This window comes from Undibacterium sp. Ji83W, from assembly GCF_049340385.1.
In the GTDB taxonomy this organism is placed as follows: domain Bacteria; phylum Pseudomonadota; class Gammaproteobacteria; order Burkholderiales; family Burkholderiaceae_D; genus Undibacterium.
In genome coordinates, this window is record NZ_JBMPOZ010000002.1 from 173,014 (window position 1) to 230,684 (window position 57,671).

Sequence of the window (57,671 nt, forward strand, 5' to 3'; positions counted from 1 at the left end):
CAACTGGTTGCTGACGGTGGACCTAATGGTCATTCTGTCTTTACATGGACCTTGCTCCAGGCTCTGAGTGGCAAAGCAGACATGAATGGCGATGGCATGATCACCGCGACAGAGTTGGCAGCCTATATTGCGCCCGCAGTATCAAGCGTATCGCAACAAACCCCTGCATTTGGGAGTTTGCCTGGCTCTGAAGGCGGAGAATTTGTTTTTGAAATACGCGGTGAAGGTGAATTTCTGAATGCAAAAACCAATCAGTTGTCTGCTGATGCCATTGCACTTAATAATAAGCTGGACGGAGCCGCTAAAGCAGGCGGCGATACACCTGTCGTAGTCAAGAATCTGACTGGCGGCGAGCAAAAAATCGCAGCACCCAAAATGGTGGATGGTTCATCAAGGCAACTGGCACAAAGAGCCAATGACCATGGGCTGCAATTATATAAAGAGAAGCAATATGCTCAGGCAGAAGCCGCGTTCACTGAGGCTTTAAAGTATAGGCCTGACTTTGGTCTGGCAGCAAACAACCTGGGTTTTGTTTATTTCAAACAGCAAAAATATGCAGAAGCTGCGCGCTGGTTTGAAAATACTTTGCAGATTGATCCTTCCCGTTCAATCGCCTATTTGAATCTGGGTGATGCCAGGGCGCTTTTGAATGACAATGAAAAAGCTAAAAAAGCATATGCCAGCTTCCTGGAGTTATCGCCAAATAGTCCGAATGCCAACTATGTCAAAGAGGCTATGAAAAAATTGAACTGATATTTTTGAGCGCATTCACAGGTAACGAGAATTGAGTAAGGGATAAAAATGAATGGTGTAACTTTGAAGGCTATCCGCAGTTTGCTGCATTTTAGCCAACATGAAGCGGCAGAGTTGATCGGTGGTGTCACCTTACGCAGTTGGAGTAGCTGGGAGGCAGGTACGCAACAGATACCGCAAGATGTGATATCCATGATTAATTACCTCATGGTGTGCCGCAAGAAGGCAATTACAGATACGCAAGCAGCGATAAAAACCTACTACCAGCAAATGCCGCCAGGTGTCAGTAAAAAGCCGGTAGCACTTGTATGGTACGACAGCTTTGAAGACTGGTGCACCTTGCCCTATCGTGAATCAATCATGTGGAGGCCGCAGCAGTCTGTGGTAGCGCATCTGATCTCGGTAGAAAACTGCAACGTCGTGCAGTTTGATGGCCCCGCTTTTGAAAACTGGCTGGGTCGTCGTATTGATAGCGACGCCATGCGCAATCAATGGGCAGACGAGCAAGTGCCTGCCTGATAAAAAATCAAGGCTGTGATTGCACAGCCTTGATATACGTCACACAGTGCATGTTTGTTGACTATCTTTGCCCTATGCGGGTGTCACCAAACAGGTTTTTCTGATCACGTGGTTGTGAACGCCAGTACTGCTTTGGCGCATCTACGGTCGCTCCCAATTGTGCTGCTGCATGCCAGGGCCAATGTGGGTCATACAAAATGCCACGAGCGATGGCGATAGCATCTGCTTTGCCTGACGTAATAATATCTTCTGCCTGTTGTGCATCCGTGATCAGGCCGACTGCAATGACTGGTATGCCGCAATGCTGTTTTATTTCTTCTGCCAAATGGACCTGATAGCCAGGGCCCAAGGGAATCTTTTGTTCCGGTGAAACCCCTCCACTGGAAACATGGATAAAGTCACAGCCGCGCTCCTGCAATTCCTGGACAAAGAGTTTGCTTTGCGAGATATCCAGACCACCTTCCACCCAGTCCGTTGCTGACAAGCGCAGGCCAACTGCCATGCTGTCTTTGGGAACTGCTGCCCGGACAGCATCAAATACTTCCAGGGGAAACCGTAAACGGTTCTCAACCGAACCACCATATTGATCTGCGCGCTGATTGGCAATGGGGGACAAAAACTGATGCAGCAAATAACCATGTGCTGCATGTATCTCAATTGCATCAATACCCAAGCGGTGCGCGCGTACCGCTGCATCAACAAAAGCCTGTTTCACGCGTTGCAGGCCGACGTCGTCCAGTGCCAGTGGCGCACGTTCAGTTTGCGCATGCGGCACGGCAGAGGGCGCAACCATTTGCCAGCCACCGTCTTCCAGTGCAATCAATTGACCTCCATGCCAGGGGGCCTGGCTGGACGCTTTGCGTCCTGCATGGCCCAACTGTATGGCAATGGGCATGGCAGAATGCTGGCGTATTGATGCCAATACTTTAGCCAGCGCAGCTTCAGTCTCATCTGACCATAAACCCAGGTCACCAGGAGAGATACGCCCTACGGCTTCAACCGCTGTGGCTTCCAGTATCAACAGCCCGGCACCTGACAAGGCAAGCCCACCCAGATGAATCAGATGCCAGTCAGTCGCCTTGCCATCCTCCGCAGAGTACTGGCACATGGGGGCAATGATGACGCGATTTTTTAAACTCAGCGAACCAAGCTTGATGGGGGAGAAGAGAGCGCTCATGTCTTTGAAAAATACCTGAATGAAGGAAATAATCTGATTTCTTCATTATGCCTGCGCTTTTCTTTTGCTGCAGGGAGCAGCTGATTCTTCAGCTTGCTTCCAGTGCCTCAACTATTTCTTTGATTTTGACTGCTTTTTCAAAGTGATCAAACTTGTTTTCCATGATCCACCATGTGGCCGCTTCCATCAATACTTGCGGGTCATCGTTTTTATTGGCAAAGAAGGCGTAAAAGGAAAGGCCAACATTGCTGCCTTTTTGCGCGATTTTGTTATTGCATACTTCTATGATCTTTTTTCTCAGACTACTTCTCATCATTTATTCGTATTCAAGGTTAATGCGTGCCGCCCTCGGTAAAACGAGGCTATGTGCAGCGCTTGAGAGAACTCGTTGAATTCTATTTTTTGCTGTATTTCAGGAATAGCCAAAAAGTCGAATTCTATATCTTCAGATACATCCAGTTGCTGCTCACCTTTTAACCTAAGCCCGGTAGCAAAAAACAAGTGGATGGTATTGGTTTGACGGGCTGGGTTGGCGTACATGGCCCCAAGGGATTGCCAGTGAGTAGCGCTATAACCTGTTTCTTCCAATAGTTCTCTTTGGGCGGCAACGAGAGGTGCCTCACCTTCATCAATGACGCCACCGGGCAATTCTATGCAAACCTTTTTTACTCCATAACGAAACTGCTTTACCGTCAATATGCGGCCATCATCTGCCTGGGCAAACACATGCACCCAGTCAGATTCGTGAAGCACATAATAAGGTTCGATTATTTGTCCATTGGGGAGCTGGCATGTATCTGCGCTCAGTGTTAACCAGGCATCATTGACCAGTGTTGTTGAGTTTATGGTTTTCCAGGGCTTCATATTAAGATTCAAGCTTGTGAAGGAAAAAATCAATGCTTAGTTAGCATCTTCTCACGAAATTATCTTATTCATATTATTTAATGCATGTGATCTGATAAGCTGATTTTCAAGGGTAAGGCAGTTTTATATTAATTGCTATTGAGTTTGACTTCGTCGCGCCCATTTGCATCTGATCAACGGATGCTAGATGAAAATCACATTCGCAATCCTGATTAGGTTGTCGACATGGAATGGTTACTTGTTATTATTGTTTTACTCGTACTTGGCATAGTTGTCTTGCCCAAGCTGCGCTTGCGTCATGTTTTATCCCAGGCTTTTCCCTTGAATTATTCTAAAATTTTGCGAAAAAACCTGCCTGGATACACGCGCATGCCAACTGATTTGCAAATGCAATTGAAGAAACGCATACGTCAATTTCTCTATCAAAAAACTTTTGTCGGCTGCGGTGGCTTGGCTATCACGGATGAAATCAGGGTGACCATTGCTGGCAAGGCTTGCCTGCTGTTGCTGAATCGTGAATCAGATGTGTATCCGCAGCTCACGCATGTCCTGGTATATCCATCGGCATTTGTAGCACCCAGAACACAAATGAATGCTGACGGCATCGTCACGCATACCAATCAGGGGCTCAGTGGCGAATCATGGAGTGATGGCAGGGTCATACTTGCCTGGGATCAGGCAGCGCATAATCCTGACAATGAGGCGCGGGGGCAGGATGTGGTTATCCATGAATTTGCTCATCAGCTCGATAGTGAAACGGGAACGACCAATGGTGCGCCAGCCTTGAAGTCAGCAGCAGCTTATAAGGCATGGTCTGCGCTGATGGAAAGAGAGTATGCCCAACTACATCAGGCGATAGCCAATGATATTGCTACCGTTATTGATCCTTATGGTGCAACCAATCCGGCAGAATTTTTTGCTGTCGTGACTGAGGCATTCTTCAAGAAAAGCCGCGACCTTGCTCACTACCATCCTGCTTTGTACGATCAGTTGCGGGCTTATTACCAGGTTGATCCATGTGACTGGGTATAATCCTCATCCCAAAAACAAGGGGCGCTGTATGCGCCCCTTTGCTTTATTCTACCGCTTCCAGAAATTCCTGCTGTTCCAGCCAGTCAGCTTCTATCTGCCCCAGTTCCTTGACGACGTAAGCCTGATCAAGTAACAAGGCTTTCAGCTTTTCCTTGTTGGCATCGTTATAGATATCAGCGTCTTCAAGTTGTACATCTATGTCTTTCTTTTTGATGTTCAACTTGGCCATCTGTTCCTCCAGGCGTTTGATGCGTGTTTCTATAGGTTTGCGTAGATTGGCAAGGCGCAGGCGGTCATCGGCGTCGCGTTTGCGTTGTTCCTTGTCATCGACCTTGGCGACGGGTATAGGTTTTGCCAATGGCAAAGCTGCTTCCTGTGCCTTGGTTTTTTCTGGCAGGGAAGGGGCAGCTTTTTCCAGTTTATTCTTGAACAGCCAGTCTTTGTAGTCGTCCAGGTCGCCATCAAACGGTTGCAGCTTGCCATCGGCAACGATGATGAACTGGTCCGTCGTGGCGCGCAGCAAATGCCTGTCATGTGAAACGACGACCAGCGTACCTTCAAACTGCGCCAGGGCATCCGTCAGCGCTTCGCGGGTTTCCAGATCCAGATGGTTGGTTGGTTCATCGAGCAGCAAGAGGTTGGGGCGTTGCCAGACAATCATTGCCAGTGCCAGGCGGGCTTTTTCACCTCCAGAAAATGGCTTGATCGGGCTGCTCACCATGGTGCCAGGAAAGTTGAAGCCGCCGAGGAAGTTGCGCAATTCCTGCTCGCGTACATCGGGGGCAATATGCGCCAGATGCCACAGCGGCGATTCGTCATGGCGCAGCATTTCAACCTGGTGCTGGGCAAAATAGCCTATGGACAAACCCTTGCCGGTTTGCATGACGCCGTTCAAAGGAGCGATATCCCCAACGATGGTTTTGATCAGCGTGGATTTACCCGCGCCATTCACACCCAGCAGGCCAATGCGCTGGCCGATTTGCAGCGTGAACTTGACGTCACCTACGATTTTTTTCTCGCTGAAACTATGATCAGTTTCTGATTCTATACGGTAGCCACAATCAACATCTTCCATCACCAGCATGGGATTTGGCGCACTCAGTGGCTCGCGGAATTCAAAAGAGAATTCAGCCGCTGCACGCAAAGGTGCCATTTCTTCCATGCGCGCCAAAGCCTTGATACGGCTTTGTGCCTGCTTGGCTTTGGATGCCTTGGCCTTGAAGCGGTCAATAAAGGATTGCAGATGGGCGCGTTTGCGAGTCTGTTTCTCCAGCATGCCTTGCGCCAGTTCCAGCTGTGCCGCACGCTGGCGTTCAAAGCCGGAATAATTGCCACCATAACGCTTGAGCTTGCGCTCATCAATGTGGACGATGACATTCACCACACCATCAAGAAAATCGCGATCATGGGAGATAATGATCAGCGTGCCTTCATAGCGCTTCAGCCAGTCTTCCAGCCAGATGATGGCATCCAAGTCCAGATGGTTGGTCGGTTCATCGAGCAGCAGTAAATCGGATTTGCACATCAGTGCTTGGGCCAGATTCAGGCGCATGCGCCAGCCACCAGAAAAACTGGCGACTGATTGCTCCAGTTCATTGATCTTGAAACCCAGACCCAGCAGCAATTGTTCTGCGCGTGGGCGCACAGTATATGCATCGGCATCGGCCAGCGCACCATACATATTGCCGATGGCAATACCGTTGTCGTGACTTTCTGGCTGCGCCTCCAGTTCGGCCAGTTGCGCTTCCAGTTTGCGTAAGGCGACGTCGCCGTCTATGGCGTAATCGATGGCGCTGCGTTCCAGCGGCGGCGTTTCTTGAGCGACGTGGGCAAGTTGCCATTTGGCTGGGAAATCGATGCTGCCCTGGTCGGGATGCAATTCACCACGCAACATGGCAAACAGGCTGGATTTACCTGCACCGTTGGAACCGATCAAGCCTATCTTGTCGCCGGGATTGAGCGTCACATCGACGCTGTCAAATAATGGTTTGATGCCGCGCGCCAGGACGACTTGTTGAAGACGTATCATATAAACTTAATTAATGGGTAATGCTATTGTTGATGCAAAAAAAAGGAAAAACGGGCAAAACTGGTTTTGCCCGTCTTCAATGTACTTATTACACTGATTACTCTGCGCTACACTGATTTATGCAGTGAAATTGCTCAGTTGGTCAGCCTCTACCAAAAATACCATGTCGTCGCCGGCACTGGTACTCAACCAGGTCAGGTTCAGCTCAGGAAAGGCCGCTTCAGCAAAGGCACGTTCATTGCCAATTTCCACCATCAGCAAACCATCTTCAGTCAGGCGTTGTGCGGCACCTGCGACTATCTTGCGCACCAGGTCCATGCCATCATCACCACCAGCCAGGGCGATTTGCGGTTCGTGCATGTATTCCTTGGGCAGTTTTGCCATGGAGCCGGAATTCACGTACGGCGGGTTGGTAATGATCAGATCATATTTTTTATCCGGTACATTGCTGTACAGGTCAGACTCAATCAGGGTAATACGGTCCTGCAATTCATAGGTTGCCACGTTACGTTTTGCCACTTCCAGCGCGTCCTTGGAAATATCGACTGCATCCACATGTGCTTCAGAGAACATATCTGCCAGCATGATGGGCAGGCAGCCAGAGCCGGTGCACAGTTCAAGGATGTTTTTGATGGCTTCCGGGTCTGTCACCCATGGTGAAAAATTTTCGGGTATCAGTTCGGCGATGAAGGAGCGCGGCACGATGACGCGTTCATCCACATAGAAGTTATAAGTGCCGAGCCAGGCTTCATTGGTGATGTAGGAAGCAGGTACGCGATCGACTGCACGGCGGTCAATCACGCGCAATACAGCGTCTATTTCTGATGGCAATAAATGGGCATCAAGGAAAGGCTCTATCTTGTCCAGTGGCAGGTGCAGGGTATGCAGCAGCAAATAGGCTGCTTCATCCAGGGCATTGGCACTGCCATGGCCAAAGAACAGTTTCTCTTTGTTGAAACGGGTGACGGCATAGCGCAGCAGATCGCGCAGGGTCAAAAAGGTGGTAGCGGGTGTAGTCATATTGTTTCCGTATCGGCCAGTGGTGAGCTGATTAAGTCAGCAGGTTTTCCAGAGTGCGGCGATAAATGTTCTTGAGCGGGTCTATGTATTGCAGCTCTATGTGTTCGTCAATTTTATGGATGCTGGCATTCGGTGGGCCAAATTCCACAACTTGTGGGCAAATCTTGGCGATGAATCGGCCATCAGATGTGCCACCGGTAGTGGAAAGCTCTGTCTCTATACCTGTTTCGACACGTATGGCATCACCCAATGCATCACTGAGACTGCCTTTGGGTGTAAGGAAAGGATGGCCGCCAACTGTCCATTTCAAATCATATTCCAGGCCATGTTTGTCGAGGATGGCATGCACTCGCTGCTGCAAGCCCTCGGCTGTGCTGGCAGTCGAAAAACGGAAATTGAAATCGATAACCGCTTCACCAGGTATCACATTAGAAGCACCGGTGCCAGCATGGATATTCGACATTTGCCAGGATGTCGGCAGGTAATACTCATTACCCTCATCCCAGACTTCAGCCACCAGCTCAGCCATGGCAGGTGCTGCCTGGTGGATGGGGTTTTTTGCCAGTTGCGGATAAGCGATATGGCCTTGCACACCTTTCACAATCAATTTGCCCGACATGGTGCCGCGACGGCCATTCTTGATGGTATCGCCCAATTTATCGACGGAAGTTGGTTCGCCAACAATGCAGTAATCAAGTTGCTCACCCCGGGCCTTGAGCTTTTCGCAGACGATAACTGTACCATCCGTAGCCGGGCCTTCTTCATCACTGGTGATGAGGAAACCGATGGAGCCTTTATGATCTGGATGCTCAGCAATGAATTCTTCTGTCGCCACGACAAAAGCGGCGATCGAAGTTTTCATATCAGCCGCACCACGGCCATACAACTTGCCATCTCGGTGAGTAGGTGTAAATGGTGCAGACTGCCATTGTGTTACTGGGCCAGTAGGCACAACGTCAGTATGACCGGCAAACACCAGTAAAGGTTGAGTCTGACCGCGTCTGGCCCATAGATTGGTTACGTCACCAGATTGTATGGTTTCGCACTGGAAGCCCAGGGGTTCCAGCAGAGCGATCAAGGTGTTTTGGCAGCCTTTGTCTTCAGGTGTGACCGAATCCAGCGCAATCAGCTGTTCGGTCAGGGCAAGTGTTTTACTCATGTTTACTTATGAAAAATGGACTGGTACTGCGGCACAGAAAAGCCGACATTCACTTGCGATTTGCCATCGTTATTGATCAGCAGTACCGGGCGTTTGATAACAGATGGTTTATCCAGCATGAGTGCAATGGCCTGCTCAGTATCTGTAGCAGATGCTTTTTCTGCATCGCTGAGCGCGCGCCAGGTTGTGCCTTTGCGGTTGATCAGTACATCCAGGCCCTGATGTTCCAGCCATGTTTCTATGGCCGCACGGCTCAGGCCTTGTTTTTTGAAGTCATGGAATTCAAAAGCCAGTTCCTGTTCTTGCAACCAGGTACGGGCTTTTTTAACGGTGTCACAGTTTGGAATGCCAAACAGGGTAATGCTTCGCGTCATACTTTATACGTTCAGGGTAAATTCTGTGAAAGAAGCTTCTTCTTTGGTTTCTGGTTCAGGCTCTGGTTTTGGTGCGGTAACACTTGCAGCTTCATTGTTCAGCAACCATAACAAGTTATTGGCAGAGTCCGAATTGGCCAGACCTTCTTCCTGCGTGATCAAACCTTCACGTATCAAATGCATGAGGGCGCGTTCAAAGGTTTGCGAACCAGGTGACAAGCTTTTTTCAATCGCTTCCTTGATCTGGAAGATATCGCCTTGCTCTATCAATTCAGCCACGTAGCGAGTATTGAGCATGATCTCGACTGCAGGCGCACGGCCGCCATCTTTAGCGCGTATCAGGCGCTGCGAGATAATCGCGCGTATGGAAGACGACAAATCCAGCAGCAATGCACTACGCGTTTCCATAGGGAAGAAACTGATGATGCGGTTCAATGCCTGGTAACTATTATTTGCATGCAGGGTCGCCAATACCAGATGGCCGGATTGCGCATAGGCAATCGCCGCCATCATGGTCTCGAGATCACGGATCTCGCCGATCAAGATGCAGTCAGGTGCCTGGCGCAGCGAGTTTTTCAGTGCGGTTTTCAGGCTTTCAGAATCGCTACCAATTTCACGCTGGTTGACGATGGATTTTTTGCTGCGGAACAAGAATTCAATCGGGTCTTCCAGCGTCAGGATATGGCCGGTCTTGACTTCATTCCTGTGATCCAGCATGGATGCTATCGTGGTTGATTTGCCTGAGCCGGTAGAGCCAACCAGCAAGATCAAACCACGTTTTTCCATAATCAACTCAGCAAGCACCGGCGGCAAATGCAGGGTATCAAGCTTGGGGATGTCACCAGGCACATAACGGAAGACAGCGGATATGGAGCCACGTTGGCGGAACGCCGAAAGGCGGAAGCGACCTATGCCAGGCGCACCAATACCGACATTCAGTTCGTTTTTTTCTTCCAGTTCCTCCATGTGCTCAGGCTCCACTACCTCACTGAGAAGTGACAAGATGTTTGCCTGATCCATCTTCTGCTGATTGATAGGGAGCAGATTGCCATTAATTTTCAAATGTATGGGCGAATTCATCGCGAAAAACATGTCAGAAGCCTGTTTTTCCTTCATCAGTTGAAATAACCTCTCCATCGCTGCCATGATGTTTCCCTAAGCTGAGCTAATTATTAAAAGAATAATGCAAAAAACGACGTAAAAATAGCAAATTAAGCGCCACGTAACAACTCATTGATGCTGGTTTTGGAACGCGTCTGTGCATCGACACGTTTCACAATCACTGCGCAATACAGGCTGTATTTGCCATCGGCAGATGGTAAATTGCCGGAAACAACAACAGAACCTGAAGGTACGCGGCCATAGCTGACTTCGCCAGTAGCACGGTCATAAATCTTTGTGGACTGGCCGATGTAGACGCCCATGGAAATCACGGAATTTTCTTCAACGATCACGCCTTCAACGATTTCTGAACGGGCGCCGATGAAGCAATTGTCTTCAATGATGGTTGGGTTGGCTTGCATAGGCTCCAATACACCACCGATGCCAACACCGCCAGACAAGTGCACATTTTTACCAATTTGTGCGCATGAACCGACTGTCGCCCAGGTATCAACCATTGCACCTTCATCCACATAAGCACCGATATTGACATAAGAAGGCATCAGCACTACGTTTTTGGCAATAAAGCTGCCACGGCGTGCAACTGCTGGTGGCACCACGCGGAAACCGCCTTTTATGAAGTCTTCAGCCGTGTAATTGGCGAACTTGGTCGGCACTTTGTCGAAGAACTGCATATGGTCGCCAGAAGGCATGCAGATATTGTCTTCCAGGCGGAAGGACAGCAATACAGCTTTTTTGATCCATTGATTGACTTGCCAGCTACCATCAATTTTTTGCGCAACGCGCAGGGTGCCTGCATCAAGTTCGCTCAATACATGGGCAACCGCTTCGCGGATTTCTGCAGGCGCAGATTTTGGCGAAAAATTTGTGCGATCTTCCCAGGCTTGATCAATGATTTGCTGTAATTGTTGAGTCATGTTGAGTGTCTTCAAATGAAAATGTAAAAAATAAAAAGCGAAATAATCTTGTCTGTGCTGTTTGGCTGCAGTGTCAGACTGCTGTCGGCGTAATATTCTTGCAAAAGCTGACTATCCTTCTTGCTGCTTCCAGGCATTCTTCAGGTTCAGCCACTAAAGCCATGCGTATGCGGTTTTGCCCAGGGTTGATGCCATGTGCCTCGCGCGCCAGATAACTACCAGGCAGAACTGTTACATTATATTCCTCGTACAGGCGGCGGGCGAATTCTGTATCCGACAAACCCATGGCGTCAGGAATTTTTGCCCAAAGGTAAAAGGCAGCGTCAGGCAGTTTCACGTCCAGCACTTCTTGCAGAATGGGGTTGATCTGGGCAAATTTGCGTATGTACTTGTCGCGATTTTCTTGTACGTGCACTTCGTCATTCCATGCCACGATTGAGGCAGCCTGAATGTTAGGGCTCATGGCGCTGCCATGATAAGTCCGGTATAGCAGGAATTTCTTGATGATTTCAGCATCGCCCGCTACGAAACCTGAACGCATGCCAGGCACGTTCGACCTTTTTGACAGACTGGACAGGGTAATCAGGCGCTGGTAGTCATTTCTTCCCAGTGCGCGTGCGGCTTGCAGGCTGCCCAGCGGCGCTTCTTCTTTAAAGTAAATCTCGGAATAGCATTCATCTGCCGCAATAACAAAACCATAACGGTCTGACAGGGTAAACAACTCTTTCCAGTCGTCCAGGTTCAATACTGCGCCAGTAGGGTTGCCGGGCGAGCATATATACAGCAGTTGTACGCGCTGCCAGACTGATTCGGGGATGCTTTTGTAGTCAGGTGCAAAATTACGTTCAGGATCAGCATTGGCAAAGTAAGGCTCAGCTCCGGCCAGATAGGCTGCGCCTTCGTAAATCTGATAAAAAGGGTTGGGGCATACCACTAATGGCGGCCCATTCTTGCAGGCGCTGGGGTCTATGACGGTTTGCGCCAGGGCGAACAGAGCTTCGCGTGAACCAATGACGGGCAAAATTTGAGTTGCTGCATCCAGCGGCGGTATATTGTAGCGACGTCCCAGCCAGGCAGAAATGGAGTTGCGTAAGGCATCCGAGCCAGCAGTGGAAGGGTAACTCGCGAGACCTGCCATATTGTCGACAATAGCATCCTTGATCAAAGCGGGAGTAGGGTGCTTGGGTTCGCCTATACCCAGGCTGATCGCTGGAAATTTGGAATTTGGCACAACATCGGCAAACAGACGCTTCAGTTTCTCGAACGGATACGGCTGCAACTTACTGAGGTAGGGATTAAATGTCATTTTTCGAATTGTTGTCGACGCTAAACAGGCTTTTTAGCTTATTTCTCTGGTCTGCTTGAATTTGCTGCTTTTTATTTGCAATGCGTATTATAGCGTCCTGAGGATTCTATAGAGAAAGGCTTTCACCTGTACTTGCGTGAAATACTGATTAATATGTAAATTGTGTCATAAGTTTGAAAACTGAAAATTTTGCTCTTACGATGGTATTATGCAGCGATACAGGAACGCGGCTGGCATTGATGGCCTTGGCATATATACGATACGCGGTAGATTTGACTGCAAAAGATAATAAAATTATATAAAGTGCGATTAACTTCTATTAAATTAGCGGGATTTAAATCTTTTGTAGATCCCACACATTTTCAGGTTCCTGGCCAACTGGTTGGCGTTGTCGGCCCTAATGGTTGCGGTAAATCCAATATTATTGATGCTGTGCGCTGGGTTTTGGGTGAATCCAAAGCGTCTGAGCTGCGCGGCGAATCCATGCAGGACGTTATCTTTAACGGTTCTACCCATCGCAAACCCGCTGGCCGCTCGTCAGTAGAGTTGGTTTTTGATAACAGCATGGGCAAAGCCGCAGGTCAGTGGAGCCAATACGGCGAGATTGCTGTCAAGCGTACTTTGACGCGTGATGGCACGTCTACTTACTACATCAACGGGCAGCCAGTACGCCGCCGCGATATTCAGGATATTTTCCTTGGTACCGGCTTGGGGCCGCGCGCCTATGCGATTATCGGCCAGGGCATGATTTCGCGCATCATTGAAGCCCGCCCGGAGGAATTAAGGATTTTCCTCGAAGAAGCTGCCGGTGTTTCCCGTTACAAAGAGCGCCGCCGCGAGACAGAAAATCGCATCCACGACACCCATGAAAACCTGGTGCGTGTAGAAGACATTTTGCGCGAACTGAATAACAACTTGGACAGGCTGGGTGCTCAAGCAGTTGTTGCCAATAAATTCCGCGAATTGCAGACTGACCAGGAAGAAAAGCAAAAATTGCTGTGGTTGCTGCGTAAAAAAGAAGCAGAAAACGAGCAAAAGAAGCATTTTGCCGAGATAGAAAAAACCCAGACTGACCTCGAAGAGCAAACCGCCAAGCTGCGCCATGTCGAGCTGGAGCTGGAACAAATGCGCCAGGCTCATTATGCCGTTGGTGACCGCATGCATCAGGCGCAAGGTCATTTGTACCAGACCAATGCCGAGATTGGCAGCCTGGAAGCGCAAATCAAATTCGTCATTGAATCGCGTAGTCGTTTGCAATCACAATTGCAGTCCCTTACTGCACAGCGCGATCAATGGCAAAACCAGAGCCGCCAATTCCAGGATGATTTGTCTGAAGGCGAAATCCATGTCGAAGAGTTGGCCATGCGCGCCGAGCAGGCACTGGAAGTCAGCCAGCAACAGCAAGACAAGCTGCCAGCGATGGAGCAAATATGGCGTGAGTCGCAACTGAAGACGACAGAATCACGCGCCAGGATCATGCAGATGCAGCAGCAGATAGAGCTGGAATCGGCCCACCAGCGCAATGCGTCAAATATCCTGAATACCCTGACAACCAGGCGAGAACGCCTGATGCAGGAAAAACAGGGCCTGGTATTGCCGGATACGACGCATCTGGACAATCTCTCCATGCAGCTGGAAGAAAAAAAGCAGGTGCTGGAAGAGCTCACCATGCAACTGGAAGAAGCGCAAGAGCGCTTGCCATTGCTGGAAGATGAGCGCAAACAGGCACAACAGCAAGTGAACCAGGACAGCGCAGAATATGCGCAACTGGAAGCACGCCTGCTGGCCCTGAAGCAATTGCAGGAAAAAGTACAAAGCCAAGGCAAGGTACAGCCTTGGCTGGAAAAACACGAATTGAGTGGCTTGCCAAAAATCTGGCAAAAACTGCATATCGAAGCTGGTTGGGAAACCGCGCTGGAATCTATTTTGCGTGAACGTACCGCAGCGCTGGAAATGTCGAACCTGGACTGGGCCAAAGCCTTTTTTGGTGACGCACCGCCTGCCAAACTGGCTGTGTGTGCTCCCACGATAGTGGCAGAAACCGTCTCACCTCTGACTGGCTTCAAACCCTTCATCGACTTGCTGCAACTGAATGATGCAGGTTTGCGTGGCCTGATGCAGGACTGGTTACATCAGGTGTATATAGCTGAAGATATTACCTCTGCCTTCATGGACAGGGTTAAATTGCCAGCTGGTGCCTGTTTTATCACCAAACAGGGCCATGTCATTGCCCGCTCCAGTGTACGTTTTTATGCTGCGGATTCTGAACAAGATGGCGTGTTGGGACGTCAACAAGAGATAGAAAACATCACCAAGCAATGCCGCGCCAAACACATGTTGGCGGACGAGTCCAAGACCCGTGCCGTGCGTTCGGAATCTGCTTACACTCAGGCCACGCAGCAATTGCAAGACTTGCGCCAGCGCGTGGGCAGCCTGACACAGACTACCCATAGTCTGCAAATCGAATTCATGAAGCTGTCTGAAGTGCAGGAACGCTTTAATCAGCGCAGCACGCAGATAGGCAGTGACCTGGCAGAAATCGCTGCGCAAGAGGCTGAGCAGCAACAAATCCGTGCCGAGTCTGAGCAAAAGTTTGAGCAACTGGATATGGACTTGGCGGAGCTACAGGAAACCCATGAAGAAGGCCAGACCGCTTACCTGGAAAAAGAACAGCAACTGAATGAAGCCAGACAGCGTTTGCGCGACCTTGAACTGGCTGCGCAAGAAGCTGCCTTTGCAGAAAAATCCCATCGCAGCAAGATGGAAGAATTACGCCGCAGTATCGCGACTGCACTGGAGCAATCTGCACAATTGTTTGCCAGCATGCAGCAGGGTCAACTGGAACTGGAATCAATGGATGACCAGACTGCACAAGCGGGCCTGCAAGATTTACTGGATCGCCGTAGCTCGCAAGAAGTGGCCTTGGCAAATGCTCGCCATGAACTCGATCAGTTAACGCAGCAATTGCGTCATCATGAAGAGTCTAAAATGCAGGTGGAACGCAGTCTGCAACCTCAGCGTGACCGCATCGTTGAATTGCAATTGAAAGAGCAGGCCGCACGTCTGAGCCAGGAACAATTCTCGGAACAATTACGCAATTTTGAAGTCGATGAAGAAGTCCTGGCGCAAAAACTGCATGATGATCTCAAACCATCTTATTTGCAGGGCGAAGTTACCCGCCTGACCAATGCGATTGCAGCACTCGGTGCCGTGAATATGGCTGCCCTTGACGAACTGGCGCAGGCAACTGAACGCAAGACTTTCCTGGATGCACAGCATGCTGATCTGACTGAGGCAATCACGACTTTGCAGGATGCAATCCACAAGATTGATATTGAAACACGCGATTTGTTGCAGGACACTTTTGACAAGGTGAATCATCATTTCGCTGAGCTTTTCCCGATTTTATTCGGCGGTGGTCAGGCGAAACTGATCATGACGGGCGATGAAATCCTGGATTCTGGCGTGCAAGTCATGGCGCAGCCTCCTGGCAAAAAGAATGCAACTATTCACTTACTGTCTGGTGGTGAAAAAGCCCTGACAGCAACGGCGCTGGTATTCTCCATGTTCCAGTTGAATCCTGCGCCTTTCTGTTTGCTCGATGAGGTGGATGCGCCGCTGGATGACTCAAATACCGAGCGTTTCTGTAATATGGTGAAACGCATGTCGGCAAACACACAATTTTTATTTATCTCCCATAACAAGATTGCGATGGAAATGGCACAACAATTGATTGGTGTCACCATGCAAGAACAGGGGGTTTCACGAATCGTGGCGGTAGATATGGAATCTGCCGTCAATTTTGCTACTGAGGTTCAAGCGGCATGACAGATCTACAAATAAGTTTGTTAGCAATAGGTGGAACGCTGGTAGTCGGCGTCCTTATTTTTAATAAATGGCAGGAATACAAAGCCAAGAAAACCGTTGAAAATGCGTTTGGTGATGGACATGATGATGTCCTCATGAATCCTGATGCCCCCGTTGAATCCATCGTCCGGCATGAACCTAGCCTGGATGGTGATGTGCAGCCAGTCGAAGATGTGCCGCAGCACCATGCGCCCATGCATGCGGATGTAAGCGATGAAATGGAGACTCCGATAGCGGTTCAGGACAAAGAATTGCCAGTCGATGAATTAATCGATTGCGTAATTCCGCTGGAATTCGAAACACCGGTACGCGGCGAGAAAATCCTGGCAGAAATCGCTGACCTTAAATATGTGGGCAAAAAACCTGTGCATTTCATAGGTCAAAGCCATAGTGGCGAGCGTGACGTGATTGCTGTCGGTGGTGCTTATACTTGCCTGTTTGCCGGCGTGCAAATGGTCAGTCGTAATGGCCCTTTGAATGAATTGGAGTATTCTGAATTCATCATGAAATTGCGGGCGATTGCTGACAATCTGAGCGCGCACCCTGATATCCCTGACATGAATAAGGTCATGGTGAATTCCCGCGAACTGCATCAATTCGTGGCTGAGCATGATGCGCAGTTAAGCGTAAATATCGCTGCCAATGGCGCACCATGGGCCTTGAATACTTTACTCGCAGCATTGGAGAAAATGGGCTTTGATCAGCGTCCCGATGGTCGTTTGATGATGCCTGATGGTGACGGCGGTAGCTTATTCACTCTGTCCACCAATGTCAGCGTCAGTGAAACCATGACCTCACGCCTGACCCTGTTGCTGGACGTACCTTGTGTTGCCCCTGCACGGGATGGTTTTGGTGCCATGGCAGCCTGCGCACGCTCATTGGCTACCCGCCTTAGCGGTACTGTAGTCGATGATGGTAACCAGCCCATCTCCAAACTGGCACTCGATGAGATATCTGGCCAGGTTCATGAATTTTATGCAGCAATGGCAGAGGCGCAGATTCCTGCGGGCTCCTTGCGTGCGCAACGACTATTTAGTTAATTATTGTAGACATGCAGAATGATCTTTTGGATGCTGCCGCCAAGGCGGCAGACACTTCAGCAATAGCAACACAGGCAGAAAACCTGCGCGCAGAGTTGGACAGGCATGCACATGCCTATTATGTGCTGGACAATCCCAGTGTCCCAGATGCTGAATATGACAGATTGTTTTCTGAACTTCAGCGACTGGAAGAGTCGCATCCCGAATTAAAAACTCTTGATTCCCCAACCAATAGGGTAGGCGGGGCACCTTTACCAGAATTTGGCCAGGTACAGCATGCCGTGCCCATGCTGTCGCTGAATAATGGTTTTGAAGATGATGACGTCATCAATTTTGATCGCCGTGCCCGCGAGGGGCTGGATGTTCAAAATGAAATTGTCTACGCGATAGATTTGAAGTTTGATGGCCTGGCCATCAATTTGCGCTATGTCGACGGTGTCTTCACGCAGGCGGCGACGCGCGGTGATGGTTTTACTGGCGAAGATGTCACTGAAAATATCCGCACCATACGCAGTATTCCTTTACGCTTGCAGGTAGAAAATCCGCCAAAGATACTGGATGTGCGTGGTGAAGTATTGATGTTCAAACGCGATTTCGAAAAACTCAATCAACGCCAGCGTGATGCCGGTGCCAAAGAGTTTGCCAATCCACGTAATGCTGCTGCTGGCAGCTTGCGCCAGCTTGATTCAAAAATTACCGCGCAGCGCAGTTTGCGTTTCTTTGCCTATGGCATAGGTTTGCTGGAAGGCATGAACGTGCCTTCCTCGCATCGTGCCTTGCTGGATTGGTATAAACAGGCAGGCATCCCTGTTTGTGAAGAAAATGCCCTGGTCAGTGGTGCATCTGGTTTGCTGGAATTTTACAAGGCGATTCAAACCAGGCGTGACAGTCTGGATTATGAGATTGATGGCGTGGTCTATAAAGTCAATGATTTTGCCAGCCAGCAGTCGCTTGGATTTGTATCACGTGCGCCACGTTTTGCAATTGCTCACAAATTCCCGGCACAAGAAGCGCTGACTACCGTGCTGGATATAGAAGTGCAAGTCGGCAGAACAGGTGCGATTACGCCTGTGGCCAGACTGGCGCCTGTCTTTGTTGGTGGCGTCACTGTAACCAATGCGACTCTGCACAATGAAGAAGAGATACAGCGCAAGGATATACGCATAGGTGATACGGTTTCTGTGCGCCGTGCCGGCGACGTGATACCTGAGGTTGTCGCCAGCATATTGGACAAGCGCCCGGTAGATTCGCGCCAGTTTGTCATGCCTGTTGAATGTCCGATTTGTGGCTCACCCATACAAAAGCCCGAAGACGAAGCGATTGCTCGTTGCAGTGGTGGCTGGATAAAATGTACGGCACAGCGCAAGGGGGGCTTGTCCCACTTTGCTTCACGTAAGGCCATGAATATTGATGGTGTAGGAGAGCAGCTCATTGATCAGTTGGTCGACAAGAATGTCGTTACAACTGCTGCAGATTTGTATAAGCTTGGTCTGCGTGCACTGGTTGAGCTTGACCGTATGGCAGAGAAATCTGCTCAAAATGTATTGAGTGCGCTGGAAACCTCCAAACTGACCAGTTTCCCACGTTTCATCTATGGTCTGGGGATACGCCACGTAGGTGAGTCGACGGCAAAAGATTTGGCAGCGCATTTTGGCAATACGGACGCATTAATGAAAGCGACGGAAGAGCAGCTGCTGGAAGTATCAGATGTAGGTCCGGTAGTGGCGAAGTCCATCTTGCGTTTCTTCTCTGATCCACTGAATGTGGAATTGGTGGAGCAACTGCTGGCATCTGGCATACATTGGCCCGCGATTGAAGTACAAGAAAAAGGTGAGCAGGTGTTGGAAGGCAAGACACTTGTTCTGACAGGTACTTTACCTACCCTGAGTCGCGATCAGGCGACAGAGATTATAGAAAAAGCCGGTGGCAAAGTATCAGGTTCAGTATCGAAAAAAACCAGTTATCTGGTTGCTGGTGATGATGCTGGTAGCAAGCTGGTGAAAGCGCAAGAATTGGGTTTAACTATTTTGACAGAAGCAGAATTGCTTCAACTTTGTTCCAGGAGCTGAAATGAGAAAAATTAAAAAAGCCGTATTCCCAGTAGCTGGTTTGGGTAGTCGTTTCTTGCCTGCTACCAAGGCACAACCCAAGGAGATGTTGCCTATCGTTGATAAGCCACTCATACAATATGCGGTTGAAGAGGCGGTAGAAGCTGGCATCACTGAAATGGTGTTCATTACAGGCAGGAACAAGCGGGCGATCGAAGATCATTTCGATAAAGCCTATGAACTCGAAAGCGAACTGGAAGCAGCAGGCAAAGAAGCCTTGCTGGATCTGGTCAGGAACGTCATCCCCAAGAACATCAATTGCATTTATATCCGTCAGACGGCAGCCCTGGGTTTAGGTCATGCGGTGTTGTGCGCTCGTCCAGTGATTGGTGATGATCCATTTGCGGTCTTGCTGGCGGATGATTTGATGGATGCGGATGTTGGTCAACCGTCTGTCATGGCACAGATGGCGCGCCAGTATGAAGCTGAAGGTGGCAGTATCATTGCTGTACAAAACGTGCCACGTGAATTTACCCGTCAATACGGTATTGTCAGCGGTACACCTTACACGGATAGTCTGGAAAGAGTGCAGGGCATTATAGAAAAGCCTATGCCTGACGTTGCACCGTCGACTCTGGCGGTAGTTGGTCGCTATATTTTGTCTGGTCGTATTTTCTCTTATCTGGAAACCCTGGGTAAAGGCTCTGGTGGTGAAATTCAATTGACTGATGGTATCGCTGCCATGTTGAAAGACTTCCCGGTCTATGCTTTCCGTCCGAATGCAACCAGGTATGATTGCGGCTCAAAACTGGGTTATCTGAAAGCCAGCGTTGCGCTGGGCTTGAAGCATAAAGAAACCAGCGCAGAGTTCTCTGAATATCTACAGTCCTTGAAGTAAGTAATGCAAAATACGGTCAGGCAGTACCTGGCCGTATTTTTAAGTAAAGTCATCCATTAAATAGTTTACACAAAATATGGTGCGCCATGATTCATCCTATCCTGAAAATGGGCGATGCCCGACTATTAAGAGTTGCTGAGCAAGTCACTGCGTTTGATACTCCAGAATTGCATGAGCTCATCAAGGATATGTTTGAAACCATGATTGCCGCCAACGGTGCAGGCTTGGCAGCGCCGCAGATAGGCGTGAATCTGCAACTGGTGATTTTCGGTTTCAAGAATAACCCTCGCTATCCTGATGCGCCCGTCGTGCCCGAAACTGTACTCATTAATCCGGTGTTGACACCTTTGTCTGAAGAGACAGATGATGCATGGGAGGGATGTTTGTCTGTGCCAGGCATGCGAGGCTTGGTGCCGCGCTGGAGCGCACTGCGTTATGAAGGCTTTGATCAGTTCGGTGCACGCATCTCACGCGATGTAGATGGTTTCCATGCCCGCGTCGTGCAACATGAGTGTGACCATCTGAATGGCATTTTGTACCCCATGCGCATACGTGATCTGACACAATTTGGTTTTACTGAAGTCTTGTTCCCGGAACTCGATCCTAACGACGACGATTGAGTCATTGATTTCAAAAAAAGGGCAAGAATGGAGATTCTTGTCCTTTTGTTTTTTTGAAGAATGCTAATTAAAACTGCTCATCTTCCCGGAGGTAGCGCCACTGTCCCTCTGGTAATTTACCCAGCTTGATCTTGCCTATGCGCACGCGCTTCAGACCTATCACTCTCAAACCTACCATTTCACACATGCGCCTGATCTGGCGCTTCTTGCCTTCACGCAGGATGAAATTCAACTGATCTTCATTTTGCCAGGTGACTTTGGCAGGTAGCAATTTTTTACCATCGAGTGACAGGCCATGGTTCAGACGACGCAGCTCGGTATCAGGCAAGCGGCCAGGTTTGCTGTATTGCACGCGCACCAGATATTCCTTTTCCACCACCGTGGTTTCACCTATCAGGTGTTTGGCGATGCGGCCATCCTGGGTTAGTACCAGCAAACCTACTGAATCGATATCCAGGCGGCCAGCAGGCACAAGGCTGCGCAATTGGGTAGGGTGGAACTGATTATCGACCTCATCTTCTGCCCAGCGGTTTTCTGGTTTTATCAGGGCGATTGCAGGTGTATAACCATCTTCAGCCTGGCCACTGACGAAGCCGACAGGCTTATTGATGAGGACGGTGACGCGTTTCGACTGTTCTGCGGCGGCCTGTCTTTCCACCGTCACCTTCTGGTGAGGCAATACCTTGCTACCCAGTTCTGAGATGACATTGCCGTCAACCCTGACCCAGCCGCGTGCTATCCATTCATCGGCCTCGCGGCGGGAGCAAAGGCCAAGTTCGGACATGCGTTTGGAAAGTCGTACAAGTTCGGTCATGATACTTTTTAAATAGTGATCTTGCCTGTAGTTAGCTTCAAGTCAGGCAAGGATTGTGATTATTCGGTTGCGATAATGCAGGAGCTTAAATTCTTAGCGCATCCAGCAAGTCGGTTTCAAACTGTATCTGGCTACGCGCACCTTGAAGAGCCTGGCCATCGACGATGAAAACGTCTTCTACCCTTTCGCCCAGAGTCATGATCTTTGCTGTATGCAAATTGATTTTATACTTGGTGAGTATATTTGCAACCGCATATAACAAACCATTTCTGTCATTCGCAGAGATAGACAATAAATAATACTGACCCCGGTCGTCTGGCCGCAAATCTACCGTAGGCACGATTGGGAAAGTGCGTGACATGCGCGACAAGCGTCCACGGTTAGGTGGAGAAAGAGGTGTCTGGCGTGTCAGAATCTCTGTCAGTTCGTGCTCTATCAAATTAATGATGTCACGATAATTATTCGCAAAAGCTGGTTCTATCACCAGAAAAGTATCGAGGGCATAGCCGTTTTTACTGGTATGAATTTTTGCATCAAGAATACCAAAATTCTTGCCGTCAAAATAATTGCAGATGCGCGCAAACAGGTCGGGCTGGTCTTTGACATAGACAGTGATCTGCAAGCCTTCACCTATGGGTGACAGGCGGCATTTCACCACTGGTGTCTGGCTGTCTATGCGATCATGCAAGGCGCGCGTTTGCCAGGCGATATCGGAGGAATCGTGACGCAAGAAATACGCTACATCAAGTTGCTGCCAGAATTTTTCATGTGCATCAGGTGCCAAGCCATAAAGGCGTAAGGCTTTTAAGGCTTCTTCCTGGCGATTTTTTAATTCCCTGTCCTTGCTCGGCGTTTCACCACCCAGTACGCGCAGGGTCATGCGGTACAAATCTTCCAGTAGCTTGCCTTTCCATGCATTCCAGACTTTGGGGCTGGTGCCACGAATATCAGATACTGTCAGCAAATACAGCGCCGTTAAATGGCGTTCATCTTTGACCAGATTGGCAAAATTCTGTACTACGTCAGGATCAGATAAATCCTGTTTTTGCGCCACATGCGACATGGTCAGGTGTTTTTCCACCAGAAAGATAATCAATTCTGTATTAGCTTTGCTCAGGCCATGGTCGTAGCAGAATTTTTTTGCATCTGCCATGCCAAGCAGTGAATGATCGCCGCCGCGGCCCTTGGCGATATCATGGAATAAAGCTGCGATATACAAAACCCAGGGTTGGTTAAAATTTGCCATCAACTGGCTACAAAATGAGTATTCATGCGCATGTTCAGGCATGGTGAAGCGGCGCAAATTGCGCACTACCATGAGGATATGCTGGTCTACCGTGTAGGCATGAAACAGATCGTGTTGCATTTGCCCTATGATGCGGCGGAAATTCGGCAGGTAGCGACCCAATATGCTCATCTGGTTCATGCGGCGCAAGGCATGGGTAATCCCTTGTGGCGATTGCAAAATTTGCAGGAACAGCGAGCGATTGAAGATGTCATGGCGGAACTCGGCATCAATCAACAGCCGTGCATGCCAAAGGGCGCGCAAAGTCCTGGCCGTCATGCCCTTGAGTTCAGTGTGCCGGGCCATGACCAGAAAAATTTCCAGTATGGTCGATGGATTAGCTTCAAAGGTGTCATCCCTGGCGATATCGATGAAGCCATTTACCTCATTGAAATGCTCATTGATGGGGCGTGGCACAGAAGGCTGTGGAAACAAAACATCTTCTATGTTCTGCAGCAAAACGGTGTTGAGTTGCGTAACTGCCTTGGCTGCCCAGTAATAGCGCTGCATCAGGTATTCACTGGCACGCCTTGATTCTGTGGTCTTGAATCCAAAAGTTTCTGCTATCGGTGTCTGCACATCGAAAATCAGGCGGTCTTCACGGCGACCTGCATAGATATGCAGCCGTATGCGTATATCTTTAAAAGCCCGCTCATTGCGTTTCAACTGCCGGGCTTCAACATCAGTTATCAGTCCGCGCTCTGCCAGTTCGCGCCAGGAATTGCCAAGATTTGCCGCCTTGGCCACCCAGAGTATGACTTGCAAATCCCTGAGCCCGCCTGGGCTTTCCTTGCAATTGGGTTCCAGGCTATAGGGCGTATCTTCGTATTTGACATGACGCTGCTGCAGTTCCAGCAATTTCTCCTGGAAAAATTTTTGCGGATGCATGGCTTCCGCATAGTGCTGCTGCATTTCCTTGAATAATTTGCGGCTGCCTGTTACCAGGCGAGCTTCCAGCAAACTGGTTTGCACAGTGATATCGGCTGCAGATTCTTGCAGACATTCATCAATGGTACGTATGCTGTGGCCAATATCCAGACCTATGTCCCAGAATAGCTGCACCAGTTTTTCCAGCTTGTCGCGCAAGGCAGCATCCGGTCTTTGTTGCAGCAAAATCAGTACGTCAACGTCGGAGTAGGGGAATAATTCGCCACGACCATAACCACCAACAGCGACCAGCGCCGCTTCTTTCGGGAAATCAAAATGACGCCAGATTTTGCTGAGTTGCTGATCGACATTGCGGCACAAGTCATGCAGCAGTTGTTCTGCCTTATGATTTTCCTTGAACGCATTAATGACGATCAGTTGCGCTGATTTCAGTTCTTCCTTGAAAGAGAGTGCCGGTGTCTGCATATGACCAGGGTCTTAAGCGAGTTTGATGAAATCTGGAATAGGCGGATAACCTGCCGACAATGTCAGCACCTCATAACCGGTTTCCGTTACCAAAACTGTATGCTCCCACTGGGCAGACAGGCTGCGGTCCTTGGTTTTAATGGTCCAGCCATCCGGCATTTCCTTGATATCGCGGCGGCCAGCATTAACCATGGGCTCTACCGTAAATATCATGCCTGGCAACAATTTTTCCATGGTGCCAGGTTTGCCGTAGTGCATGACTTGTGGTGCTTCGTGAAAAATCTTGCCTATGCCGTGACCACAAAATTCACGCACGATGCTATAGCCTGCACGCTCAGCGTGCTGCTGAATAACGTGGCCAATGTCGCCCAGATGCGCACCAGGTTTGATTTTATCGATGCCCAGCCACATGCATTCATAAGTAATCGCATTCAGACGCTTGGACAAGATTGATGGTTCGCCCAGCAAGAACATGCGGCTGGTATCACCGTGATAACCATTTTTGATGACGGTAATATCCAGATTGACTGAGTCGCCATCTTTCAAGACCTTGTCACCTGGTATGCCATGGCAAATGACATCATTTACCGATGTGCAAATGGCTTTTGGATAAGGCGTGTAGCCTGGCGGACAGTAATTCAGTGGGGCAGGGATGGTGCCTTGCACATTGGTCATGAATTCATGGCACAAGCGATCAAGTTCACCAGTGCTAATGCCGACTTTGACAAATGGCGTGATGTAATCAAGGACTTCCGACGCCAATTTGCCGGCAATGCGCATGCCGGCGATATCTTCCGGCGTCTTAATAGTAATAGCTTCCATACGTTTTCTTGTCGTTTGCCAAGACTTGCATAGCGAACAGATGACATTGACCAGGCATTTTGCCGGGTGCAGCCAGGTTCGCTTACCAGCTAAAGTCTTGGGCTGAGTAAAATTGCGAAAGTGTTGCAGAACCGGAATTATAGTCTATGAAAGGCCCTGCCGCATTGCCCTGACAGCGCCTCTGTACAGCCTTCTTAATCGCGGCACTTGAGGAAAATGCTGTTTTCATAGTAGAATAGATGGTTAGCTTGTAGATGTATAGAAATGCGGTACTTGCTAATTTATATTTTATCAATCGAATCCGGTCGAAAAGGGTGTCTTGCAGCGTTAAGCTTAAGTAATTATTAAGCCGCTCAGATCACTGGCTGGATTCAAGACCTAACCCTGGAGTTATTATGTCTGTAACAATGCGTGAAATGCTGGAAGCCGGTGTGCACTTTGGTCACCAAACTCGTTTTTGGAATCCAAAAATGGCACCGTACATCTTCGGCCATCGCAACAAGATTCATATCGTCAACCTGGAAAAAACCCTGGCAATGTATCAGGACGCGATGAAGTACATCCGTCAATTGTCTTCCAATCGCGGCACAGTGTTGCTGGTTGGTACCAAGCGTCAATCCCGTGACATCATCGCAGCAGAAGCACAACGTGCTGGCATGCCTTTCGTTGATCAACGCTGGTTGGGCGGTATGTTGACTAACTTCAAAACAGTCAAAACATCCATCAAGCGTTTGAAAGACATGGAAGCTTCCATCGAAGACGGTTCTGTTGAGAAGCTGTCCAAAAAAGAAGCTCTGATGTTCCAGCGCGAAATGATCAAGCTGCAAAAATCCATCGGTGGTATCAAGGATATGGGCGGCATTCCTGACGCAATTTTCGTAGTCGACGTTGGCTACCATAAAGGTGCGATCACTGAAGCAGCGAAACTGGGCATCCCGGTTATCGGCGTGGTTGATACTAACCATTCCCCAGAAGGTGTTGCATACATCATCCCTGGTAATGATGACTCCTCCAAAGCAATCGCTTTGTACGCTCGCGGTGTTGCCGATTCCATCCTGGAAGGCCGTGCAAACGCAGTGAACGAAGTTTTGGAAGCTGTTAAGCCAGGTTCTGATGAGTTTGTAGAAGTAGAACAAGCTTAATTGCCTGTTCTGGCACATGGTTTCAAGCTGCCAGTGGCGGCTTGAAACAAAAAATGGGGCAACAGTCGTTCGCCCTTTTTTTTAAACAAAATTTGATATCGGTGTTTTTTAAACACCCTTGAACTAGGAGAATGACATGGCAGCGATTACAGCAGCTTTGGTGGGTGCACTGCGCGCAAAGACAGATGCGCCAATGATGGAATGCAAAAAAGCGCTGACAGAAGCAGAAGGCGATATGGACCGTGCGGAAGAAATTTTGCGTGTAAAACTGGGTAGCAAAGCTTCCAAAGCATCTTCCCGTATTACTGCAGAAGGCGTTGTCGCATCTTACATCGCAGGTAATGTTGGTTCCCTGATCGAAGTTAACTGCGAAACAGACTTCGTGACCAAGAATGATGATTTCCTGGCGCTGGCAAATACTTGTGCAAAATTGATCGCTGAACACAATCCTGCTGACATCGCAGCTTTGGGTGCATTGCCACTGGATGGCAAGACAGTTGAAGAAGTGCGCGCAGCACTGGTTGGTAAAATCGGCGAAAATATGTCTTTCCGTCGCTTTGTCCGCTTTGACACAACTGCCAAACTGGTTTCTTACCTGCACGGCACACGTATCGGCGTGGTTGTTGAATTTGATGGTGCAGATGAGCAAGTTGGTAAAGACGTAGCGATGCATATCGCTGCGATGAAGCCAGTATCCCTGTCTTCTGATCAAGTGCCTGCTGATCTGATCGAAAAAGAGCGCTCTGTAGCAGCTTTGAAAGCAGCAGAATCTGGCAAGCCAGCAGATATCGCTGAAAAAATGGTTGAAGGTTCTGTACAGAAATTCCTGAAAGAAGTTTCTTTGCTGAATCAAACATTCGTTAAGAATGATAAGCAAACAGTTGAGCAGATGTTGAAATCTGTTAATACAACTGTCAAGGCATTCACCATGTTTGTAGTTGGTGAAGGCATTGAGAAGAAGCAAGACGACTTCGCCGCAGAAGTTGCCGCGCAAGTGGCAGCAGCAAAACAAGCGTAATTGGCGAAATAAAAAAACGGGCCGAAAGGCCCGTTTTTTTAAATCCAGCGATTGTAAGTATTTGTGTCTGAGCATCAAATTTATGTATTCAGGTGTAAATATGAGCGGATGGTGCTCCATTTGCTTTGTATATTGCCTGAACGGGCTAGTTTACAAATCAAATGGTCATTGAAGCGCCTTATCCAGGTTGCTTCATCCAGTACGCATTTCTTTTAAACTATTTAAACTACCAGAAGGAGTCCTATCATGACAAAACCTGCTTACAAGCGTGTGCTCTTGAAGCTCTCTGGCGAAGCCCTGATGGGCGATGATCCGTTTGGCATTAACCGTGCGACGATAGAGCGCATGGTGGCCGATGTGGCCGAAGTATCGAGAATGGGTGTAGAGCTGGCCATCGTTATTGGCGGCGGCAATATCTTCCGTGGTGTGGCACCTGGTGCGCAAGGCATGGACAGGGCTACTGCTGACTATATGGGTATGCTGGCCACCGTCATGAATGCGCTGGCTTTATCTGATGCCATGCGCCAGGTTGGCCTGACTTCACGTGTCATGTCAGCAATCGCCATTGACCAGGTCGTGGAGCCTTATGTGCGTCCTAAAGCCTTGCAATATCTGGAAGAGGGCAAAGTCATCGTATTTGCTGCAGGTACCGGCAATCCTTTCTTTACTACCGACACAGCTGCTGCTTTGCGTGGTTCAGAAATCGGCGCTGAAATCGTCTTGAAGGCGACTAAGGTAGATGGTGTCTATACCGCTGATCCTAAAAAGGATGCCACAGCCACACGTTATACGACGATTTCATTTGACGAAGCCATTGCCCGTCACCTGCAAGTCATGGATGCAACAGCCTTTGCTCTTTGCCGTGATCAGAAACTACCTATCAAGGTATTTTCCATTATTAAACCGGGTGCATTGAAGAATGTCATTCTGGGGGGAGACGAAGGCACCTTAGTGCACGTATAATCCTGCACTTTGGATTGTTTCATATTAATTCGGCAAGGAGCGCGGCAAGGTCCGTTGCTCATGCCAAGATGTACAGGAGAGCGCTATGAGCGTAGCAGAGATTAAAAAAAGTTCTGACCAGCGTATGCAAAAGTCTATTGAGACTTTGAAGGCTGATTTGTCCAAAGTACGTACCGGCCGTGCCCACACTGGCATCCTGGATCATGTCCAGGTTGATTATTACGGCACACCTACCCATATCACTCAGGTTGCCAATGTCACGTTGATCGACGCGCGCACGATTGGTGTGCAGCCTTGGGAAAAGAAAATGTTGGGTGCGATTGAAAAAGCAATCCGTGATGCAGATCTGGGCTTGAATCCATCCTCCCAGGGTGAATTGATTCGCGTACCAACCCCACCATTGACTGAAGAGCGCCGTAAGGAAATGGTCAAGCTGGTCAAAACGGAAGGCGAGAGTGCTAAAATTGCAATACGCAACATTCGCCGTGATTCTAATGAGTCTCTGAAAAAGTTGCTGAAAGAAAAAGAATGCTCGGAAGATGATGAGCGTCGTGCGCAAGATGATATCCAGAAGCTGACAGACAAGTTTGTTGCCGAAGTGGACAAGCTGCTGGCTGACAAAGAAAAAGAAGTGTTGACAGTTTAGTCGTCGCCCGCGTATCAACACATTCTGGATTTACATGACCCATACAAGTTCCACCAAGGAAATTCCGGCAGTTGGCGCAATTCCTAAACATATCGCAATTATTATGGACGGCAACGGGCGCTGGGCAACCAAGCGCTTTTTGCCGCGTGTCGCAGGGCATGTAAAGGGCGTTGAGGCGGTCAGGGGTATTGTTGAAGCCTGTGCCCGCCGCGGCGTTTCTTACCTGACCTTTTTTGCATTCAGCTCAGAAAACTGGCGTCGTCCCGCTGAAGAAGTTTCATTATTGATGCGTTTGTTTGTGACCGCTCTTGAAAAAGAAGTGGCGAAAATGCACGCCAATAATATACGCCTGAAAGTGGTTGGCGACCTCACACGCTTTGACCCGCAATTGCAGAAAATGATAACTGCTGCAGAGCAAAAAACTTCCGGCAATCAAGGCTTGACCGTGACCATCTGCGCCAATTACGGCGGGCGTTGGGACATCATGCAGGCCATGAACCGCCTGCAAAAAGAGCGGGTAGCTGCAGGGCAGGCCGATCAGGAAATAACAGAAGACCAGCTTGCTGCGTATCTGTCAATGGCCTATGCGCCTGAGCCGGACTTGTTTATCCGTACCGGCGGTGAGACACGCATTTCCAATTTCCTGCTCTGGCAACTGGCGTATAGTGAGCTGTATTTCACGGATACGTTCTGGCCTGATTTTGATGCGGCAGCTCTGGACTTGTCGATTTCATCTTATCAAAACCGCGAACGTCGTTTTGGACGTACCAGTGCGCAAGTGACCGAACAATCTGCCCAGCAAGAAAGCAAGTAATGCTTAAAACCCGTGTCCTGACTGCTCTGGTTCTGCTGGCCATTTTGCTGCCAGTACTGTATTCGGCCAATTTCTATGCGTTCTCTGTAATGGCAGTCGCCTTTTTTGCAGCTGCGATGTGGGAATGTCAGCGATTATTCAAAAAGCCTGGTCCTATCATCATGGCTGTGCTGTGGGTAGGCTTGCTGGTCTATTGCTTATTTCATCTGGCAGACTTCTCGCATCCCTTGTTGTTTGCTCTTAGCACGGCATTCTGGGCTTTCAGGTTGGTTCCCACCCTGGCCAGAGGTTTGCCTGAAACGCATAACTTTTCCAGTGGCATGCTGAGCACCTTGTATGGCATCAGTATTTTCGCCTGTTTCGTGGCGATTGCTGTTTTCTTTCAGCGCTCACCGATGTATCTGTTTTCTGTCATGGCGATTGTCTGGATTGCCGATATCGGCGCCTATTTTTCTGGTAAAGCTTTTGGCAAGCGCAAACTGGCCCCGACTATTTCTCCTGGTAAATCGTGGGAAGGTGCTATTGGTGGCTGGATCTGTGTATTGATACTGGCGGCGACAACCAGCTTTATTCCTGCATTGGAAAATACTTTTACTGCGCAATTAGTCGCCAGAAAAGGATGGCTCATCTTTGTCTGTGCCATGACCTTGATTACTGCCGCCAGCGTAGTGGGCGATTTGTTTGAATCTTCATTGAAGCGCCGTGTCGGCATGAAAGACAGCAGCAATCTTTTGCCTGGTCACGGTGGCGTACTCGACAGGATAGATGCATTGATACCTGTGCTTCCTCTGGCAGCCTTAGTGGATTTGTGGCGATAAAATACATGCAAAAAAAACAGCAACTATGCATATTGGGGTCTACCGGCTCCATAGGCGTATCGACGTTGGATGTCGTGGCACGTCATCCTGATCGTTACGGTGTTTTTGCATTGACCGCACATACCCAGGTAGCAAAACTGGCTGAGCAATGCGCACAGTTTTTACCTCAGCTTGCAGTAGTCGGTACTGCACAGGCAGCAGATGAGCTGGCGATTCTGCTAAAAGAAAAGCATTTACCTCAAATCCAGATACTGTTTGGCCCTGAAGCACTGTGTGCGGTTGCGAGTGCCAGTGAGTGTGATAGCGTGATGGCAGCCATTGTTGGTGCTGCTGGCTTGCCAGCCTCACTGGCTGCGGCAAAAGCGGGCAAGAAGGTATTACTGGCGAATAAAGAAGCACTCGTCATGTCTGGCCAGTTATTTATCGATGCCATCAAAGACAGTGGCGCTACTTTGCTGCCCATTGATAGTGAGCACAATGCCATTTTTCAGTGCTTGCCTGGCAATTACAACCGTCAGCCTGGGCAGCATGGCATACACAAGATATTGTTGACCGCCTCTGGCGGGCCATTCTTGAACAGGGATGTAAATACCTTGGACGATGTGACGCCTGAACAGGCGGTGGCTCATCCTAATTGGGTCATGGGTCGTAAAATCTCTGTCGATTCAGCGACGATGATGAATAAGGGCCTGGAGGTTATCGAGGCGCACTGGTTGTTTGCCACGCCAGCAGAGCAGATCGAGGTCGTCATCCACCCACAAAGTGTGATTCATTCCATGGTGTCTTATACTGATGGCTCGGTTATCGCACAAATGGGTAACCCGGACATGCGTATCCCTATCGCCTACGGCATGGCTTATCCTGAGCGCATAGCCTCCGGAGTTGCGCCGCTGGACTTGCTGAAAGTCGCCAGTCTGAATTTTATCAAGCCAGATTTTCAACGCTTCCCTTGTCTGCAATTAGCCTATGATGCCTTGAAAGAAGGTAAATCTGCCGCAACTATATTGAACGCAAGTAATGAAATCGCTGTCCAAGCATTTTTAGATAAGAGAATAGGCTTCCGCATGATCAATCAGGTCGTAGAGCATACGCTCAGCAAGGTGGCGGCAACTGAGGCGCCAGACCTGGAAAGCATACTCGCCTGTGATGCAGAAGCGCGCCGTGTTGCTGGATCAATGATCTCCTCATGATTGTCTTAAACCAAATTCTAGCCTTCCTTGTGACCTTGGGTATATTGGTCACTATCCATGAATTCGGGCACTATATTGTCGCGCGCTGGTGCGGTGTCAAGGTTTTGCGCTTTTCTCTGGGTATGGGCAAAGTCATTTACTCAAAACGCCTGGGTAAAGACCAGACTGAATGGGCCATCTCCATGTTGCCACTTGGTGGCTACGTCAAAATGCTGGACGCACGTGAGATGGGGGCAGAAAATATTGATCCAGATGAACTGCCCCGCGAATTCTGCCAGCAATCAGTCTGGAAGCGCATCGCCATCGTCGCTGCTGGCCCAATAGCCAATTTTCTGTTGGCTATTTTCCTTTATACAGTGTTGTTTGTGCATGGTGTGCCAGAGCCAGTTCCCAAAGTACGTGTAGGGTCTGAATCCTCTATCGCCTATAAAGCCGGGTTGCGTTATGGGGATCTTGTTACTGCTATTAATGGTGAGCAGATACAAAGCTGGTCAGAATTCCGCTGGAAAATGCTGCAAGCTGGCATCAATAAGCAAAATCCGGTACTGCAAGTACAGCGTAGCTATCCTGGCCAAATTAGTGGTAATGCACCAATTTCTGTAGAAATTCCACTTCAACAACTGAGCACGAGAGAGGCTGATGCCGATATTTTGCAGCATCTTGGCTTGAATCTTGCTGGTAGTGCAGAAGTGATTTTGAACGATTTTTTGCCTGACAGCCCCGCAATGCGTGCAGGCTTGCAGGCCGGCGACCGGATTCTTGAAATTGGGCAAAAACCTTTGCTTGATGTCATAGATTTCCGTCAAATAGTCAACGCCAACCCTGATAAACCGTTGAAGCTATTGGTTCAAAGAAATGGCAATAAGTTTGAGGTAGAGGTCACACCTGTAAGTCAGGAAGTCAGTGGGCAAACAGTGGGGCTGATGAAAGTGAAATTGCAGCCTATGGTTGCTGAAATGACAGTAGTGCAGGCAAGCCCGTTGCAAGCATTTATAAAGTCTGTTGAAAAAACCTGGGATACCAGCATATTCAGCCTGAAAATGATGGGCAAAATATTGACCGGTAGTGTTTCTCTAAAGAACATAACCGGGCCACTGACTATCGCTGATTATGCCGAACAGACTGCCAGAACAGGCTTGATTACTTATCTTGGCTTCATAGCGGCCATCAGTATTAGCCTTGGGGTGATGAATTTACTACCGATACCGGTTTTGGATGGTGGGCATTTGTTGTATTATTCGCTGGAAGTTTTAACGGGGAAACCTTTAAAAGACCGTTACGTCGAAATGGGGCAGCGAGTCGGAGTTTTTTTGCTATTGACGATGATGGCAATAGCTTTTTTTAATGACATCGCCCGGAAAATGTCATAATAGTCGGCTTGATGACAGAAACTCATTTCAGATAGCAATATTGAGAGTATTGAAAGAAATTTATACCCAATGAAATTACATATCGAGCAGTTCACTTTAGCCCATTTTCGTCGTCATGCTTTATCTTTGGCTGCATTGGCACTTTGCACCGGAAACGCACTGGCGATTGAGCCCTTCACCGTCAAGGATATACGTGTAGAAGGCTTGCAACGGACGGAGGCTGGTACTGTATTTAGTTATTTGCCGGTAAAAGTTGGCGAACAATTTGATGACGCGAAAAGTACAACTGCGATCAAATCCCTGTATGCAACGGGTTTCTTCAAGGATGTTCAGATAGAAGTACAAGACGGTGTATTGATCGTCTTGCTGGAAGAACGTCCCACTATTGCCGGCGTAGAATTCACCGGTACTAAAGAATTTGAAAAAGATGCACTCGTCAAAGCCTTGAAAGACATAGGCGTGGGTGAATCACGTATTTTCGATAAGGCAACTGTTGACCGTGCCGAACAAGAACTCAAACGCCAATACCTGTCCAAGGGCTTGTATGGCATGCAAATCACTACCACCATCACGCCGATAGAACGTAATCGTGTGAACGTCACTTTTGCCGTGGATGAAGGTGATGTGGCAAAGATTGCCCAAATCAATATTATTGGCAATAAAGATTTTTCTGACGGCGAAATCCGTGATTTGCTGACCTTGACGACACCTGGCTGGTTTACCTGGTACACCAAGGCCGATCAATATTCCAAGCAAAAACTGTCTGGTGATATCGAGACTTTGCGCTCGTTCTATCAAAACCGCGGTTATCTGGAAATGCAGATTTTGTCTACCCAGATTTCCATCACTCCGGACAAAAAAGACATTTACATCACCATCAATATTGATGAAGGCGATAAATATACCGTCTCCGATATCAAGCTCGAAGGCGATACCATGGGCAGGGAAGAGGAGTTAGCCTCTTTGTTGTTGCTCAAAAAAGGCAATATCTATAATGCAGCCCGCCTGACGGAAAGCACCAAGCGTATTTCTGAACGCATGGGTAATTTTGGTTATGCTTTTGCCAATGTCAATGCAAATCCCACCCTGAATAAGGAAAAGAAAGAAGTTGCATTCACCATCTTTGTTGACCCAGGTAAGCGCGTTTATGTACGCCGTATCAACCTGGCCGGTAATACCCGGACCCGTGATGAAGTTATCCGCCGCGAATTCCGTCAGTTTGAAAGTTCCTGGTATGACGGCGAGAAAATCAAAACTTCACGTGACCGTGTAGAGCGTCTTGGCTACTTTAAAGATGTCACGATAGAAACGCCTGAAGTACCAACCAGCGTTGATCAAGTCGACGTCAACCTTACTGTCACTGAAAAACCGACTGGTAACCTGATGTTTGGTGCTGGTTACTCCAGTGCTGAAAGACTGACACTGACGGGTTCCATTCAGCAAGCAAATGCCTTTGGTAGTGGTGATACGATAGGTCTGGATATCAATACCAGTCGTCAAAACCGTACGATTGCTATTTCTCATACTGATCCTTATTTCACAGATGATGGTGTAAGCCGCAATGTGGAACTTTATATTCGCACAACACGTCCGATTATCGGTAGTATTGGTGACTATAAAATCCAGACTACTGGTGGTGCTTTGCGTTTTGGCGTGCCATTCTCTGAAGTCGATACCGTCTTCTTTGGCCTTGGCTTTGAACGTACCAAGGTTGAAACTTACTTTGGCAGTCCATATCGTTACCTGAAATATGTTTCTGACTATGGCACTGGTTCCAAGGACACGACTGCAATTGACTATGGTGTTGGTGACGCGGTAACAAATTCCTTCCCATTGACCGCAGCCTGGCAAAGGGATAGCCGTGATAGCGTATTGACGCCAACAATTGGCCGTTATCAACGTGCTAACCTGGAATTGGCAGCGGTAGGCAGTTTCAAATATTATCGTGCGATTTATAATGCACAGTTATTCCAGCCTGTTTATCGCTCTGTTGTTTTGGCCTTGAACGGTGAAATCGATTACGGTCATGGCCTGGGTGGCAAGCCTTACCCATTGTTTAAGAACTTCTATGCTGGTGGTATAGGCTCGGTGCGCGGCTATGAGCCATCTTCTTTGGGTACTAAAGATCCAAATGGCGATGCACTGGGTGGTGCAACCCGCTTGCTGGCTAATGTAGAATTACAGATTCCTTTCCCAGGTGCCGACAAGTCCTTGCGCTGGTTCACTTTTGTGGATGGCGGCAATGTATTTGATGAAGGTCAAAAAATCCGGGCGAAAGACTTACGTTTTTCTGCTGGTATAGGTATAAGCTGGATATCGCCGGTTGGCCCGTTGAAGCTGAGTTTTGGTAAGGCTTTGAATGCCAAGGCGGATGATAAGAAGCAAACATTCCAGTTCCAGATGGGAACAGGGTTCTAATTCCTTATGTTTGGCTGTGTTTTGTTTTAGTACGTGTTACGGAGATTATTTTGAGTCAACATACTACCCCGACCAAATTGTTGCAACGCTTGATGGTTTGTGCGGCTTGCGTTTTCAGCGTTGCTCAAGCTCAGGCGCAGGACACCAAAATAGCCATCTTTGATTCTCAAAGGGTGATGCGTGAATCCGTGCCGGCAAAGGCGGCAGAAGCAAAACTGAAAGTCGAATTTCAAAAGCGTGGCGAAGAACTGGAAAACCTGGCAAAGAAATTAAAGGCGACAGCTGAGAAGTATGAAAAAGATGCGCCTTTGTTGTCAGAAGCTGACCGGGTTGTTCGTCAGCGTGAAATTACAGAGCTGGATCAGACCTTCAAACGCAAGCAACGTTCTTATAATGAAGATGTGAATCAGCGTCAGAACGAAGAGATCGCGTCTTTGGTAGAGCGTGCGCAAAAAGTGATCAAGCAAATTGCAGAAGTGGAAAAAATTGATCTGGTTTTGCAAGACTCTGTCTATCACAGCGCCCGTATCGACATCACTGATAAAGTTCTCAAAGCACTCTCCAAATAATTCCTATGACCGCAAGCATTCGGCTGGGTGAATTGGTCGATCGCTTCGGTGGTCAATTGACTGGTTCACCTGATATTACTGTCACTGGTATTGCCCCTCTGGATGAGGCCAGTGAACAGCATATTACCTTTCTGTCCAATCCCAAGTTCCGTCACAAGGCAGCGGCTACCCAGGCTGCAGCATTGATTTTGACGCAAACCGATTTCGAGCAAATTGGCAAAGACTATGCTGGCATTTGTCTCATTGTCCCGCAACCTTATGTGTATTTTGCCCGTGCGGCGCAGTACTTTGCGTCACTCAATGCAATACCGGCAACGGTCGGCGTGCATCCTGCAGCATGGGTCAGTCCCCACGCGATAGTCGCTGCCACTGCCAGCATAGGCGCTAATGCCAGCATTGATGCTGAAGCAGTGATTGGTGAGCATGTTGTCATCAAGCCGGGTGTGGTGATAGGTCGAGGTGTGGTGATCGGCGACTTTAGCCTGATCCATGCGAATGTCAGTATTTACGACTATTGCGTCCTGGGTCAGCGTTGCATTATCCATTCTGGTGCGGTGATAGGTGCAGACGGTTTTGGCTTTGCCAATGAAAAAGGCCAATGGGTAAAAATCCCACAAACGGGCAGGGTGCTGATAGGTGATGATGTAGAAATCGGTGCGAATACCAGTATCGATCGCGGTGCCCTGGCTGATACCATCATAGAAGAAGGCGTAAAGCTGGATAACCAGATACAAATAGGCCATAACTGCCACATAGGCGCGCATACTGCCATGGCAGGTTGCGTAGGTGTGGCGGGTAGTGCCAAGATAGGTAAATATTGCACGTTCGGTGGTGCGGCCATGGTGCTGGGGCACCTGACCATCGTCGACAATGTGCATATTTCTTCTGCCAGCATGGTGTCGCGATCCATCCTGGAGTCGGGGCAATATACCGGTTTCTACCCATTGGCAAAAAATGCTGACTGGGAAAAAACTGCTGCAATCGTACGCAATTTATCGGGTATGCGCGAAAAAATGCGTTACCTCGAAAAAACAATGAAAACACTGACTGAAAAAGATCATGAATAGCCTGGACATTAATCAAATCAAAGAATACCTGCCACACCGTTACCCGATGTTGCTGGTGGATCGCGTACTGAGCTGGGAAAATGGCAAGACCATTACGGCCATCAAAAATGTCACGGCAAATGAAGAGTTCTTTAACGGACATTTCCCGAACAAGCCCGTCATGCCCGGCGTATTGATGATAGAAGCGATGGCGCAGACTGCAGCCATACTCTCATTCCTGACCATGGGGCAAAAGCCGGATGAAAATACCATCGTGTATTTCCTCGGCATTGATGGCGCACGTTTCAAACGTCCTGTTGAACCTGGTGACCAGTTGAAGATGGAAGTTGAAATCATCAAGGTTGCCCGCGGTATCTGGAAGTACAAGGCCAGGGCAACAGTTGATGGCCAATTGGCGGTAGAAGGCGAACTGATGTGCACCATGCGTACGAAAGATGAAGCCAAGGAGGGCTAGACAATGCATATCCACCCAAGCGCGCTGATTGACCCTAAAGCCAAGCTGGATAGCACGGTTGAAGTGGGTGCATATTCCATTATCGGCCCCAATGTGACGATAGCTGAAGGCACCAAGATAGGCCCGCATGTCGTCATTGAAGGGCATACGACGATAGGCCGTAATAATACTTTTTACCAGTTCTCGTCCATAGGTGCAGCACCGCAAGACAAGAAGTATGCGGGTGAACCTACGCGTCTGGAAATTGGTGATAATAACGTCATCCGCGAATTTTGCACCTTCAATCTGGGCACGGTTCAGGACAACGGCGTTACCCGCCTGGGTAACGATAACTGGATCATGGCTTATGTGCATCTGGCACATGACTGCCAGGTCGGCAACAACGTCATTTTCGCCAATAACGCCGCTTTGGCTGGTCATGTCCATGTGGGCGACTGGGTGATACTGGGTGGTTTTACCAATGTCCACCAGTTCTGCAAGATAGGTGCACATGCAATGTGCGGCATGGGCACATCCTTGTTGCAGGACGTACCGCCCTTCGTCATGTTGAATGGCAATCCGGCAGCAGCCCATGGTATTAATGTCGAAGGGTTGAAACGTCGTGGTTTTAGCCGCGAGCAAATTTCAGCCATACGTCAGTCTTATAAGCTGATTTATAAATCTGGCCTGACTCTGGAAGAAGCCAAAGCAGCGATAGATGAGCAGATTGCTGAACTGGAAGCAGAGGTGGCTCTTCATGTGCAGTCCATGCGTCATTTCCTGGATGCTGCAACACGTGGCATCGTCCGTTAAGCTGCTGTGACGAATCAAGCTAATCGTCCCATTATTGCGATGGTAGCCGGAGAAACTTCCGGCGACATGCTTGCCAACCGCCTCCTGTCAGGCTTGCGCCCGGCCTTGCCTGATGCGCACATGCATGGCATAGGCGGTCCGCGCATGGCTGAGCATGGTTTCATCAACGACTGGCCCATGGATAAACTATCCGTGCGTGGGTTGTTTGAAGTGCTGGCGCATTATCGCGAAATCAGTGGCATACGCAAGCAATTGCGTGAACAGTTATTGCTGGAAAAACCGGATGTCTTCATCGGCGTTGATGCGCCAGACTTTAACCTGGATCTGGAAATCCAGTTAAAGCGTGCCGGCATTCCAACCATGCACTACATCAGCCCATCGATCTGGGCCTGGCGTGGTGGACGCATCAAAAAGATTGCTGAAGCAGTTTCCCACATGCTGGTGGTGTTTCCATTTGAAGAAGAGATATACCGCAAGGCAGGCATACCGGTGACTTATGTGGGCCATCCGTTGGCACAAGTCATTCCCATGGAAACGGACATGGTAGCCGCCAGGGACGAGCTTGGCCTGGATAAAAACGCCAGGGTGGTCACGATCTTGCCGGGTAGTCGCATGTCCGAGATCAAATACAATACTGAAGCCTTTATCCAGACGGCCAAGATACTATGCCAGCGTGATCCTCATTTGCAAATCGTCGTGCCTATGGCTGGTGAAAAGCAGCGTAGTTATTACATCAAGCTGGTGGTCGATGCCAAGCTGGATAACGTGCCGGTGTTGCTGATTGATGGCCGTTCTCATACTGCCATTGCAGCAGCAGATGCGGTACTGGTCGCATCAGGCACTGCCTCACTGGAAGTGGCGCTGTTCAAAAAGCCCATGGTGATTGCTTACAAGATGATGGAAGCTTCATGGCAGATTTTGCGACACATGGGTTACCAACCCTGGATAGGCTTGCCGAATATACTCGCACGTGAATTCCTGGTGCCAGAATTTTTGCAGTCAGCCGCCAGACCAGATGCGATGGCTGACGCATTGTGGCAGCAGTTAAGTGACGAAGCCTTGCAGGAACGCCTGAAACAACGCTTCGTCGATATGCATCACTCCCTCTTGCGCGACACTGCCAACGTCTCGGCGCAAGCCGTATTACAATTGATTTCAGCATCCTGAGGCTGTTTGCCTCAGGTATTTACTGACTATTCATTGCATCAAATTTCTTTAAGAGTAGCAAGCATGTACGTTGATTCCCATTGTCATATCAATTTCCCCGAGTTGGCTGAACGTTTGCCCGAGATATTGAGCAAGATGCAGGAAAATGGTGTGACCCATGCGCTATGCGTCTCGGTTGATTTGCCTGATTTTCCACAAGTGCTGGCATTGGCTGAACAGTATCCGCACATCTATGCATCCGTAGGCGTGCATCCTGATTACGAAGAGACAGAAGAACCAACGGCAGAGCAATTGGTCAGGCTGTCGGATCATGAAAAAATTATTGCCATCGGTGAAACCGGTCTCGATTATTTCAGATTGAAGGGTGATCTGGAATGGCAGCGTGAGCGTTTCAGGCAGCATATCCGTGCCTCGCGCATTTGCCGCAAGCCCTTGATCATTCATACTCGTGCAGCGGCTGAAGATACTATCCGCATCATGAAAGAAGAGGGTGCAGGTACCGCGCAAGGTGGTGTGGCCGGTGTCATGCATTGCTTTACTGAATCACTGGAAGTAGCGCAAGCGGCAGTGGATCTGGGGTTTTATATTTCCTTCTCCGGTATTCTGACTTTTAAGAGTGCCAAAGATTTACAGGCAGTGGCAAGAGCCTTGCCGCTGGACCGCATTTTGATAGAAACTGACTCACCTTATCTGGCACCAGCGCCACATCGCGGCAAAATGAATGAACCTGGTTTTGTGCGGCATGTGGGTGAATTTCTGGCAGATTTAAAAGGTATTTCTGTTAAAGAAGTGCAAGAGACCACGACCAGGAATTTCTTCCAACTGTTTCAATTTGCCCATTAAGGCCTGATATGCAAACAGCCTTGTCCTTTGCATTGTTCTCATCAAGAAAATTTCATCTGCGTTGCCTGGCTTGCTTGTTGCTGTGGCTATCTTGTGCCTGTGCTTTTGCTAATGAGCAGGAAGATCTGATTTTTGCTGTACGCTTTGATCAGGTTGATAAGGTTAATGAACTATTGCAAGGTGGTGTGAGTGTGAATATCACAGAAGCAATTCGTGGCGAAACCCTGTTGATGATCGCTTTGCGTGAAGATTCAAAAAAAGTTTTCAAATTCTTGCTTGATCGTAAAGATATTAAACTTGAAGCCAGGGCCAGTAATGGCGACACCATTTTGATGTTGGCCAGCTATCTTGGCAATTTCCCCTTTGTTAAGGCCGTGGTTGAGCATGGTGCCGAGATTAATCAAGTCGGCTGGTGTGCCTTGCACTATGCGGCAGCGGGTGGCAATAAAGATATTGTTGCTTTATTACTGGAAAAATCGGCTTATATCGATGCCGAATCACCAAACAAAACTACCCCTTTGATGATGGCTGCCCGCTCGGGCAAGCATATTATCGTCAATCTTTTACTGGAAGAAGGGGCTGATCCCACTTTAAAGAATGACTTGGGTTTGACCGCGTTAGACTTTGCAGTAGAAGTCGAGCAGAGAGAAATTGCAGCCGTTCTGAAAGAACGCATGCAAGCCGTTAAAAAATAGGTTTTTGCGCCGCAACATCTTGCCTGCAAAACAAAGTCTATGTTAAAGTTCGCGCATCTCATTTTCGGAGCACATCTGTGGACAGTTATAGTTGTCGATCATCATTCAACTTGGCAATGTAAGCACAGATTTTCTCTTGCTACCTTGCCATCTGGCGGGTAGTAGTCTTTCGCAGCAGTCATGCTGCTCTCTACTTTTACCCCTGTTTTAAATTTTGCGTGGCGCTGGCTATAGCCAGCATGCATGTGCGCAGCCGCGCAGTTCATCTTTGTCCAGACTTGATGTTTGTGACAGGAGGTATGCTATGTGCCGTTTTTTTGCTATCGCGTTGATTGAGCTGAGGAGCATTCATGTTTGAATTGTTCCGTCAACAAGGGCGTGATGTTGTCACCGGGGATAAAGGCCCAAATCGCTGGGATTGGGCCTTGCTGCCTTTAGTACTGGCTTTGTTGGGTATTTTTGCATTTGCCGCCATGCAGATGAGCCGTCCTTTCGCCGTAGGCGAGGCTTTGCAAATCAGCCTTGATCCCTCTTATCTGCCTTATTATTTATTGCGCACCATCTTGCGCATGTTCACGGCGCTGGCTTTTTCCCTGATTTTCAGTTTGATCTTTGCGGCTGTCGCGGCCAAATATGCGGCAGCTGAAAAAGTCATGATACCGGCGCTGGATATCTTGCAATCCGTGCCTATTCTTGGATTTCAAGCGATAGCGATTGCTCCTTTTATTGCCTTGTTCCCGGGTAATTTGCTGGGCGTGGAGTGCGCGGCCATTTTTGCGATTTTCACTTCTCAAGCTTGGAATATGGCATTCAGTCTGTATCAATCCATACGCAATGTGCCGCCTGAATTGAAAGAAGCGGCGCAGATATTCAGGTTGTCTGGCTGGCAGCGTTTTTGGCGTCTGGAATTGCCATTCGCCATGCCTGGCTTGTTGTGGAATATGATGATGTCCATGTCCGGCGGCTGGTTTTTCCTGGTCGCTGCCGAGGCGATTTCTGTCGCAGGGCAAGACATTAAATTGCCAGGCATAGGGTCCTATATTGCGGTAGCGATTGAAGCCAGGGACGGCATGGCCATCACCTGGGCAATTGCCGCCATGCTGATCGGTATTTTGCTGTATGACCAATTGTTTTTCCGTCCCTTGTTGGCCTGGGCTGACAAGTTCCGCTTTGAAGAGACTCAAGGTGACACGGCACAGCAATCATGGTTGCTGGACTGGATGCGCAGCAGCCGTTTATTCCGTGCATGGATAGCCAGGTTCTGGCTTTTTCTTGGACGTGGCTTGTCATGGTTTAGTGTGCAAGGTGATGGTACGACCGTGCAGGTAAATCAGCGCTTTACCCATCCGGCCTGGCCTAAAGTACTGGATGCAGTTTTGTTGCTGGCCTCTGTTTTTGCCATGTACAGCCTGTTCATTTTCATACACAGTGTGGTGGGGTGGGCCGAGGTTTTACATGTGCTGGGTCTGGGCTTGATTACCCTGGTGCGTGTCATGTTGTTGATTGCCCTGGCTTCCTTGTTCTGGGTGCCGGTTGCCGTCTGGATAGGTTTGCGCCCACAATATTCGCAAAAAGTGCAGGCGATGGCGCAGTTTTTGGCAGCATTCCCGGTCAACCTGATGTTTCCCTTGGTGGTGTTTGCCATGGTGACATTCAAACTGACGCCAAATATCTGGCTCAGCCCTTTGATGGTGTTTGGTACACAGTGGTACATCCTGTTCAATGTCGTGGCTGGTGCTGCCACCATCCCCAATGAATTGCGGCTGGCTGCAGATAACCTGGGTTTGAAAGGCTGGCTGAAGTGGAAGCGCGTGTATTTACCGGCCGTGTTCCCCAGCTATATCACCGGCGCAATCACAGCCAGTGGCGGCTCCTGGAATGCCAGTATCGTGGCTGAGTATGTCACTTGGGGTAAAACCACGCTGGTGGCCGATGGATTGGGTAGCTATATCAAGCAAATGACAGAGACCGGGGACTTTCACCGTATTGCTTTGGGCATAGGCGTGATGTGCGTATTCGTCATGCTGCTCAATCGTTTTTTCTGGCGCAAATTGTATTTGCTGGCCGAAGACCACCTGCGTTGAGCCATAGCGCTTACGCCTGGATCATTCATCAAGGAATTCAAGATGACTCAAAATTTATTACTCGATCTGAATCAAGTCGCCAAATCCTTTAAAGCAGCAGATGGTAAATCGCGCCTGATACTGGACAAGGTTGATTTCCAACTCAAGGACGGCGAGATCGTTGCCTTGCTGGGCAAATCCGGTTCCGGTAAATCCACTTTACTGCGCATCATGGCTGGCCTGATACCAGCAGATGCAGGCAAAGTGGCTTATCGCGACAAGGCAATTGGTGGGCCAGTAGCAGGCATAGCGATGGTGTTCCAGTCCTTTGCTTTATTCCCGTGGCTGACTGTACAACAGAATGTGGAACTGGGTCTCGAAGCCCAGGGTGTGCCAGCGGCAGAGCGTGAACAAAGGGCTGACGCGGTTCTCGAATTGATAGGCCTGGCCGGTTTTGGTGGTGCCTTACCACGTGAACTTTCTGGCGGCATGAAACAACGTGTGGGTATAGCCAGGGCACTGGTCACCAATCCTGATGTGCTGCTCATGGATGAAGCTTTTTCTGCACTGGATGTGTTGACAGGTGAAACCCTGCGTAATGACATGTTGGAATTGTGGGAAGAAGACCGTATATCGACCAAGGGCATTTTGATCGTTTCTCACAATATTGAAGAAGCCGTCATGATGGCAGACCGCATCATTATTCTGTCCAGCGACCCCGGTTCAGTAAGATGTGAAATCAAGATAGACCTGCCCAGGCCGCGTGATGTGGATTCGCTGGAAGTCCGCGCCTTGATTGATGAAGTATATGGCTTGATGACCATGCGCGCCACTCATGAGGCAGCCGCTGATACGCCAAATGCCCGTCACATGGGTTATCGCCTGCCAGAGACGGACGTCAGCCGTATCGAAGGTATTCTCGATTTGCTGGCAGAAGCACCATTCAATGGCCGTGCCGACTTGCCGCAACTGGCAGAGGAAGCTGAATTGTCGGATGAAGAATTATTCCCGACTTATGAAGCTTTGAGCCTGTTGGGCTTTGCCGTGCTGGAAAAAGGCGACATCATGCTGACGCCGCTGGGTAAAAAATATGTAGAAGTAGAGCAGGCACAAAAGCAGGAATTGTTTGGCCAACAATTGCTGACCCATGTGCCATTGGCAGCACATATACGCCGTAATCTGGAGTCGGAAACCAGTGGCAGCCTGTCTGAACAACCGCTGATAGATTTGCTGGAAGAGTTTTTGAAATCTGACGAAGCAAAACGGGTACTCGAAGTCGCCATCGAATGGGGGCGCTATGGCGAGGTTTATGAATATGATTATCATACTGGTCGCCTGACTTTGCCTGAGGATAACCAGGAGTAGATGTTGTGTATTTACAGAGCAGGGGAAGCTTAGCAAAAATTCCTGCTGCCTACTTCCAATTGTCCCAGAAGATGCGACATATCCACCAGGCGTTTGGCAACCAGATGCCTGACTTCGGCTTCGCATTGCCAGATACCATATACGCCCAGCAGTGGTGCACTCAAGACTTCACTGCGCTGTTTTTCCAGCACATTTGGCCAGATAATCACATTCACCGGGCCGGTTTCATCTTCTATGGTGATAAAGATGACGCCTTTGGCCGTCTGTGGTCTTTGCCTTACCGTAACCAGACCACAGCCGCGTGCAAATTGCCCTTGCTGAAAGGTATTCAGCATTTCTGCAGGCAAGAAACGTTTGGCCAGCAACTGTGGCCGTAACAAAGCCAGGGGATGACGCTGCAGGCTGAATCCGGTCGCATGGTAGTCGCTATAAATCTCCTGAGCTTCTGAAGGGGCTTTCAGTTGCGGCACTTGCTCCTGTATGCTGGTAACACGCAACAAATCCTTGTCCGGCATTGCACCTACTGCCTGCCACAGTGCCTGCCTCCTATGTCCGGCCAGGCTTGACAATGCATTACCTGCAGCCAGTACATGCAAATCATGTTGACTTAATTGTGCGCGTTTTGCCAGATCATGCACATCAACAAAGGCCTGTTCCTGACGTGCCTGCATGATACGCGAGGAAGCCTCCTCGGACATGCCATACAACAGCGAAAACCCCATGCGCACGGTGGGCTGCAGGGTTTCGGTAAATTTATTGAACTGTGTCTCTGTTTCAAGTGAAGAGTCCCAGTCGCTACAGGTCACATCAATGGCACTGACTTGCACATCATGGCGACGCGCATCCTGTATCAATTGCGAAGGCGAATAAAACCCCAAGGGCTGAGAATTCAAGAGCGAACATAAAAACACCGCAGGTTCATGGCGTTTGATCCAGCTACTGAAATACGCCAGGATGGCAAAGCTGGCTGAGTGGCTTTCAGGAAAACCATAATCACCAAAACCTTTCATTTGCTCGTAGATTCCTTGCGCAAATTTGCGTTCATAACCATTCTTGACCATGGTTTCTACTATCCTCGTTTCATAGCCTTCCAGACCACCTTTCCGTTTCCAGGCTGCCATTGCACGGCGCAAGCCATCCGCTTCTCCCGCCGTAAAGTCTGCCGCATGCATGGCGATTTGCATGACCTGTTCCTGGAAAATGGGTATCCCGAGCGTGCGTTGCAACGCAGCCCGCATGCCCGGGTTTTCATGCATTTCTACAGGTTGCTTGCCCTGACGTCTTTGCAAATAGGGATGCACCATGCCGCCTTGTATAGGTCCGGGCCGCACAATGGCAATTTGTATTACCAGATCATAAAATTCTCTGGGCCTCAAGCGCGGCAACATACTCATCTGCGCCCGGGACTCTATCTGGAACACCCCGACAGTGTCTGCCTTGCAGATCATGTCATAGGTCAGAGTATCTTCGCGTGGCACATCCTGCATGCACTTAGGTTTACCTGGCAAGCTAGCCATCAAATCAAAAGCCCGCCGCAATGCCGACAGCATGCCAAGGGCCAGCACATCAACCTTGAGCAAGCCCAGGGATTCGAGATCATCCTTATCCCATTGAATCACATTGCGCTTTTCCATCGCTGCATTTTCTATGGGCACCAGCCTGGATAATTTGCCGCGTGCGATGACGAAGCCACCGCTATGCTGGGATAGGTGACGTGGGAAACGCAGCAATTTCCCTGTCAACAGAGCCCATTGCTGGGCGATGGGAGAATTGGTGTCCAGGCCGCATTCAGTGAAACGCTTGAATAACTCTTGCTTGCTATCAAACCAGCGATGCGATTTTGCCACGGCATCGACGATCGCCAGGTCTACGCCCAAGGCTTTCCCCACATCACGCAAAGCGCCGCGTGGGTGGTATGTGTGTATAGCAGCAGCTATGGCAGCACGGTCACGTCCGTATTTATCATAGATATACTGCATGACTTCTTCCCGACGCTGATGTTCAAAATCGACATCAATGTCTGGCGGCTCCCCTCTCTCTTTGGACAGGAAGCGCTCAAACAACAGGGTATGTGTCTCTGGATTGACTTCGGTGATATGCAGGCAATAACAGACGACAGAATTTGCAGCCGAGCCTCGCCCCTGACAGAGTATTTCTTTTTGTCTGGCGAAATTGACGATATCAAACACCGTCAAAAAATAAGGTTCATAAGCCAGATCATTGATCAGGTGCAGCTCATGCTCTATTTTGTTTTTTACCGATGAGGGCAAACCTTGCGGATAACGCAGATCAGCTCCCTTATAGACCTGAAACTTTAAGTAACTGGCAGGCGTATATCCTTTTGGCACCAGTTCGTGCGGATACTCATAGCGCAATTCATTCAATGAAAAGCTGCACAGTTCAGCAATCTTCACAGTTTCGGCCAGAGTATGCAGCGGATAGATCGTCGCCAGTCGCAGGCGTGAGCGCAGGTGCTGTTCTGCATTCATCGCCAGGGTATAACCACATTCAGTGATGGGCTGGCATAAGCGTATGGCAGTCATCGTGTCTTGCAAGGGCTTGCGTGAACGTACATGCATGGTGACCTGGCCAATGGCAACCACGGGTAATTGCACAGCTTCAGCTACCGCATCAACTTGCTGTTTTTGATATTCATCTGCAATTTGCATCAACAAATTCAAACCTATCCAGGCGCGACCAGGGAAGTTTTGCTTCATCCATTTGGCCTGTTTCAGTAGCGCCTTGTTTTCTGCAGGGTAGGCCGGTATTAGTATCACCAGGCAATCTGGCAAACCAGACAAATGTTCCAAACCCGGCGGTGGCGTGACGAAATCCTTGGGTGTCAATAAGTAACTACCCTTGGTCGACCGGCATCTGCCAAGAGTGATCATTTCAGATAAATTGCCATAGCCTTCACGGTTTTGTGCAAGGGCAATCAGATGCACATTATTTTCAGGTGCTTCTATATCTTCCAGTTTGAAGTGGGCACCGATGATGAGGTGCAAACCGGTATTTTTTGCTGCTGTATATGCTCTTGCCAAGCCAGCAAACGAACACTCGTCGGTAATGGCCAGGGCGCGATAATCCAGTTTAATGGCGCGCGCCACCAGCTCTTCCGAATGTGATGCCCCATGCAGGAAGCTGAAATTGCTCATGCAAAATAATTCGGCATATTCGGGCAGGAAGGCACTCATGTCGATATATCCAAAAATGCTATCCAAAAATGCCGTGCAAGAACCAGACAGGTTCTTCACTGTCGGGATCATTGGCACGCTCGCGATAAATCCAGTAACGCACATGGCGTTTATCGACAGCGATGTAGTAATCCCGGGTTTGTATTTGTTCATGCCACCAACCTGCTTCTATACGTTCAGCAGGAGAAACAAGTTTGAGTTCTGAGCCGTAATAAGGGCGATGCTCGTGAATGTCCAGCGCCAGCGGCTGCGGCAATAACCAGTTGGGGCGCAATGCATAAGCTGCCAAAGCGGGCGCCGGGCAGGGCGGTGGAGCTTTCTTGATGACAGAAATCCAGTGGTTGGCAATATCCGCCCTATGGTCTGCCTGTGGCGCTGGCTGCAAGACATTGCCTTCGCCCAGACGGGCAACCAGGAGTTCAAGCAAACGCTTATGCTCATTTGCCTGTCCACCGGGTTCAGGGAACAAGGTATAGCTTTGTGCTTCGCGCAAGATAGTTTGTTTTACTTCCAGCAGCATACCGATGACGGCACTATGCAGTTTGAGCTGGCTGAGTTTTTCTTTGAACAAGCTGAGCAGATGCGATTCTTGCCAGCATGCTTGTGCCAGTTGCAGATCAAACATGGTGGGCGGGATGGCCTGGCGACCACGTTCATGCAATAACTCCATGTGTATATGCGTAACCGCCAATTGCTGCGCAGCCAGCCATCCCAATAATTGGGCCAGCAGGCTGCGGGCAAAGATAAGTAGTGAATCTGCCAGCTCTATACGGTCAGGCAATTCGATTTTGACTTTGAATTCTGGCGCTGCCAGATACCATTCGTGTACTTCGGCCTGCTCACCATAGGCTTGATCCAGCTCCATGAGTAAAGCCTTGCCGCAACGCCTCTGCAAGCCGGGGCGGGGTAATTGCCGTAAATCCCGCAGGCTATAGCAGGCTATGCCTTGTAATAATTCAGTCAAAGGTTCAGCTGCGGTGAGTAATTTGACTGGTAGCCTATCCAGGCGCTGGCTCAATCTTTGCAGTTTAAAAACATGCTGCCCTCTGGGTAGTTTGCGCGATGCCTGCTTCGCCAATAGCCAGGCAGCCCTGGCAACGGGAGCAATGCCTGTCGTTGCTGTATAGCCCAGAATGCGCATGCTTTCCTGCACGCGTTTACGCAAAGCACGTATGCCACCAAACAAGCTCAGGCTGGCACTGATATCAACGAGTATGCAATCGTCTTCTGCCAGACAGACTTGCGGTGAGTATTGCAGCAACGCAGTTGCTACTGCCTGCAGTGCCAGCTGTTCTTTATTGTGGTCACGTTGATAGTAATCAGCATCGGCAGACAGCATCTGTACGCCGCCTGCGCGCATGCCCAGGCGTATGCCAGCATGATCGGCAGATTCAGACATGGATGTCACCCGGCCTTGATGGAGTATCACACTGACTTGTGTCTCTTGCTGAGCAAACAAGGGAGTGACAAAGACCTCAAGCTGGAGTAAAGGCAGGTGAACGGCTATCCACAGTGGTGGGCAAGTTGCCATAGTTTGTCGCAAGTTTTTCTTTGCCTGGGTGAGCATAGGCATGCAAATAAGGATGATCGGGCACATGTAATGCCAGTGGTGCATCGCGCTGGTTGCCACGGCGCTTGAGTATGCCCAGCTCCAGGCCATATTGACTTGTTTGCACACTCAATCGTAAAGGGGCCGGAGAGGCTTGCTGTGCCGCCCGCATGTCACGCATCAAAAAGAATAAAGTCTCCGAGCTTTGCGCTGCCAGATGCAAACGACGCAAAGCTTCGCTGCGAATGCTTGATGTCCAGAACAACAGCGCGCCACAACTGCTATTGCGCAGCACCTGTTCTGCCGCCCATAGGGCATCAACATGCTTGTGGCAACGTATCCATATCAACTGCGATGCCTGTAAGCCTGTGCATGAAAAAGTCAATGCCTGCGGTATATAAGGCGGTGTCAGCAAAACAATGGGGTGCCCATCAAGTTGACTTAAGGCTGGTTTGAGCAAGCTGAGTTCGGCAGTGCCAATCTGCGGCAGCAAAATCTCGGTTAATTGCCCCTGTGGCCAACCATTGCCTGGCAGTTCATTATTGAGCTCAGCATAGCCACTGGGCATAAAACCACCCTGACCACGCGCCAGCTGCGACGCACGCCATAATGCTGGGTGTATGCGTTCAGGGGAAAGTGAGGAAACGTGGGCCATATTACATATACTGATTAAATATACAGTATATGTAATATGGCGATAGACTTCAAAGTTTATTTTATGCGCTTGAGTTGCCTGACTGAGAGACGAGATAGGAAAACCACAGTGTTACACAATGCTGATTGCACATACAGTAGTTTGTGTTAGAGTTCGTCTCATGGATGAACGCATGGCTGTCTTGATGACCGTTCCTCTATCACATACCAACCGATATGGAGATTGAAATTATGGCAAACCTCGAACAGTCTTTTGATACACGCTTCAGCCTGCAGTTCGCCCCGACATCATTTTTGATGCGCCTGGGTCGTCGCGAAATATTTGTGTGCCGTGACTTCCGGCAGCGTTCTTACTATGTCAATCCTATACTGGATTGCAGTACAGGCATACAAGCTGGCCATCTGGAAATGCTGGTGTTCCGTAAATGGCTGATTATTTTGTCCAAAGCAAACTGGTGAACAATTGATCATGCTTACTTAAGCTGATTATTAAATATCTTCCCGTATTGAGCGAGCAGGAGTTTGTAGCAAACATATGCGCCATATTGGACGTATTGTTTGCTGCAAAGACCTGCTGTCATTGATGGAAATCTTTAGAGGATACGCATTTAGGTATCTAGAATCTAAATGTAAGACTTAAACACGCAAGAAAGGGCCGGGTCCAGGCCAGTTCTGATCAGTAATGGGAGTCGCCAGTGCTTCTTCGCATCCCTGTGCTGTGCTCCAGGCCAGGTAGCGGCTGCAACGCTGGGTATCTTCCAGAGTATGGACGTAGGTGATTTTCCCCCAGCTCATGCGCATGAATTGCATCACTACATTCTTGTAGGGGCCATCTGGCTGGTGCGGCACGATAAAATCCAGCACCGCATGGATGCGGGTATCCCAGGGCGGCCCGATTACAGCAACTTCTTTTACCTCAAAATGCAAGCCCGGAAACAGGCGGTATAAGCGTTCCCACCACAAAGCCATGGACGCACGTGAATTGCGTAAGCCAGAAATTGGTGAATCTCCTTCAAAGCGATATGTGAAATTAGCGGCCAGGCTATCCAGCATCAGGCTCACATCGCCTGCGTTGATGGCAGCAAAGGTTTTGCGGAGTTTGTTCTCGACGATATAAGCATACATGGTTGACTTTCACTGGCATAATGCAAGTAATGTAAACAGTTAACTTGCATCAAGCAAGCTAAATTATGGAGCGTAGTTCTTTTTCCGAATTTTCCTGTTCGATTGCCCGCACGCTGGAAGTCATTGGTGAGTGGTGGTCCCTCTTGATTTTGCGTGATCTGTTTCTGGGGTTTGAACGCTTTGACGATATCCAGCGCAATCTTGGCGTGGCATCAAATATCCTGACAGCCCGCCTGAAAAAAATGATGGAGCAGGGCATAGTTGAACGGCAGACCGATGCGCAGGACAAACGCGTCTGGCGTTATAGCCTGACGCAGCAAGGGCAGGATTTGTATCCAGTATTACTGACACTGACCGCTTGGGGAGATAAGTGGCGCACGGCGGAAGGGCAGCAGCCTTTACTGGTACGCCATAAACATTGCGGTCACGTCACTAGTGCCATACCAGTTTGCGCCATGTGTAAAGAAGAATTACATCTTGAAGATATACGATTTGAAGCCGGGCCAGGTGGCCAGGAAACACCAGGCACCGCCTTAATGGGGCTAGTCCTGGGTCGACCAGAATAGGGAGAGGGCAAGGCCGACAAAATAGCGCAGCATCAAGTAAAAATTGCTGGATTTGCGTCAGCCTAAGTATTCTCAATCGCATTCTCAACTGGAACTGAATTTTTTGCCGTTCTATCTTCCTCACTGAGCTTTCTATCTCCAGAAATTTCGAGTGCGATTCCAGCTGCCGCTTCAGCGGGCATGCCGTCCGTACGGCGCAGGTATTCAGCCTCGCCAACGATGTCATCTCTTTGCACGGCCAGATCTTTGGGCTGCAGGCTTTCACCCGGCAGTTCGACTTTCAACTCATCAATCAGCATGAGCAGTGTCGCCGCAACAGGTAATGCGAGCAAGGCACCCCCAATACCATACAGGGACCCACCGGCGATCAGCGCGAACAGCACTATGGAAGAGGGCAAGCGTAGCGCGCGTCCATAGACGACTGGAATTAATATCCGGCTTTCAAACTCTTCATAACAAAGTAATAGTACGAATACCACGGTTGCGGCAACTCCACTGACGGCCAATGCTGCCAGCACTGCGGGTATCATGGTAAGAAAAATTCCGACGAAGGGAAGTACATCCACAATCCCGCCGAAAGCCGCAATCGCTATTGCGTTCGGTACGCCGCAGGCGGTGAGCAGAATGAACAGAAAAACCGTCATCATGGCGCAAGTCAGAACCTGGCCGCGCACATAACCGCCAACGATGGTCTCAAGATTGAGCATGATGCGCGCCAGCTTGATATGGTGAGCACGAGGTATTACGGCAAACAATGCACCGCGTAAGCGGTCGCGGTCTATCATAATGTACAGGGCAAGAAAGAATGCTCCTGCGCCATACGCAACAATTTCGAAAAAACCTCTTGAAAAAGCCATTGCTTCGCTACTATAGGATTTGAAGAGCGCAGCGTATTGAATATGCCGCAAGCCATCCGCCAGGGAGGCAGTGAATGGATAAGCAGCGAGAAATTTAATCAGTCGACCGCGCAATTCTGGTTCTTGCTGAATGAGGCTGACGACTTGGGCAATAAACGGCGGTACCGTGAAAACAGCTAAAGCGATCAAAACCACCATCAACACGGTAAATACGATCGCTATGCCCGCAAAACGGCGAATTTTGCGACGCTCTAGCCAGTCGACAACCGGGTTAAGGGTGCCAACCAGCATCAGTGCTGTGATCAATACCAGGATAACGGGAACCAGTTGCGAGAGGAGTGCAAAACCTAATACCACGGCGACGATGGCAACAATGGTAGATTTTGCTAATTCAATGCGAATAGTTTTCTTCGGCATTGGGGCAATGGTCTTTTGCGCAAATTTTTCCGGAGCTTTTGTCATATCAGCGCTTATGTTTTTGTTTATCCTGCAGAAGTTCCGTAAACCTGCTTAATGTTAGCCTTATTGTGTCAGCCCCAATATATAAGCCTTATCATAACGGACTTTCCTGGTAGCATCTGTGCGTTATCCCGCATGTAATTTTTATATCATAGGACTTACGCAAAATTGTCCCAGCAAGGCGTCAGCGACGAAGACAGTACTTTAGTACGGCTAGGAGCTGCAACGTCGTTGGGGCGGTTTTGCGTAAGTCCTATATCAACGACATGATTGCCGGGTGGCCATGTTCAGGTCAGTCGCTTCTATGCTTCTATATTTCTATTAATAGGCTCAAACCTGGCCTGCCATCCTGCGAATGAGCAAGCCAGTTCCTATGTACAAATCAAACGCCAGTCATAGCGGCAGGGCAGCCATGCCAACTGGAATTGGCGGGGATATATTCCCCTTTCATCACCAACGTCAATGCACCGAGACTGGCACCGTCCGCCACCACAGCACTGTACAAAACCGAGCTGCGTGGCCCCATGTACACACGCTCACCAATACTGACATGATCAATTTTCATGACCCTGTCTTCAAACAAATGCGTTTGCGGGCAGGCCAGAGCATTGATTTCGCTATAGTCACCGATGCTGACGCAGTCAAATTCGGTAATATCGGTAGTATCCATATACACGCCACGTCCGATTTTGCAGCCAAGCAGATTGAATACCAAAGGCAGCCACGGTGTGCCACGCAGATAACGCATGAAATTTGGCACAGCAATACCTTCATACAGATTGGTGATGCCCTCTGATATCCAGACAAAAGGCGTCCACATGGGCACGCTGCTTTTCTTGTAGCGGAAAATCAACAACCATTTCAGCACCAGCACAAAGGCAAAACTGCCCACGCCATACAGCAGACCAGCAACAACCAGGTAATACACGACTTCGCTCCAGCGGTCATCACCAGCCAAAGGCATCAAGTCCAGAACAATGGTATAGCCAACAGCGATCACCATCGCATGCGGCGCAATGATACGGAAAGCCTCGATCAAACCACGTCCCAAACGGCGAATAATAGAAGGATGGAAGGTCAGGTTCTCAGGAAAACCCTTGGTTTCTTCGCGGGCTGGCAAATGGATGGCGGGCGAACCCAGCCAGGTATCACCTTCATGCATTTGCTCGTTGCTTGGCGCACTGGAGTGAACGCCTATCAATACGTTTTCAGGCAAGATCGTGCCATCTGGTATGTACGCACCATTACCAACAAAGCTGCGACGCGAAATAACGGTAGGATGCATGCTCATCCAACCACAATCGATTTGCTCGTCACCCAGCAATACTGCATCGGCAATAAAAGTCTCATCGCCTAAAGTCAGCATGTCTGGTACCACACCCAAGGCGGTTGAAATCTCAGCGCCACGACCGACTTTTGCACCCAGCAAACGATACCAGAAGGGTGCATATACCGTTGCATAGACACCGTGCAAAACATTCAGGCTGGATTCCTGAATTTGATTGACCAGCCATTTACCGCAATAAGTATTGCCATGAACCGGATATTGCCCTTGTTTTAAGGTCGGCAAAATACTCCAGCGTATGCCAGCAGACAGCAGGGCCGTGCATACAATCAACACCGCAGTGGCAGGGAAAGCCAGCAAGAAATATTTCAATAACTGAAAAACCACGGAATTGCTTTGCAAGCCTGGGAAGAGCTCGGAATTATCAAACCAGTCTATCGTCACAAAACTAGGGAATACCGGCATAAAGAACAGCGCGCTGATCAGGAGTGAGCCAAACACAAAAAACACAGTTTCACCAATCAGGCGCAAGCGTGTAGCCTGTGGTCTTGGCGGAAAAGTCGAGGCATCAAACGCGCCAACATCCCTGGCCGGGGAGCCTTTCCAGATCCTGGCTTTTGGTATGCGCTGACCTTCACTCAATGCTGATTGCCCATCAAGATGACCACCGGCTTCTATATGCACATTGCCTTCCAATACAGCATACGAGCCAGCATAGGCATCGTCTTCCAGCGTGATTGTTCCGAGAATTAATTCGCCATGCTGCACTCTGGCATTTTCGAAATTGCTGGCATTACCTATACTGCAACGGTCACCTATGCGCAGCAAATCAGGTGCACGCAAAGTCATTGACCCTATCACTACCTCAGAACCTATCTTTGCGCCCAGGGCACGCAACCACCATGTATATAAAGAAGAACCACTCAACATGTAAGTAGGTGCCGCCTCCACCAGCCTGTCTGCCAGCCACCAGCGGTAATAGGTCCATCCCCAAAGAGGATAGCGCCCGGGTTTCAGGCGTCCGGCGATCAGCCATTTACCTGCAATGGCAACGGCAAATTCAGTCAGCGTCAACAACAAGAAAACGCCAACAGACAAGAGTACTGCCCTGGCAATGGAGTCTTCAGGGTCACCAGTAAAAAAGTGATAAGCAAAAAATGGTGCCAGCCATTGCACCATGCGCATGGCTACTAACCAGGGTATGGCTGCCGCTTGCCCAATACCACAAAGCCAGCGCTTCCATTCTGGTGCAGTGGCCCATTGTTGCTTGTTTGCCGCTGCTGAAGCATCTTGCGTTTGCCCTGTGGATTCCAGGACTTGCAGCATCCCGGCGATTACCCGGTGTGTATAGATGTCGCTGATTCTGAAATAGGCAAAACGTGGGTGTTTGCGCAAAATCGACACCAATTTTGCTGCCATCAAGGAATGACCACCAAGATCAATGAAAAAGTCAGCCCCGCGTTGTATAGCCTGCCCTGGGAACAGACTGGCCAAGGCCTCAAACAGAACGGCTTCAGTCTCGTTTTCTGGCGTGTCTGATGCATTGTTTGCAGCCTGCTTTGCCAGAGTCAGCTTTTTAAGCGTATTGCGGTCAATTTTGCCGGATGTCAGCCTGGGCATTTCAGCCAGGTATTCAAAGCGGGCAGGCACCATATAAATGGGCAAAACCCGGCTTAACTCGGTGCGCAAGACAACCGCATGCTGCGCAAACACGCTGGCATCAGCATCGGCAGGGAGTTGATCATTGACGATGAAAGCCACGATCTGATCAATCTCTTCATCTTTGCGCAAGACAACAGCAACTGCGCCCACGCCAGCTTGTTTGGCTAACACGGATTCAATTTCTCCCAGTTCAATCCTGAAGCCGCGGATTTTCACCTGATCATCAGCACGCCCCAGGCATTGCACACTGCCATCGGGATTAAAACAAGCCAGATCACCAGTGCGGTACAACCTGGCATCATGTGAATTCCTGCTCCAGGGATTGGTCAGGAATTTTTCAGCAGTCAGATCAGGTCGCCCAAGATAGCCTATCGCCACGCCAGGGCCAGAAATGCAAAGTTCGCCCGTTTCACCAAAGGGCAGCAGACGCAGGCCATTTTCAACATCCGTTGCAATGACAAGCAAGGAGTAATTGGGCAAAGGCCTGCCTATGTTCACAGCCTGATCAGGTTGTAACTGCGCCAGACTGGCCGACACACTGGCTTCCGTTGGCCCATAAGTGTTGAACATTTGCCGACCAGGACGCGACCAGCGCTTGACCAGCACTTCAGGACACATCTCTCCACCCAGATTAATCAGGCGGAGGCTGTCAACCTCATGGCTGAACAAAGCGAGCAGGGTGGGGACAGCGTGTAAAATACTGATGCGGTTCTCATTCAAGGCCAACGGCAGGGCATCTGGATCAGCCGTAATTTCTTTTGGTGCCAGCCACAAAGTTGCGCCAACCAGATAACTGATCCAGATTTCTTCAAATGACATATCAAATGCCAATGAAAATCCCTGGTACACACGGTCATCATGCCGTATACCCAGCACATGGTTTTCGCTACGCAAAAAATGACAGATACTGGCCTGGTTCACCAATATGCCCTTGGGCTTGCCAGTAGAGCCTGAGGTGTAAATTACATAAGCCGGGTCGCTGCCTTTGACGGTTTCACGCTTTAAAATAGCTTGCCCGGCATCGAGCAAAGTATCTTCTGCCAGCCATTTCAGGCAGCTCAGTTCAATCAATTGCACCTCAAAAGCCTGACAACTCAAGATGCCAAAGGCATTTGCATCATTGAGGCAAACGGCTATCCGGTCTATCGGGGTATCAGCATCAAACGGCAACCAGGCAGCCCCTGATTTGGCAATGGCCACCTGCATGATGAGCAAATGGATGCCGCGCGGCAACCATAAGCCAATAATATGCCCAGGCCGCACACCAGCGGCAATCAAGACAGAAGCAACACGATCTGCATCAGCATTTAATTGCCTGTAACTGACAGACTGCTCACCAGAGATCAGGGCGATCTTATCGGGGAAAGCAGTCGCGCTTGCCTCCAGTAAATCTGCAAGTACTTCCTCGCGTAAAAAATCAAACCTTTCTTCACCATACAAAATTTCTGGGTTTGTTATTGTCTTTGTGCTGCTAAACGATTGCATAAAAAATCTAAAAGAGAAAGGTCACTTAATATAGGCTAAATTTTGGCGACAAAAGCCAAATTCTTTCTCATGTTGAGAAATCACAACTAAAACATCAGTTTACCATTTTGATAAATCCATTCTTGATAAATATGCGTAACGAATTATTTCGTTTCAATTGCATATCTACGGTCAAAAAGTGACGTGCTGATTACGCGACACTAGAGGTCACATTCTAGAGAAAACAGTAAGCTTCCTGTTTTCTTTCATGCTAAAAAGCTAATGCGCTAACATTATTTAATTTCCAATATTTGTGCGTGCTTGCGACAGATTCCCAATTCATCCTGCGTAGACCGATGGGAGCTTGTCGCGGCGATCATTTCATCACTCCAAGCTTCGCTCCTTTTTTACTCAAACCTGAAGGACGTTCTATGAAATCTGTT

The 57,671-nt window shown here is 49.2% G+C and carries 48 protein-coding genes (2 of these 48 only partly in view); 29 read left to right on the plus strand and 19 right to left on the minus strand.

Going from position 1 to position 57,671, the window contains the following annotated elements; genetic code table 11:
• Positions 1-753, plus strand: partial view of a polysaccharide deacetylase family protein gene (locus tag ACO0LD_RS04995; protein WP_423004357.1) — the end only. Its footprint begins 1,917 nt before the window's first position; 753 of the gene's 2,670 nt are visible here — the last part of the coding sequence; its start codon lies off the left edge, out of view; the stop codon is at positions 751-753.
• Between the two features lie 48 nt (positions 754-801).
• The gene (locus tag ACO0LD_RS05000) at positions 802-1,272 is read left to right on the plus strand and encodes a DUF1870 family protein (protein ID WP_423004359.1); all 471 of its coding nucleotides are present in this window, start codon (positions 802-804) and stop codon (positions 1,270-1,272) included.
• A 61-nt stretch (positions 1,273-1,333) separates the two neighbouring features.
• On the opposite strand, the gene ACO0LD_RS05005 is transcribed toward ACO0LD_RS05000, so the two are convergent.
• The 3 genes from ACO0LD_RS05005 to ACO0LD_RS05015 form a co-directional block, all read right to left on the minus strand.
• Positions 1,334-2,449, minus strand: coding sequence for an NADH:flavin oxidoreductase/NADH oxidase (locus ACO0LD_RS05005; RefSeq protein ID WP_423004361.1), 1,116 nt, complete (start codon positions 2,447-2,449; stop codon positions 1,334-1,336).
• Positions 2,450-2,537: 88 nt separating this feature from the next.
• Complete coding sequence (locus tag ACO0LD_RS05010; protein WP_423004363.1) at positions 2,538-2,765, minus strand: DUF6500 family protein; 228 nt, start codon at positions 2,763-2,765, stop codon at positions 2,538-2,540.
• A complete protein-coding gene (locus ACO0LD_RS05015) occupies positions 2,762-3,313 on the minus strand; it encodes an NUDIX hydrolase (protein WP_423004365.1) in 552 nt (183 codons plus the stop codon). Before ACO0LD_RS05015 ends, ACO0LD_RS05010 begins: the two co-directional genes overlap by 4 nt.
• Before the next feature lie 225 nt (positions 3,314-3,538).
• Between ACO0LD_RS05015 and ACO0LD_RS05020 the strand changes: the two genes are divergently transcribed.
• Positions 3,539-4,345: a zinc-dependent peptidase gene (locus ACO0LD_RS05020; RefSeq protein WP_423004367.1), complete on the plus strand. Its 807-nt coding sequence runs from the start codon at positions 3,539-3,541 to the stop codon at positions 4,343-4,345.
• A 43-nt stretch (positions 4,346-4,388) separates the two neighbouring features.
• Here the strand turns inward: ACO0LD_RS05020 and ACO0LD_RS05025 are convergent, their stop codons facing one another.
• The 7 genes from ACO0LD_RS05025 to dapC all read right to left on the minus strand — a co-directional run bounded on the left by ACO0LD_RS05025 (position 4,389) and on the right by dapC (position 12,272).
• On the minus strand, positions 4,389-6,374 hold the full coding sequence (locus ACO0LD_RS05025) for an ATP-binding cassette domain-containing protein (protein ID WP_423004369.1): 1,986 nt from the start codon (positions 6,372-6,374) through the stop codon (positions 4,389-4,391).
• 117 nt (positions 6,375-6,491) lie between these two features.
• Positions 6,492-7,394: a 50S ribosomal protein L3 N(5)-glutamine methyltransferase gene (prmB, locus tag ACO0LD_RS05030; protein WP_423004371.1), complete on the minus strand. Its 903-nt coding sequence runs from the start codon at positions 7,392-7,394 to the stop codon at positions 6,492-6,494.
• Between the two features lie 31 nt (positions 7,395-7,425).
• Complete coding sequence (gene dapE / locus ACO0LD_RS05035; RefSeq protein WP_423004373.1) at positions 7,426-8,553, minus strand: succinyl-diaminopimelate desuccinylase; 1,128 nt, start codon at positions 8,551-8,553, stop codon at positions 7,426-7,428.
• A 2-nt stretch (positions 8,554-8,555) separates the two neighbouring features.
• On the minus strand, positions 8,556-8,927 hold the full coding sequence (locus ACO0LD_RS05040) for an ArsC family reductase (protein ID WP_423004375.1): 372 nt from the start codon (positions 8,925-8,927) through the stop codon (positions 8,556-8,558).
• 3 nt (positions 8,928-8,930) lie between these two features.
• A complete protein-coding gene (locus tag ACO0LD_RS05045) occupies positions 8,931-10,073 on the minus strand; it encodes a PilT/PilU family type 4a pilus ATPase (RefSeq protein ID WP_423004377.1) in 1,143 nt (380 codons plus the stop codon).
• A gap of 65 nt (positions 10,074-10,138) precedes the next feature.
• Positions 10,139-10,966 carry a 2,3,4,5-tetrahydropyridine-2,6-dicarboxylate N-succinyltransferase gene (gene dapD, locus ACO0LD_RS05050; protein WP_423004379.1) on the minus strand — a complete coding sequence of 276 codons (828 nt, stop codon included), beginning with the start codon at positions 10,964-10,966 and terminating at the stop codon, positions 10,139-10,141.
• 73 nt (positions 10,967-11,039) lie between these two features.
• On the minus strand, positions 11,040-12,272 hold the full coding sequence (dapC, locus tag ACO0LD_RS05055) for a succinyldiaminopimelate transaminase (protein ID WP_423004381.1): 1,233 nt from the start codon (positions 12,270-12,272) through the stop codon (positions 11,040-11,042).
• A 303-nt stretch (positions 12,273-12,575) separates the two neighbouring features.
• Here dapC and smc point away from each other — a divergent pair, with 303 nt between their 5' ends.
• The 5 genes from smc (at position 12,576) to def (ending at position 20,745) form a co-directional block, all read left to right on the plus strand.
• Positions 12,576-16,100, plus strand: coding sequence for a chromosome segregation protein SMC (gene smc / locus ACO0LD_RS05060; RefSeq protein WP_423004383.1), 3,525 nt, complete (start codon positions 12,576-12,578; stop codon positions 16,098-16,100).
• Complete coding sequence (locus tag ACO0LD_RS05065) at positions 16,097-17,179, plus strand: cell division protein ZipA C-terminal FtsZ-binding domain-containing protein (protein ID WP_423004385.1); 1,083 nt, start codon at positions 16,097-16,099, stop codon at positions 17,177-17,179. Before smc ends, ACO0LD_RS05065 begins: the two co-directional genes overlap by 4 nt.
• Positions 17,180-17,190: 11 nt before the next feature.
• Positions 17,191-19,248, plus strand: coding sequence for an NAD-dependent DNA ligase LigA (gene ligA, locus ACO0LD_RS05070; RefSeq protein ID WP_423004387.1), 2,058 nt, complete (start codon positions 17,191-17,193; stop codon positions 19,246-19,248).
• A 1-nt stretch (position 19,249) separates the two neighbouring features.
• Positions 19,250-20,125 carry a UTP--glucose-1-phosphate uridylyltransferase GalU gene (gene galU / locus ACO0LD_RS05075; RefSeq protein ID WP_423004389.1) on the plus strand — a complete coding sequence of 292 codons (876 nt, stop codon included), beginning with the start codon at positions 19,250-19,252 and terminating at the stop codon, positions 20,123-20,125.
• Positions 20,126-20,211: 86 nt separating this feature from the next.
• Positions 20,212-20,745: a peptide deformylase gene (def, locus tag ACO0LD_RS05080; RefSeq protein ID WP_423004391.1), complete on the plus strand. Its 534-nt coding sequence runs from the start codon at positions 20,212-20,214 to the stop codon at positions 20,743-20,745.
• Positions 20,746-20,812: 67 nt separating this feature from the next.
• Here the strand turns inward: def and ACO0LD_RS05085 are convergent, their stop codons facing one another.
• The 3 genes from ACO0LD_RS05085 to map all read right to left on the minus strand — a co-directional run bounded on the left by ACO0LD_RS05085 (position 20,813) and on the right by map (position 25,019).
• Positions 20,813-21,559: a pseudouridine synthase gene (locus ACO0LD_RS05085; RefSeq protein WP_423004393.1), complete on the minus strand. Its 747-nt coding sequence runs from the start codon at positions 21,557-21,559 to the stop codon at positions 20,813-20,815.
• Positions 21,560-21,644: 85 nt separating this feature from the next.
• A complete protein-coding gene (locus tag ACO0LD_RS05090) occupies positions 21,645-24,197 on the minus strand; it encodes a [protein-PII] uridylyltransferase (protein WP_423004395.1) in 2,553 nt (850 codons plus the stop codon).
• A 12-nt stretch (positions 24,198-24,209) separates the two neighbouring features.
• On the minus strand, positions 24,210-25,019 hold the full coding sequence (gene map, locus ACO0LD_RS05095; protein ID WP_423004397.1) for a type I methionyl aminopeptidase: 810 nt from the start codon (positions 25,017-25,019) through the stop codon (positions 24,210-24,212).
• A 395-nt stretch (positions 25,020-25,414) separates the two neighbouring features.
• On the opposite strand from map, the gene rpsB reads away from it, so the two are divergent.
• The 18 genes from rpsB to ACO0LD_RS05185 all read left to right on the plus strand — a co-directional run bounded on the left by rpsB (position 25,415) and on the right by ACO0LD_RS05185 (position 44,413).
• Positions 25,415-26,161 (plus strand): 30S ribosomal protein S2, encoded by a 747-nt coding sequence (gene rpsB, locus ACO0LD_RS05100; protein ID WP_186951390.1) that lies wholly within the window; start codon positions 25,415-25,417, stop codon positions 26,159-26,161.
• Between the two features lie 136 nt (positions 26,162-26,297).
• The gene (gene tsf, locus ACO0LD_RS05105; RefSeq protein ID WP_423004399.1) at positions 26,298-27,179 is read left to right on the plus strand and encodes a translation elongation factor Ts; all 882 of its coding nucleotides are present in this window, start codon (positions 26,298-26,300) and stop codon (positions 27,177-27,179) included.
• 246 nt (positions 27,180-27,425) lie between these two features.
• Positions 27,426-28,142, plus strand: coding sequence for a UMP kinase (gene pyrH / locus ACO0LD_RS05110; RefSeq protein ID WP_423004401.1), 717 nt, complete (start codon positions 27,426-27,428; stop codon positions 28,140-28,142).
• 85 nt (positions 28,143-28,227) lie between these two features.
• Positions 28,228-28,788 (plus strand): ribosome recycling factor, encoded by a 561-nt coding sequence (frr, locus tag ACO0LD_RS05115; protein WP_186951392.1) that lies wholly within the window; start codon positions 28,228-28,230, stop codon positions 28,786-28,788.
• Between the two features lie 34 nt (positions 28,789-28,822).
• Positions 28,823-29,602, plus strand: coding sequence for an isoprenyl transferase (locus ACO0LD_RS05120; protein WP_423004403.1), 780 nt, complete (start codon positions 28,823-28,825; stop codon positions 29,600-29,602).
• On the plus strand, positions 29,602-30,420 hold the full coding sequence (locus tag ACO0LD_RS05125; RefSeq protein ID WP_423004405.1) for a phosphatidate cytidylyltransferase: 819 nt from the start codon (positions 29,602-29,604) through the stop codon (positions 30,418-30,420). Before ACO0LD_RS05120 ends, ACO0LD_RS05125 begins: the two co-directional genes overlap by 1 nt.
• A 5-nt stretch (positions 30,421-30,425) precedes the next feature.
• Positions 30,426-31,610, plus strand: coding sequence for a 1-deoxy-D-xylulose-5-phosphate reductoisomerase (gene ispC / locus ACO0LD_RS05130; protein WP_423004407.1), 1,185 nt, complete (start codon positions 30,426-30,428; stop codon positions 31,608-31,610).
• A complete protein-coding gene (gene rseP, locus ACO0LD_RS05135) occupies positions 31,607-32,980 on the plus strand; it encodes an RIP metalloprotease RseP (protein WP_423004409.1) in 1,374 nt (457 codons plus the stop codon). The genes ispC and rseP overlap by 4 nt, the downstream gene beginning before the upstream one ends.
• A gap of 69 nt (positions 32,981-33,049) precedes the next feature.
• A complete protein-coding gene (bamA, locus tag ACO0LD_RS05140; protein ID WP_423004411.1) occupies positions 33,050-35,398 on the plus strand; it encodes an outer membrane protein assembly factor BamA in 2,349 nt (782 codons plus the stop codon).
• Between the two features lie 50 nt (positions 35,399-35,448).
• Entirely contained in the window at positions 35,449-35,967 is a 519-nt protein-coding gene (locus ACO0LD_RS05145) for an OmpH family outer membrane protein (RefSeq protein ID WP_423004413.1), read from the plus strand.
• Positions 35,968-35,972: 5 nt separating this feature from the next.
• On the plus strand, positions 35,973-37,034 hold the full coding sequence (lpxD, locus tag ACO0LD_RS05150; RefSeq protein ID WP_423004415.1) for a UDP-3-O-(3-hydroxymyristoyl)glucosamine N-acyltransferase: 1,062 nt from the start codon (positions 35,973-35,975) through the stop codon (positions 37,032-37,034).
• Entirely contained in the window at positions 37,027-37,488 is a 462-nt protein-coding gene (gene fabZ / locus ACO0LD_RS05155) for a 3-hydroxyacyl-ACP dehydratase FabZ (RefSeq protein ID WP_422949882.1), read from the plus strand. Before lpxD ends, fabZ begins: the two co-directional genes overlap by 8 nt.
• Positions 37,489-37,491: 3 nt before the next feature.
• On the plus strand, positions 37,492-38,280 hold the full coding sequence (gene lpxA / locus ACO0LD_RS05160; RefSeq protein ID WP_423004417.1) for an acyl-ACP--UDP-N-acetylglucosamine O-acyltransferase: 789 nt from the start codon (positions 37,492-37,494) through the stop codon (positions 38,278-38,280).
• A 6-nt stretch (positions 38,281-38,286) separates the two neighbouring features.
• Positions 38,287-39,447, plus strand: a complete 1,161-nt coding sequence (gene lpxB / locus ACO0LD_RS05165) for a lipid-A-disaccharide synthase (protein ID WP_422949884.1) — start codon at positions 38,287-38,289, stop codon at positions 39,445-39,447.
• 63 nt (positions 39,448-39,510) lie between these two features.
• On the plus strand, positions 39,511-40,290 hold the full coding sequence (locus ACO0LD_RS05170) for a TatD family hydrolase (RefSeq protein ID WP_423004419.1): 780 nt from the start codon (positions 39,511-39,513) through the stop codon (positions 40,288-40,290).
• 20 nt (positions 40,291-40,310) lie between these two features.
• A complete protein-coding gene (locus ACO0LD_RS05175; protein WP_423004421.1) occupies positions 40,311-40,985 on the plus strand; it encodes an ankyrin repeat domain-containing protein in 675 nt (224 codons plus the stop codon).
• 350 nt (positions 40,986-41,335) lie between these two features.
• The gene (locus tag ACO0LD_RS05180) at positions 41,336-43,069 is read left to right on the plus strand and encodes an ABC transporter permease (protein ID WP_423004423.1); all 1,734 of its coding nucleotides are present in this window, start codon (positions 41,336-41,338) and stop codon (positions 43,067-43,069) included.
• Positions 43,070-43,111: 42 nt separating this feature from the next.
• Positions 43,112-44,413 carry an AAA-associated domain-containing protein gene (locus ACO0LD_RS05185; RefSeq protein ID WP_162058960.1) on the plus strand — a complete coding sequence of 434 codons (1,302 nt, stop codon included), beginning with the start codon at positions 43,112-43,114 and terminating at the stop codon, positions 44,411-44,413.
• 29 nt (positions 44,414-44,442) lie between these two features.
• On the opposite strand, the gene ACO0LD_RS05190 is transcribed toward ACO0LD_RS05185, so the two are convergent.
• The 3 genes from ACO0LD_RS05190 to imuA are packed head-to-tail and all read right to left on the minus strand — an operon-like array spanning position 44,443 to position 49,811.
• Positions 44,443-47,607, minus strand: a complete 3,165-nt coding sequence (locus ACO0LD_RS05190) for an error-prone DNA polymerase (RefSeq protein ID WP_423004425.1) — start codon at positions 47,605-47,607, stop codon at positions 44,443-44,445.
• Positions 47,608-47,626: 19 nt separating this feature from the next.
• Positions 47,627-49,138: a Y-family DNA polymerase gene (locus ACO0LD_RS05195; protein ID WP_423004427.1), complete on the minus strand. Its 1,512-nt coding sequence runs from the start codon at positions 49,136-49,138 to the stop codon at positions 47,627-47,629.
• Positions 49,083-49,811 (minus strand): translesion DNA synthesis-associated protein ImuA, encoded by a 729-nt coding sequence (imuA, locus tag ACO0LD_RS05200; protein ID WP_423004429.1) that lies wholly within the window; start codon positions 49,809-49,811, stop codon positions 49,083-49,085. The genes ACO0LD_RS05195 and imuA overlap by 56 nt, the downstream gene beginning before the upstream one ends.
• A gap of 230 nt (positions 49,812-50,041) precedes the next feature.
• Here imuA and ACO0LD_RS05205 point away from each other — a divergent pair, with 230 nt between their 5' ends.
• Positions 50,042-50,269, plus strand: coding sequence for a hypothetical protein (locus ACO0LD_RS05205; RefSeq protein WP_423004431.1), 228 nt, complete (start codon positions 50,042-50,044; stop codon positions 50,267-50,269).
• Positions 50,270-50,446: 177 nt separating this feature from the next.
• On the opposite strand, the gene ACO0LD_RS05210 is transcribed toward ACO0LD_RS05205, so the two are convergent.
• Entirely contained in the window at positions 50,447-50,935 is a 489-nt protein-coding gene (locus ACO0LD_RS05210; protein ID WP_423004433.1) for a nuclear transport factor 2 family protein, read from the minus strand.
• A gap of 65 nt (positions 50,936-51,000) precedes the next feature.
• On the opposite strand from ACO0LD_RS05210, the gene ACO0LD_RS05215 reads away from it, so the two are divergent.
• Positions 51,001-51,501: a winged helix-turn-helix transcriptional regulator gene (locus ACO0LD_RS05215; protein WP_423004435.1), complete on the plus strand. Its 501-nt coding sequence runs from the start codon at positions 51,001-51,003 to the stop codon at positions 51,499-51,501.
• A gap of 62 nt (positions 51,502-51,563) precedes the next feature.
• On the opposite strand, the gene ACO0LD_RS05220 is transcribed toward ACO0LD_RS05215, so the two are convergent.
• Together ACO0LD_RS05220 and ACO0LD_RS05225 are read right to left on the minus strand one after the other, a co-directional pair.
• Positions 51,564-52,820 (minus strand): AI-2E family transporter, encoded by a 1,257-nt coding sequence (locus tag ACO0LD_RS05220; protein ID WP_423004437.1) that lies wholly within the window; start codon positions 52,818-52,820, stop codon positions 51,564-51,566.
• Between the two features lie 379 nt (positions 52,821-53,199).
• Positions 53,200-57,249, minus strand: a complete 4,050-nt coding sequence (locus ACO0LD_RS05225) for a Pls/PosA family non-ribosomal peptide synthetase (RefSeq protein ID WP_423004439.1) — start codon at positions 57,247-57,249, stop codon at positions 53,200-53,202.
• A gap of 410 nt (positions 57,250-57,659) precedes the next feature.
• Between ACO0LD_RS05225 and ACO0LD_RS05230 the strand changes: the two genes are divergently transcribed.
• A protein-coding gene (locus ACO0LD_RS05230; RefSeq protein ID WP_423004441.1) for a phospholipase crosses the window boundary here: on the plus strand, positions 57,660-57,671 show its 5' end (the start). Its footprint extends 1,011 nt past the window's final position; only the first 12 of its 1,023 coding nucleotides appear in the window; its start codon is at positions 57,660-57,662; its stop codon lies off the right edge, out of view.

Excerpts from the sequence above, each read along its gene's own strand:
- ACO0LD_RS05000 (WP_423004359.1), top strand. The coding sequence starts at position 802 with ATGAATGGTGTAACTTTGAAGGCTATCCGCAGTTTGCTGCATTTTAGC.
- ACO0LD_RS05005 (WP_423004361.1), bottom strand. The coding sequence starts at position 2,449 with ATGAGCGCTCTCTTCTCCCCCATCAAGCTTGGTTCGCTGAGTTTAAAA.
- ACO0LD_RS05010 (WP_423004363.1), bottom strand. The coding sequence starts at position 2,765 with ATGATGAGAAGTAGTCTGAGAAAAAAGATCATAGAAGTATGCAATAAC.
- ACO0LD_RS05015 (WP_423004365.1), bottom strand. The coding sequence starts at position 3,313 with ATGAAGCCCTGGAAAACCATAAACTCAACAACACTGGTCAATGATGCC.
- ACO0LD_RS05020 (WP_423004367.1), top strand. The coding sequence starts at position 3,539 with ATGGAATGGTTACTTGTTATTATTGTTTTACTCGTACTTGGCATAGTT.
- ACO0LD_RS05025 (WP_423004369.1), bottom strand. The coding sequence starts at position 6,374 with ATGATACGTCTTCAACAAGTCGTCCTGGCGCGCGGCATCAAACCATTA.
- prmB (WP_423004371.1), bottom strand. The coding sequence starts at position 7,394 with ATGACTACACCCGCTACCACCTTTTTGACCCTGCGCGATCTGCTGCGC.
- dapE (WP_423004373.1), bottom strand. The coding sequence starts at position 8,553 with ATGAGTAAAACACTTGCCCTGACCGAACAGCTGATTGCGCTGGATTCG.
- ACO0LD_RS05040 (WP_423004375.1), bottom strand. The coding sequence starts at position 8,927 with ATGACGCGAAGCATTACCCTGTTTGGCATTCCAAACTGTGACACCGTT.
- ACO0LD_RS05045 (WP_423004377.1), bottom strand. The coding sequence starts at position 10,073 with ATGGCAGCGATGGAGAGGTTATTTCAACTGATGAAGGAAAAACAGGCT.
- dapD (WP_423004379.1), bottom strand. The coding sequence starts at position 10,966 with ATGACTCAACAATTACAGCAAATCATTGATCAAGCCTGGGAAGATCGC.
- dapC (WP_423004381.1), bottom strand. The coding sequence starts at position 12,272 with ATGACATTTAATCCCTACCTCAGTAAGTTGCAGCCGTATCCGTTCGAG.
- ACO0LD_RS05065 (WP_423004385.1), top strand. The coding sequence starts at position 16,097 with ATGACAGATCTACAAATAAGTTTGTTAGCAATAGGTGGAACGCTGGTA.
- ligA (WP_423004387.1), top strand. The coding sequence starts at position 17,191 with ATGCAGAATGATCTTTTGGATGCTGCCGCCAAGGCGGCAGACACTTCA.
- galU (WP_423004389.1), top strand. The coding sequence starts at position 19,250 with ATGAGAAAAATTAAAAAAGCCGTATTCCCAGTAGCTGGTTTGGGTAGT.
- def (WP_423004391.1), top strand. The coding sequence starts at position 20,212 with ATGATTCATCCTATCCTGAAAATGGGCGATGCCCGACTATTAAGAGTT.
- ACO0LD_RS05085 (WP_423004393.1), bottom strand. The coding sequence starts at position 21,559 with ATGACCGAACTTGTACGACTTTCCAAACGCATGTCCGAACTTGGCCTT.
- ACO0LD_RS05090 (WP_423004395.1), bottom strand. The coding sequence starts at position 24,197 with ATGCAGACACCGGCACTCTCTTTCAAGGAAGAACTGAAATCAGCGCAA.
- map (WP_423004397.1), bottom strand. The coding sequence starts at position 25,019 with ATGGAAGCTATTACTATTAAGACGCCGGAAGATATCGCCGGCATGCGC.
- rpsB (WP_186951390.1), top strand. The coding sequence starts at position 25,415 with ATGTCTGTAACAATGCGTGAAATGCTGGAAGCCGGTGTGCACTTTGGT.
- tsf (WP_423004399.1), top strand. The coding sequence starts at position 26,298 with ATGGCAGCGATTACAGCAGCTTTGGTGGGTGCACTGCGCGCAAAGACA.
- pyrH (WP_423004401.1), top strand. The coding sequence starts at position 27,426 with ATGACAAAACCTGCTTACAAGCGTGTGCTCTTGAAGCTCTCTGGCGAA.
- frr (WP_186951392.1), top strand. The coding sequence starts at position 28,228 with ATGAGCGTAGCAGAGATTAAAAAAAGTTCTGACCAGCGTATGCAAAAG.
- ACO0LD_RS05120 (WP_423004403.1), top strand. The coding sequence starts at position 28,823 with ATGACCCATACAAGTTCCACCAAGGAAATTCCGGCAGTTGGCGCAATT.
- ACO0LD_RS05125 (WP_423004405.1), top strand. The coding sequence starts at position 29,602 with ATGCTTAAAACCCGTGTCCTGACTGCTCTGGTTCTGCTGGCCATTTTG.
- ispC (WP_423004407.1), top strand. The coding sequence starts at position 30,426 with ATGCAAAAAAAACAGCAACTATGCATATTGGGGTCTACCGGCTCCATA.
- rseP (WP_423004409.1), top strand. The coding sequence starts at position 31,607 with ATGATTGTCTTAAACCAAATTCTAGCCTTCCTTGTGACCTTGGGTATA.
- bamA (WP_423004411.1), top strand. The coding sequence starts at position 33,050 with ATGAAATTACATATCGAGCAGTTCACTTTAGCCCATTTTCGTCGTCAT.
- lpxD (WP_423004415.1), top strand. The coding sequence starts at position 35,973 with ATGACCGCAAGCATTCGGCTGGGTGAATTGGTCGATCGCTTCGGTGGT.
- fabZ (WP_422949882.1), top strand. The coding sequence starts at position 37,027 with ATGAATAGCCTGGACATTAATCAAATCAAAGAATACCTGCCACACCGT.
- lpxA (WP_423004417.1), top strand. The coding sequence starts at position 37,492 with ATGCATATCCACCCAAGCGCGCTGATTGACCCTAAAGCCAAGCTGGAT.
- ACO0LD_RS05170 (WP_423004419.1), top strand. The coding sequence starts at position 39,511 with ATGTACGTTGATTCCCATTGTCATATCAATTTCCCCGAGTTGGCTGAA.
- ACO0LD_RS05180 (WP_423004423.1), top strand. The coding sequence starts at position 41,336 with ATGTTTGAATTGTTCCGTCAACAAGGGCGTGATGTTGTCACCGGGGAT.
- ACO0LD_RS05185 (WP_162058960.1), top strand. The coding sequence starts at position 43,112 with ATGACTCAAAATTTATTACTCGATCTGAATCAAGTCGCCAAATCCTTT.
- ACO0LD_RS05190 (WP_423004425.1), bottom strand. The coding sequence starts at position 47,607 with ATGAGTGCCTTCCTGCCCGAATATGCCGAATTATTTTGCATGAGCAAT.
- ACO0LD_RS05195 (WP_423004427.1), bottom strand. The coding sequence starts at position 49,138 with ATGGCAACTTGCCCACCACTGTGGATAGCCGTTCACCTGCCTTTACTC.
- imuA (WP_423004429.1), bottom strand. The coding sequence starts at position 49,811 with ATGGCCCACGTTTCCTCACTTTCCCCTGAACGCATACACCCAGCATTA.
- ACO0LD_RS05205 (WP_423004431.1), top strand. The coding sequence starts at position 50,042 with ATGGCAAACCTCGAACAGTCTTTTGATACACGCTTCAGCCTGCAGTTC.
- ACO0LD_RS05210 (WP_423004433.1), bottom strand. The coding sequence starts at position 50,935 with ATGTATGCTTATATCGTCGAGAACAAACTCCGCAAAACCTTTGCTGCC.
- ACO0LD_RS05215 (WP_423004435.1), top strand. The coding sequence starts at position 51,001 with ATGGAGCGTAGTTCTTTTTCCGAATTTTCCTGTTCGATTGCCCGCACG.
- ACO0LD_RS05220 (WP_423004437.1), bottom strand. The coding sequence starts at position 52,820 with ATGACAAAAGCTCCGGAAAAATTTGCGCAAAAGACCATTGCCCCAATG.
- ACO0LD_RS05225 (WP_423004439.1), bottom strand. The coding sequence starts at position 57,249 with ATGCAATCGTTTAGCAGCACAAAGACAATAACAAACCCAGAAATTTTG.